Below are 55,374 nucleotides of genomic sequence, written 5' to 3'. Positions count from 1 at the left end.
AGGATTCGAACCTGCGACCTCCGCGTCCCAAACGCGGCGCGATAACCGGGCTACGCTACACCCCGAATTGGTTATCTTATAACGGATGCAAATATAGTTTATTTATTCATTTCACAATTACAATTTTTAAAAAATATTTATTGTTTAAAAAGCATAATTTAGTGGCTACAAATTTTTAATTTTAATAGTGTACTTACTTTCAAAAAACATATTATTTATTTTCTTTTTAGCCTCAACATTAACAAGTTATGGCCAATCTAAAATTAACGGTAAAATAATTGATGATAATAATTTAAATTTAAGCTTAGTTGAAATTACAAATATTGACACAAAAAAAAGCACAACATCAAATTTAGACGGCTCATTTAAAGTTTCAGAACCGGGCGATTACTTGTTTAAAAAAAATGGATATTCAATAAAACTTATTAAACTAAACTTTGGCAAACTCCATATTATTCAATTAAATATTAACCCTTCAGAATTAAACGAGATAATAGTAAATGCTAATCAAATACCTAAAAAACTTATAAAAGAAACTGCATCAATTAGTATTATTACATTAAATGATATAAAACGCTTTAATAATATAGATTTTTCAAAAGTTTTAAACAGAACTCCTGGCGTATTTATGCAAAATGGAGCCCTTAATACAAATAGAATTACTATAAGAGGCATAGGCTCTAGAAATCTTTTTGGAACATCAAAAATTAGAGCTTATTTCAATGATATTCCATTAACAAATGGAAGTGGAGAAACTAATATTGAAGATTTTGAACTTGCTTCTATCTCACGTTTTGAAATTAATAAAGGTGCAGCTTCAAGTATTTATGGTGCTGGACTTGGTGGCATTATTAACTTAAAAGCACAAAAAGCCCATTTAAATCAAACAGAACTAAATACAGAATTATCTTTTGGTTCTTTTGGTTTAACAAAAGGCATTATAAATATGAATCATGGTACCAGTAAAAATAGTTACAGAGCAATTTATAGCAATACACACAGCGATAGTTATCGTGAAAACAATAATTATAACAGGCAAACTTTCACCTTTAACACAAATCATTTTATTGATATAAAAAACGATGTATCAATTTTAGCAAGCTACGTTGATTTAAAAGCATTTATACCTAGCTCTATTAATAAAACCGATTATTTAAACAATCCTAAAAAAGCTGCTTTTACATGGAAACAAGCGCAAGGGTATGAAGATTCTAAACGTGGTATTTTAGGACTATCATGGAATCATGAATTTAAAACCAATTTTAAGCTAGCAACTAGTCTCTTTACCTCTTTTAGAAATGGATATGAACCAAGACCATTTAATGTTTTGGAAGAAAACTTATTTGCGTTTGGCTTTAGAACACGAATATTAGGCCATTCCAAGTTATTTAATAAAAAACTAACATATACTTTTGGTGGCGAACTTTTTAGAGATAGTTATAAGTATGAAACTTTTGAAAATCTATATGAGAATAACCTCAATTCTAATGGAAGTATTAAAGGTGATAAACTTTCAAACTTTAAAGAAAAAAGAAATTATTTCAATGTTTTTACTGAAACTAATTACGAAGTATCAAATAAAACAACAGTTTCTTTGGGTTTAAACTTAAATAAAACAGCTTACAAGTTAGTTGACAACTTTGTGTTTTCTGATGAAAACCCAGATCAATCCGGAAGGTTTAATTATAAAAGTATTATTTCTCCAAAACTTGGAGCATCACATTTATTAACAAAAAACTTAAGTGTTTTTACAAGTATTAGTCATGGATTTTCTCCTATCTCACTTAATGAAACACTTTTACCAAATGGCCAAATAAATACGAGTTTAAAACCAGAAACAGGTTGGAATTTTGAACTTGGTTCTCGAGGTACTATTCTAAAAAACAAATTACATTTTAATGTTTTAGTATACCGATTAAACATTAAAAACCTTTTGGTTTCTAGAAGAACAGCACAAGATGAATTTATAGGTATTAACGCTGGCAATACTCAACATGATGGATTTGAAATTGCATTAAATTATGATTGGATAAAAAAAGAAAACACAACTGTTAATACATTTTTAAATTACACTCTAAATAATTTTATATTTAAGGAGTTTATAGATAATACCAATAACTATTCTGGTAATGATTTAACAGGTGTGCCAAACCAAATATTTAATGCTGGTATAGATTTTAAATTTGCTTTTAATTTGTATGGAAATATAAACCACCAGTATGTAGGGAGCATGCCAATTACAGACAACAACAATTTATATACTAATAGTTACAACTTAACAAATTTTAAAATTGGCTATTTAATAAATTTAAATAAAACTTTAAAATTAAACATATACTTTGGCTTAAATAATGTACTTAATGAAAAATATGCATCACAAATATTAATAAATGCATCTGGTTTTAATGGTAACGCTCCCAGATACTACTACCCAGGCAATCCAGTTAATTATTATAGTGGCATTAACTTTAATTATAATTTTTAGTGTAAATTTATAATCAATTTTATAACAAATGAAAAAAGTAGCAACCTCACTTCTAGTTATATTAACAAGTATTTGTTTTACTTGTGCTCAACAGCAAGATTCTAAAGTAAAAGCTGATGAAAATACAGATATAAATTACACTTTAGAAGTTGTAATACCAGATCTGGATAACCCTTGGGGCATGGTTTTTTTACCAGATGAAAGCATACTTTTTACTGAAAAATCTGGTCAACTAATTCATTATAAAGATGGCAAAAAAACCATTATTGAAGGTTTGCCTGAAATTTATGTAAGAGGCCAAGGCGGCTTATTGGATATAGAATTGCATCCTAATTACAAAGAAAATGGTTGGCTATATCTTTCATTTTCTTCCCCAGAAGGTGAAGGTGAAGGCGGTAACACAGCAATTATGAGAGCAAAACTACAAGCCAACAAACTAGTTAACAAAGAATTACTTTACAAAGCTGCTCCAAACACAAAAAAAGGGCAACATTGGGGCTCTCGCTTAGAATTTGATAATGAAGGGTATTTATATTTCTCAATTGGTGATCGTGGGCAACGTGATGAAAATCCTCAAGACATTACACTTGATGGTGGTAAAATTTACAGGATTCATGACGATGGGAGAATTCCAGAAGACAATCCTTTTGCAAACACCCAAAATGCAAAAACAGCTATATATAGTTATGGCCACAGAAACCCGCAAGGACTAACATTACACCCTCAAACAGGTGAAATTTGGGAACATGAACACGGACCAAAAGGAGGCGATGAAATAAACATAATTAATAAAGGCAAAAATTATGGTTGGCCTGTTATTTCTTATGGTGTAAATTATAGTGGCACAACTTTTACAGATATAACAGAAAAAAAAGGAATGGAACAACCTGTTTTCTATTGGGTTCCATCAATTGCTCCGTGCGGTATGACCTTTGTTACTTCAGATAAATATCCAGAATGGAAAGGAAACTTACTAGTGGGTTCTTTAAAATTTAAATACTTGGAACGTTTAGTCCTAAAAAATAACAAGGTTATTAAACGAGAAAAACTATTTGTAAACAATAATGATGTTAGAAATGTAAGACAAGCTCCCGATGGCTATTTATACTTCAGTATGGAAGGCAAGGGCATTGTTAAAATTGTTCCAAAAAAATAATAGTATGAAACTTTTTATATTAAGCATAATATTTTTTTCATTTTTATCTTCAATCGTTATCATTGATTCGAATCAAAATGACCCTTTAAAAGAAAGTATTGCTCGTGGTAGTGAAATTTATACAGATTTCTGCATGCAATGTCATTTACCAAATGGTGAAGGTGTTGAAAACACATTTCCGCCACTTGCTAATTCAGATTATTTAATCCAAAATAGAAAGGCTAGCATTAGGGGAATTAAATTTGGCCAACAAGGAGAATTAATAGTTAATGGAAAAAAATATAATGGCAATATGACACCTATGGGTTTAGAAGATGATGAGATTGCAGATGTCATGAATTATATTACAAATAGCTGGGGTAATAAAAACAACAAAATAGTTACTGTAGAAGAAGTTTCAAAAATCAAAAAATAAGTAAAATTTCTACAAATCATTAAGCATTTAACTAACTTTGTAGAAAGCTAATCAAACATTAAATCATGCTAATTATAGGAATCGCTGGCGGAACAGGTTGCGGAAAAACAACTGTTGTTAATAAAATATTAAATGAACTTCCAGAAGGTGAAGTTGGCATCATATCTCAAGACTCATATTACAAAGATACTTCCCATTTATCTTACGATGAACGTATTAAAATAAATTTTGACCACCCTAGATCAATAGATTTTGACTTACTAGTAAAACATCTTGAAGAATTAAAAAATAACAGCCCTATTCACCAACCTGTTTATTCTTTTGTGAAACATAATAGAACAGGCGATACTGTTTTGACACACCCCAGAAAGGTTATGATTGTAGAGGGAATTTTAATACTTACAAATCCTGAGTTAAGAGATATGTTTGATATTAAAATATATGTGCATGCTGATAGTGATGAACGCTTAATAAGACGTTTAAAACGAGACATATCAGATAGAGGGAGAGATTTAGATGAAGTTTTAACACGTTACCAAAACACATTAAAACCCATGCACAATCAATTTATAGAACCTATGAAAGAATATGCAGATATTATAATTCCAAACAACAAACACAATACAGTTGCCATAAATATTGTTAAAACTATTATAACAGATAGACTATAACATGGTACTTCTAAATAACAAATATTTAAAACCTTTAAAAAATATATTCATACTTATACTAGTTGTTTTTGGAGTTTGGATGTTATTTTTTGATGCCAATTCTTGGCTTATTCATCATGAATTAAACACAGAAATTGACGATTTAGAAAACGAGAAAAAATACTATAAAAAAGAAATAGAAAAAGACAAAAAAGATTTAAAAAAACTAAGTACAGAAGAAGGTTTAGAAAAATTTGCAAGAGAAGAATATTACATGAAGCGAGATAATGAAGAAATTTACATTATCGAGTATGAAGATAGCTTAAAAACAATTAAAGATGAGTAATAATTTGTTTAGAGAGTTTGAATCTGTTTCTGCAAAACAATGGAAACAAAAAATTCAGTTTGATTTAAAAGGCGCTGATTACAACAATACACTTATTTGGAAAACCAATGAAGATATTGATGTAAAACCTTTTTATCATGCCGATGGTTTCAATAGTCTCCCTAACATTTCAAATACAAAAGCAACAGCCTGGAAAATTTGTCAATCTATATTTGTAGCAGATGTTGAAAAATCAAATTTAAAAGCTATCAATGCTATAGAAAGAGGTGCAGAAAATATTAATTTTATTATCCCTTCCGAAACTGTTTCTCTTGAAAATTTAATTATAAACATCAACCCAAACAAAACTTTACTGAGTTTTAAACTACAATTTCTTTCTGAAGAATTCACAACTCAATTAAACACATTAATACCTTCTGCTAAGATAGATGTTGATTGTATTGGGCACTTAGCAAAAACTGGTAATTGGTTTAAAAATTTAAATGATGATTTTAAATTTCTTGAAGCTAATACCATAAACAACTCTTTTATAAGTGTTCATGCTTCATTATACCAAAATGCAGGTGCAAATTTAGTACAGCAATTAGCTTACTCTATAGCTCATGCCAATGAGTACCTAAATTTTTTAGACACAACAAATATTAAGTTGCAATCAATAAATATATCATTTCATGTTTCAGTTGGCACAAATTATTTTTTTGAAATAGCCAAATTAAGAGCATTAAGAAAATTATGGCAATCTTTAGCTTTAGAGTATGATGCAAATCCAGAATGTGAAATCAATATAACGCCCACAAAACGAAATAAGACACTTTACGATTACAATACTAATTTATTAAGAACCACTACCGAGTGTATGAGTGCTATTTTAGGCGGAGCTAATTCAATATGCAATTTACCATATGACGCTATTTACCATAAAAGTAATGAGTTTAGTGAACGCATTGCCAGGAATCAACTTTTAATATTGAAGCACGAAAGTTATTTTGATAAAGTTAACAACCCTACAGATGGTTCATATTATATTGAAAGTTTAACTAATCAACTATCAGAAAAAGCACTAGAATTATTTAAAAGTATTGAAGCTAACGGAGGTTTTTTAAAACAACTTAAAGCAGGAACTATTCAACGAAAAATAAAAGAAAGCGCAAAAAGAGAGCAACAACAATTTGATAGTGGCGAAGAAATTTTATTAGGCACAAACAAACATCCTAATGCAAATGATAAAATGAAAAACGAATTAGAACTTTATCCATTTGTTAAAATCAATAAGAGAAAAACATTAATAGAACCCATTATAGAAAAACGATTATCAGAACATTTTGAACAAAAACGATTAAAAAATGAAAATTAAAATGAACTCAAAAATCACACTATTAACACTTATTTTTGTAGCAACCGTATTTAGTTGTAAAAAACAAAACACTTTTTCAGATTTTAAATATGCAGACAAACCTGTTGCTTTTACTTGCGAAGGTGTTAATAACAACTTATTAAATGAAGCCTTGTATAGTTTTGAAGACGATATAGCAAAACATTACAATAAGGCAATGCCAAGCCCAAGGTTAGACAAAGCATATTCACAAATAATAAGAAACTCAGTATTTGGTAGACTTAAAATAGAAGATATAGTTTCAGAACACACAGTAAGCGTATTTGAGGCATTAAAAAAAGAAGATGATTTATGGGATGCTACTAACCCAAAAAGCCACTTAAATTACAATAGTACAACCCTAAAATGTATAACAGACAACTTTAAAGACAGTAATTTAAAAACAACTTTAAATGCTCTTATCTCAACCAATAGTATGGCACCAAAACTTTTTGCACCAGCCATAGTTAATAAGTATAGAAATGCATTAAATGATAAAAATTTAGCCATATATATAGCTTTAGATTTATATTATGCTAAAATGTTTGACGTCGATTTTTCTAAAGTAAATTTTGATAAAACTGAGGAAAAAGTTGACTTCAATAAAGTTCCTCAAATGGATCAAAAACCAACTGTTGATCCACATGCAGGTCATAACCATTAAGATTTTATGAAAAGAAAAAACCTTCAACATATCGAATTAACTGCAGGATTAAAAAAGAAAACTTTAGAGTATTCTATTTTTAAAACTGCGGAAGATATTGATATTAAGTCCACTTATACAAAAGAGGATGTTGAAGGTTTAAATCATTTAAATTTTGTAGCTGGTATAGCCCCGTATCTTAGAGGCCCCTACAGTACTATGTATGTTCGTAGACCTTGGACCATCCGTCAATATGCTGGGTTTTCTACTGCAGAAGAAAGTAATGCCTTTTACAGAAGAAATTTAGCTGCTGGACAAAAAGGACTCTCTGTAGCTTTTGATTTAGCTACTCATCGAGGTTATGACTCAGACCATGAACGTGTTGTTGGTGATGTTGGTAAAGCCGGAGTAGCTATTGACTCGGTTGAAGATATGAAAGTATTATTCGACAAGATTCCGCTAGATAAAATGTCTGTCTCAATGACTATGAATGGCGCTGTTTTACCAATTATGGCGTTTTATATTGTTGCTGCAGAAGAACAAGGTGTAAAACCAGAGCAATTAGCTGGTACGATTCAAAATGATATTTTAAAAGAGTTTATGGTGCGAAATACATATATATATCCACCTAACCCTTCCATGAAAATCATTTCAGATATATTTGAGTACACGAGTAAAAACATGCCAAAGTTTAATAGCATAAGCATATCGGGTTACCACATGCAAGAAGCTGGTGCAACTTGCGATATAGAGTTAGCTTATACTTTAGCAGACGGGTTAGAATACATTAGAAAAGGATTAGCCGCAGGTATGGATATCGATACCTTTGCACCTCGCCTTTCGTTTTTCTGGGCTATTGGCATGAACCATTTTATGGAAATTGCAAAAATGCGAGCCGCAAGAATGCTTTGGGCTAAATTGGTGAAACAATTCAATCCAAAAAACGAAAAATCTTTAAGCTTACGAACACATTGCCAGACTAGTGGTTGGAGTTTAACAGAACAAGACCCTTTTAATAATGTAGCACGAACAACTATTGAAGCAACTGCAGCTGCTTTTGGTGGTACCCAAAGTTTACATACCAATGCTTTAGACGAAGCTATTGCATTACCAACCGATTTTTCTGCACGTATTGCAAGAAATACTCAAATTTATTTACAAGAAGAAACCAAAATAACTAAAACTGTAGATCCATGGGCAGGAAGTTATTATGTTGAAAAACTAACGCATGATATTGCAGAAAAAGCATGGAGATTAATTGAAGAAGTTGAAGAGCTTGGTGGCATGACTAAAGCCATTGAGGCAGGTATTCCTAAAATTAGAATTGAAGAAGCTGCCGCCAGAAAACAAGCTAGAATTGATTCTGAACAAGATATTATTGTTGGCGTAAACAAATATATTCTTGAAAAGGAAGATCCAATTTCAACACTTGAAGTAGACAATCAAACTGTTAGAAACTCTCAAATTGAACAATTAAACAAAATAAAAAATGATAGAAACTCAATAAAAGTTAAAGCTACTTTATCAAAATTAACTGAAGCAGCACGAACAGGACAAGAAAATTTATTAGCTTTAGCTGTTAAAGCTGCTCGCGAACGTGCTACTCTTGGAGAAATTAGTGATGCGTTAGAAGTAGAATTTGGAAGACACAAAGCACAAATAAAATCATTTTCTGGAGTGTATAGCAAAGAAATTAAAAACGACAAATCATTTAAAAAAGCTCAAGAATTAGCTGATATTTTTGCAGAACAAGATGGTAGACGCCCTCGAATTATGATTGCAAAAATGGGACAAGACGGCCATGATCGTGGCGCAAAAGTAGTTGCCACAGCTTATGCCGATGTTGGTTTTGATGTAGATATTGGCCCTTTATTTCAAACACCGCAAGAAGTAGCTAAACAAGCTATTGAAAACGACGTACACATTTTAGGAGTTTCTTCCTTAGCTGCAGGACATAAAACTCTAGTACCTCAAGTTATTGATGCTTTAAAAGCCTTTGGACGTGATGATATTATGGTTATTGTTGGAGGCGTAATACCAAAACAAGATTATCAATATTTATTTGATGCTGGTGCTGTTGCAGTTTTTGGTCCTGGGACTAAAATTAGTGATGCTGCCATAAAAATTTTAGAAATTCTAATAGATTAATTTTTATAAAACTAAACCATTTAATGGTTAATTATAACCTACTTGATATAATTAGTATTTTATCCTTATTTATTGGGCTCCTTTTTGCAGCTTTCCTATTTACTGCAAAAACAAAAAACAGATTAAGTAATCAAATATTTGGAGTATTTCTTTTCTTATCAGCAATAGACAATATATTTATATCTAAAATTTTAGGCGATAATTTTGGAGGTCTTAGCAGAATCATTTCACTTGGAGTATTCTTACATTTACCTGTGTTTTATCTCTATATCGTTTCTGTTTGTTATTCAGATTTTAAGCTAAAAACCAGACATTTATTACATATCATTCCTTATTTAATTGTAAACCTTTTGGTGTTAACTAATTTTTATGGAGTTAATCCTGATTCAAAAATTATTTTATTCCATAATATTTCTGATGCTCTTAAAAATAGTTTCATTCATATATTCGTTCATCTTCAGGTTGTGTGTTATCTAGTTGCTGTTTTTATAGTATTAAAAAAAGCAAAGACAATTTACCTAGAAAACTACGCCAATTCTACTATTTCATTTTATAAATGGTTATTTCAGTTAACAGTTGTTATTTCAATACTTCACGCTTTTGCTATATTAAAAAACATCTATAAGTTTTCAGATTACGAAACCTTTTATTATTGGACCAGAATAATACTTGTTCTTACCGAGTTAATTATATTTTGTTGGTATGTTTTAAAAGCTTTAAACACTCCTAATCTTTTTAAAAGTGTTGACTCAAAACTAAAACTAACAAGCAATTTAATCACAGAAAGAGAAGGTGATTCAATTAAAAAAGACCCCATTAATAATGAAGTTGAAGCATTAAAAAATTATATGATAAAAGAAGAGCCTTTTCTCGACTCATCTTTAACAATGCAAGATTTAGCCAATCAAATGCATTTAAATGTAAGAGACGCTTCTATTCTAATAAACCACACCATTGGGCAACATTTTTTTGATTTTGTAAATGAATATAGAATTGAAAAAGCAATGAGAATTTTAGAAAACCCATTAAATAATAAACAAACTGTTTTAGAAATTTTATACGAAGTTGGTTTTAATTCTAAATCCTCATTTAATACCGCTTTTAAAAAATACACAGGTACAACGCCTACTCTATACCGAAAAAGCAGACAACAACAAGCAGCTTAACTATGGATAACACATCAATAATAAGCATTACTAGTTTTATAATTGTTATGCTGTTTTTACTTTTTGCAGTCTTTTTATTAACTGTAAAAACCACAAAAAAACTCAGCAACAAACTACTTGCTGGCTTTTTAATTATTACCGCTGTAGATATTAGCGTGTTCTTTTATCATAATTTCATAGCATTACCAGCAGTTCTAGAAATGCTCAGAATACAAATTTCTGCTTTTAAAGATCCTTTACTTTTTCTATATATACTATCAGTTATATATTCAGATTTTAAATTAAAAGCTAAACACGCTGTTCATCTGATTCCTTGGGTAATAAATATCACCATTTTACTTCCTAACTTTTTTCTAGTTTCAACAGAAGCTCAAATAGCATTCCTTTCTAATTTCAATTTTACAACAGAATCCTACTACATCTCACTAATAGGAAAAATAATTGAAGTTATTTATATTATTGCTGAAGTATATTACCTTTTTAGGTATCGCAAATTATTATTGGAAAATTACACAAGTAAGGAAGCTTTTTATAACTACCATTGGGTAAAACAACTCATAATTTTTATATTAATTGGACAATCACTCACTTTTGTAAAAGCCTTCATAAGAGATTCAGGAGATTTTGATGTGGATTTCGTTAATATTTTTAGAGTCATTTTATTATTATTCGGCTTATTCTTTAGTTTTTGGTTGGTTTTTAAAGCCTTATTATCGCCCAAATTATTTAGAGGTATTGGTGTTAATCTCCAATTATCTAAAGAGATGGTTAAGCAAACTAACTCAAGTAAAGACCACGAACAAAATGAACAAATACGACACATTAAATCTTTTATGGCTAAAGAAGAACCTTTTTTAGATGCTTCATTATCTGTTCAAAGTTTATCAGATAAATTAGGTATTCCCTCTCGAGAATTATCTGTTTTAATTAACCAAGAACTTAAACAACACTTTTTTGATTTTGTAAATGACTATCGTATTGAAAAATCTAAAAAAATATTAGAAGATTCATCTAAAAACAAACTTACTATACTGGAAATTTTATATGAAGTAGGTTTTAATTCTAAATCTTCTTTTAACACAGCTTTTAAAAAACATACTGGACTCACCCCCACCCTATACCGTAAAACATCTCAAAATCAGTAGCTTGTAAAAAGTCGAACGTTTTTTTAAAAAAAAGTCGAACTCATTTTTTATTAAAAAAGGGTTCGACTTTTTTTATTCGGTCGCCCAAAGTTTCTTTTAGATACATATTTGCATCAAACAAATTGTAATCACATAAAAAAACAGAAATCATGAAACGACTTGTACTTTTAATCATCTTAATATATCCGTTACTAATTTTTTCTCAAATAGAAATAAAAGGAAATATAGCAGATATAAACGAACCTATTGTTTGGGCAAACATTATACTAACACAATCGGATAATGATAAAATTATTGGCACCACATCTAACTTTGATGGTAACTTTATTTTAAACGCCGAAAAAGGCAATTACACACTTACTGTTAGTTATGTTGGTTACACGACTTTTAAAAAAGAAATTAAGCTAGAAAGCAACATAAATTTAAATACTATTACACTTCAAGCCGACACTAATTCTTTAGACGAAGTTGTAATTACAAGTCGTAAAAAACTAATTGAGCAACAACCAGACCGCATTATTTTTAATGTTGAAAATAGCATAACAGCAAGTAATGGAGATGCGCTTGACGCTTTAAAAGTAGCTCCTGGTTTACAAGTACAAAACGGCGTTATTAATATGTTTGGCAAAGGCAACCCTAGGGTTATGATTAATGGCAGAATACTTCCGCTTTCTGCCGAAGAACTAACCAGTTATTTAAACACACTATCTGCGAGCGATATTAAAAAAATTGAAGTTATTACTTCGCCTCCTTCAAAATATGATGCTTCTGGTAATGGCGGATTAATAAACATTATTTTAAAAACAGGTACTCAAAATTCATGGAAAAACACCACATCTATATTACATAACATAGACACGTACAATTACACTACTTTTAGAAATAGCTTGCTATTTAATAAAAACAAAATCAATTTATCTTTAAGCATTGATAAAACTAGAGGATACATTAGAGGTGAAGAAGATTTTCAGGTATATTATCCAACCAGTACTTGGGATATAGATATAAACACTAAAGATCATAAAAAGGCATTTTCGGGACGCTTACTATTAGATTATGATGTTACCGAAAATACAACTGTAGGAATACAATATTTTAGCAATAAAACCAATCCAGATATAAGTGACAGAAGTATAACAAATATTTACAATACTTCAAATACTATAGATTCTTTATTAATTAATAATGGTAAAGAATTTGATGAAAGAATAAGCCATACGTTAAACGTACATTCAATAACAAAACTAGATTCGTTAGGAAAAAAACTATCAATTGATGCAGATTACTTTACTTATGATGCAGAAAAAAGCAGAAATTTTAAAACCGAAAGCTTTGATGCAAACAACCAGTTTCAAAATGTAAATCTTTCAGCATCAGCAAATTCTATTCAGAACTTAAAAAACGTAAGTTTAAAAGCAGATATGGATCACCCTTTAAAAAGTATAAATCTTTCTTACGGCTTTAAAGTAAGTGCTACAGATAGCAAAAGTGGTATTGATTTTTATAATACAATTTCTGGTTCTGCCGAATTAGATACTAATGTTTCTAATTCATTTAGATATGAAGAAAACAATCAAGCAATCTACGTAAACGGAAGCAAAAAAATAAACACCAAATGGCAATTACAATTAGGTTTAAGATTAGAAAATACTCAAACAAAAGGGTTTTCTTTTGAATTAAACCAAACCACTAAAAATGACTATTCAAAGCTATTTCCTTCACTATTTGTTTTGTACAACAGTAACGATAACAATACCTTTTCTTTAAGTTATGTAAAAAGAATTCAGCGCCCTGCCTTCAACCACTTAAATCCATTTAGAGTATATGTAAGTAGCAATACATATAGCCAGGGAAATCCTTTTTTACAACCCAGTTTCAATAATAATTTTGAATTAAAACACACTTACAAAAACAAGTTAACAACCAATGTTTTTTATAACATAAATAATAATGCGTCTGGAGTCATTTTTACATCAAACATTGAGGAGAGCACACAAATTGTAACACGAGATAATTTCTTTAATCAATATACAATTGGTATAGGGCAAAGTTATCTTTTTAATGAATTAAATTGGTTACAAAGTCAAAACAGCTTTACTGCTATACATGTTAAAAGTAAATTTACAAAACCTTTTAATGCTACACCTCAAAATGGATTATCATACATAGCATCATCAAATAATACCATTAAAATAAACGATACTAACAGGATTCAAATTGACGCAAATTACAACTCTAAAGCCAAGTCAGATTTATTTACTATAGGGGATTCGTTTAGCCTAGATTTAGGATATAGTACATCATTTTTAGACAAAAACCTTCAGTTTTCATTAGTTTTTAAAGATGTATTCGCTACTTCTTATTTAAATAATTTAGAGTCAAATGTTAATGGAGTCCGTCAAGTATATGGACAAAATAGAAATAACAGATATGTTAAATTCTCACTAAGTTATAGCTTTGGAAACAAAAAAATAAAAGAAAAAAGCAGGCAGTTTGGGAACGAAGAAGAAACACGAAGAGTAAATTAATGACCATAATGTATAATATAAACCAGCTTCAATAAAGCTGGTTTATTAGTTTAAATAACTGTTAACAAGTTCCGTTTTTATTCCTCGCAAATAATCGTATTTTTGCCTCTAATAAAACCAAATCATTTAATGGGTAAAATCATAGCAATTGCTAATCAAAAAGGCGGTGTTGGTAAAACAACCACTTCAATTAATTTAGCAGCTTCACTAGGTGTTCTAGAGAAGAAAGTATTACTTATAGATGCTGACCCTCAAGCAAATGCAACTTCCGGAATTGGAATAGATGTAGAATCTGTTGATATAGGAACATATCAACTTTTAGAACATTCTCATTCTGCAAAAGAAGCTATTGTAAAAACAGAAACTCCAAATCTTGATATTATTCCTGCTCATATTGACCTTGTAGCTATTGAAATAGAACTTGTTGATAAAGATGAGCGTGAGTATATGCTTAAAAAAGCATTAATAGACATTAAGGACGATTATGATTACATTATTATAGATTGTGCACCATCATTAGGCCTATTAACTTTAAATGCGCTAACAGCTGCTGATGCTGTAATTATTCCTATTCAATGTGAATATTTTGCACTAGAAGGCTTAGGTAAATTATTAAACACAATTAAAAGTGTACAAAAAATTCATAATGCAGGATTAGATATTGAAGGTTTACTATTAACTATGTATGATTCTCGCTTAAGATTATCAAATCAAGTAGTAGAAGAAGTTCAAAAACATTTTAATGATATGGTTTTTAAAACCATCATACAACGAAATGTTAGACTAAGTGAGGCACCAAGTTACGGAGAAAGTATAATTAATTACGATGCCAGTAGCAAAGGTGCTAACAATTACTTAAGTTTGGCAAAAGAAGTCATTAATAAAAACGCTTAATTATGGCTAAGGCAACTAAAAAACAGGCTTTAGGTAGAGGCTTATCAGCACTATTAAAAGACCCAAGTAACGATATTCAATCGGCTCAAGATATTAATGCCGATAAAGTTATTGGTAATATAGTTGAATTAGATTTAGATTTCATTGAAGTTAACCCGTTTCAACCACGTACAAATTTTAGTGAAGAATCGCTTCGCGAATTAGCCTCTTCAATAAAAGAATTAGGTATTATTCAACCTATAACAGTTAGAAAATTGGGCTTAAACAAATACCAATTGGTATCTGGCGAGCGTCGTTTTAGAGCTTCAAAATTATTGGGACTAGAAACAATTCCGGCTTATGTTAGGATTGCAAACGACCAAGAATCACTTGAAATGGCATTGGTTGAAAATATTCAACGTCAAGATTTAGACCCCATCGAAATTGCTTTATCATACCAACGTTTAATTGACGAAATCAATTTAACACAAGAGCAAATGAGTGAACGTGTTGGTAAAAAACGATCTACTATTGCTAATTATTTGCGTTTATTAAAATTAGACCCAATTATTCAAACGGGTATGCGCGATGGTTTTATTTCTATGGGTCATGGCCGTGCATTAATTGCCATTGAAGATCAAAACGATCAATTAGATATATACGAAAACATACTATCCAATAAACTTTCGGTTAGAGAAACCGAAAACTTTATTCGCGATTTTAATTCTGAAAGTCCAACAAAAAACACCGAAAAAAAGACAGAAGAAGACGATATACCAAAGTTTGTTAAAAAAGGAATTACTGCATTTTCAGAATACTTTGGACATAAAATTGACGTTAAAGTCTCTAAAAACGGAAAAGGAAAAATCACAATTCCTTTTCATTCAGAAGAAGATTTTAACCGTATAAAAAAATTAGTTCAAGGTGATTCCAAATAAAATCCTATTAACAGGAATATTAGTATGCATAATTAGTTTCGCTTCTTTTGCACAAAATAAAAAGAAGAATGATAAAAAAGAGCTTCCTAAAGAAGTTGCCATTGATCCTATTATTGAAGTAAGCGAACCTATTAATCCGCTTTCGCCAGCAAAAGCGGCATTCTTCTCAGCAATACTTCCTGGTTTAGGACAAGCTTACAATAAAAAATATTGGAAAATCCCAATAGTATATGGCGCTATTGGTACTGGTGTTTATTTTTATATAGATAATAATAAAGAATATAATAGATATAGAGATGCTTACAAAAGTAGACTTGCTGGTTTTACTAATGATGAGTTTTATTTAGACTCTCAAGGTAACCAACTTACTACTCCAAGAGTAACTACCGAGAAACTAGAAGATGCGCAAAAATTTTACCGTCGTAATAAAGAAATTTCACTTTTAGTAACTCTTGGCTTATATGCATTAAATATAATAGATGCGAATGTAGATGCACATTTACTACAATACAATGTGGACGAAAACTTATCTTTAGCACCACATTATAAGTTTAATGAATTTGATGCAACTAGTAATCTTGGATTAACTTTAAATTTTAAATTTTAGCTCCTTAGGCTATTAAGAATACACAATTAAACAGATATGAATATAGCATTACTTGGATATGGAAAAATGGGTAAAACCATTGAGCAGATTGCCATTAAACGTGGGCATAATGTAATATTGACTATTGACAAAGGTGATACCGATTACGATATTACAAAAGCTGATGTTGCCATAGATTTTAGTATACCAACTGTAGCCTATAATAACATTACTAAATGTATTAACAATAATGTTCCTGTAATTTCTGGAACTACAGGTTGGCTAGACAAATATGATGATGCCGTTGCTTTATGCGAAGAAAAAAAAGGTGCTTTTATTTATGCCTCTAACTTTAGTTTGGGTGTAAATATCTTTTTTGAATTGAATAAAACACTAGCTAAAATGATGAGTGCTTTGAAACAATATAACGTTTCTATGGAAGAAATTCACCATACTCAAAAACTAGATGCTCCTAGTGGTACTGCTATTACTCTTGCTAATGGTGTTATTGAGCAGCATGATGGTTATAACCAATGGAAATTAGAGGAAAACGGAGAACAAACTATTCCTATTGCAGCAAAACGTATTGCAGATGTTCCTGGTACGCATACCGTTACTTACGAAAGTGAAGTAGACACTATAAACATAGAGCATATAGCACATACCAGACAAGGTTTTGCTTTAGGTGCTGTAGTTGCTGCAGAATGGATTGTTGGAAAAACAGGTGTTTTTACTATGAATGATGTGTTAAATATTGGTTAATATTTAATAAACCCGTAACAATTGACGAATTGCTACAACTAACAAAAAATTAAAATTTTGAAATTATGACTTGGACACAATGGTTTATTTTCATATTAATAATACAAGTAATTCATGGTTTAGGTACTTGGAAACTATACATTAAAGCTGGCAGAAAAGCATGGGAAGCCTTTATTCCTGTATATAATGGTATTGTTTTAATGAAAATAATTAATCGTCCGTGGTGGTGGGTTATATTATTATTTCTTCCAATTGTAAACCTTATTATGTTTCCAGTTGTTTGGGTTGAAACTGCAAGAAGTTTTAGAAAAAACACATATATTGATACTGTTTTAGCTGTTGTTAGCCTTGGTTTTTATAATTATTATTTAAACTATGCTGCAGATGTTAACTATGTTGAAAACCGAAGCCTTCAACCTAAATCAGGTTCAGGAGAATGGACAAGTTCTATATTATTTGCCATAGTTGCAGCAACTATAGTTCACACCTATTTCATGCAACCATTTACAATACCGTCTTCTTCTCTTGAAAAATCGCTATTGGTAGGTGATTTTCTATTTGTAAGTAAATTTCATTATGGCGCTAGAGTACCAATGACAACCGTAGGAGCACCTATGGTTCATGATACCATACCTGGTTTAAATAAAAAATCATATTTATTCGATGATCATTTTGAAAAACGCAAAACTTCATGGAAGAACAAACTACAGTTACCGTATTTAAGATTTCCAGGGTTTGAAAAAATAGATAGGAATGAAATTGTTGTTTTTAACCAACCAGCAGATACCTTATTGGATATGAATGATTTCACTCCAATAAGAAACTACTACAAACCTATAGATAAAAAAACAAACTTAGTAAAACGATGCGTTGGTGTTGCTGGCGATTCTCTTGAAGTAAGAGACGGCTACGTTTACATAAACGGAAAGAAAAACGAATTACCTGATAGAGCACATTTACAGTTTAGTTATTTTGTTCAACCAAAAACAAACCAATTTAATCCAGCATTTATTAAAGACCGTTATGATATTACTGATGGTTTTGGAATTATGAATGCCCAAAACACTTACTACTTTTCAGCTATTTCTGATGAAGCTAGAGAGAAATTTAAAAACCATCCAAATGTAGCAAGCATTACCCCAAATATTCAAGAAAAAGGAGTTAGAGATGCAAATATATTTCCTCAAGACCCAAATTACAATTGGAATGTAGACCAATTTGGACCATTATATATTCCTGAAGAAGGAAAAACAATTGCTATTAATTTAGATGTTTTGCCACTATACAAAAGAGTTATAACAGAATACGAGGGTAATACACTTCAAGTAAAAGGCAATCAAATTTTAATTAACGGCGAAGTAACAGACACTTACACATTCAAACAAAATTATTATTGGATGATGGGTGATAACCGTCATAATTCTATTGATGCAAGGAGATGGGGATTTGTCCCATTCAATCACGTTATCGGGAAACCAGTATTTATATGGATGAGCTGGGATGGAAAAAGCCCTCGTTGGGAACGTTTCTTTACAACTGTTAGCGGCACAGGAAAAGCAACTTCATTTTTAATTCCATTTTTAGTTTTATTATTTGGTTGGATAGGATTTAATAAATGGAGAAAGCGCAAAGCCGAAAACAAGTAAGCTTTAATGTAGTTTTGCTTAAACTCACCGTATAGACTAAGCATATTATGAACGTTAAAGGAGTGTTCTTAATCTTTTTTATATCAATTGTTTCATTCAGTCAGAATGTAACAGTTGCTTCAGATAACCTAACACTCACAACAGATTTCATCTTAGGTAAATATGATTATAAAAATCATGAATTGTTTACTCTAGTAAATCCAAAATACACTTCTAAAACAATCTATTTAAACAAAGAGGTTTATACTGCTTTTTTAAAGATGCATAATCAAGCTGAAAAAGATGGTATCTCTTTAAAAATCATTTCTGGAACTAGAAATTTTGAAGAACAGAAAGCTATTTGGGAACGGAAATGGAAAAAACGCAATAACCTAAACCCTATTGACAGAGCAAATAAAATTTTAGAATACAGCTCGATGCCTTCAACATCCAGGCACCATTGGGGCACCGATATGGATTTAAACAATTTTACCAATTCGTATTTTGAGCATGGTAAAGGCAAGCTTGAATACCAATGGCTTTTAAAAAACGCAAATAAATATGGGTTTTATCAAGTTTACACGAACAAAACTAATGGTAGAACGGGTTATAATTTAGAGCGTTGGCATTGGTCCTACATGCCCTTAGCTAAAACTTACTTAGAGTTTTATAACAAACACATAACCTATTTGGATATTACGGGTTTTAAAGGCTCTAATCTTGCAAAAGAATTGAATATTATAACTTTATACGTTAATGGTATTTCCAAAAAAGCTAAAACGGCATTTAATAAAGACTAAATGAATATTGTTATACATCCAACATACTTCCCCAATATTGCACACTTTGTTGCTATAGCTAACGCGAAAACGGTTGTCTTTGAAATGGATGACAATTTTGTAAAACAAACTTATAGAAACCGTACTTACATCTATGGTGCAAACGGAAAATTAAATTTAAATATACCTGTAATATATTCTCAAAAAAATCGGCAAAAATATAAAGACGTTAAAATTTTTAATGAAGACAAATGGCAAAGCCAACATTGGAAATCATTACTTTCGGCATACAGAACATCTCCTTTTTTTGAGTATTATGAAGATGAACTTCAACATTTGTTTTCTGAAAAGGTCGATTTTCTTTTAGATTTTAATTTAAAATGTTTTGAGGTGGTTTGTGAATGTTTACAATTAGAAATAAATATATCTAAAACAGAAACTTATCAAAAAACCTATAAAGACATTATAGATTTTAGACACTTAGTTCATGCTAAAAAAGAACCTAATTATGCTTTTGAAAAGTATACTCAAGTGTTTAACAACAAACATGGCTATATACAAAACCTAAGTATTTTAGATTTACTTTTTAATGAGGGACCAAATGCTTTAAATTATCTAGAATCACAAACCATAACAGCTATATAATGATACAAACTTTTGCTCATTATGGATGTCATTTTTTATTGCCTTTAGCCGTAGCAGTACTCTTTTTTAAACCAAATTGGAAATACGCTTATCTTATTATGATAGCAGGAATGCTGATTGATTTAGATCATTTATTAGCTACTCCTATTTTTGACCCAAACCGATGCAGTATTGGTTTTCACCCTTTACACTCAAGCTATGCTATATTGTTTTATATATTTTTATGTGTACCTAAAAAATCTAGATTGGTAGGCTTAGGTTTAGTAATTCATATTATTGCTGATACTGTAGATTGCTCTTTAATGTAACAAAACCTTTTCTACTCTAAACTAAGAGTTGTCATAATAGGATAATGATCAGAATAATGATTATTAAAAGCTTTAAACCCATTTACATTAAAAGCTTCATCTGCAAAAATGAAATCTATCCTTACAGGAAAGAATTTAAAATCATAAGACCGACCAAAACCATTACCTGCTTCTTTAAACGTATCGTTTAAATCACCTTTAATCTGTCTGTATACATATGAAAAAGCAGTATTATTAAAATCGCCACAAATAACCATTTTATAATTACATTCTTTCTTGTGTTTTAAAAACAATTCTGTTTGTAATTGTTGCATTTTAAACGTGTTTCCTATACGCTTAAATAGTCGTTCAGAATCTTCTTTTTTAAGATTCTCAACCTTAGTATTTAATCGTAAAGATTGCAAATGAATATTGTAAACCCTAATGGTATCTGCTCCTTTAACAATATCAGCAAAAATGGCATTATTAGCAGTATGAGGAAATTCTACAGAGCCTGAATTTATTATGGGGAATTTTGAAAATATAGCTTGCCCATACTTTGTTTTCTTACCAGAAAGTTTTTCAAACTTATATTTAAAAAAAGATAAATCAATGTTTTTGTGTGGATGGTACTCTTGAACACTTAAAACATCTGGAGATTCTGTTTTTAAAAAGTCAACAATTTTAGTTTCAATACCTTTTTCGGGAATCCATTCGTAAAGATTAAATAATCTTACGTTGTAATTCATAACTTTAAAATTATGAGGACTTTCAATATTATTAGAGGATGTAAATTTATATAAAGAACCAAATGAAAAATAACCAATTAACAGTATAACTAGCGAGAGCATAAACTGCTTTTTTAATCGGAACACCCAATAAATAAAGAATAAAACATTTAATATTATTAAAAAAGAAACTCCTAAATTAACTACTGCAAGTATAGAAAATGTTTTAGGAGGCAAAAAAGGTAAAACAAACGAAAGTAAAAGCAAAACAGCTACTATAACATTTATTAAATAAATGATTTTATTTATAAAGCTTAGTTTTTTCATGTATCTACTTCCCTGCTCTAAATAAGAATTCTTTCTCTTCTGAAGTTAAACTATCATAACCACTTTTACTAATCTTATCTAAGATAACATCAATTTTCTTTTGATTATTAAAAGCACTAAAATCTGCTTTAGTATAGCCACCAACTTTACTTTTGTTTTTATGTACTGTTTTTAATGGTCCTTTTTTTGAAGCCTTAAATAAACTAGTAACACTATCCATTAGTTTTTCAAAACCTTTACCAATATCTTGTCCTTTAACTAATTGTTTGGCATAGTAGTAACCTAATAAAGCGCCACCTAAATGCGCTAAATTCCCTCCTGCATTTCCAATTTCTGGATTACTAATTCCAGAAAACACACCAATAACATCTAGAGCAACAATACCAGCACCAACATACCATAATTTTAAATTAAAAGTAAAAAACCTTATTTCTTGATTAGGCATGTAAGCACAAAGAAAAATTAAAAGTGCCCTTACCGCTGCAGAGGCACCTAACAACCGCGTATTTCCTCCAAAAACATTTGGAAGTAATGTATAGCAAAGCATAAACAATAAACCTCCAGAAATGGCACCGAGAAAATAAATATTTAATGCCATTTTAGGACTAAATAAATTTAAAAACATACGTCCTAAAAAGTACAACCAAAGCATATTAAATAATAAATGCAAAAAATCATAATGCAAAAAAGCATAACTAATAATTGACCAAGGCTTACCAATAAATTTCATAAAACTGCTTGGTAATTCAAACCAACCAAAATTCATTCTTAAAATCAATGCTAACAAAAAAATAACAACATTAATAGCTACTATTTTTTCTAATACATTAAGATTAGAAAGCTTCTTTTTTATGTCTTGTGTTAGTGTTGTCATTAATACCAACGGTTACTGTTAAATTGATTTTTTTTCCAATACCACATAATTATAAAACCAGTAACAGCACCACCTACGTGAGCCATATATGCTGTGTTACTTGGGCTAAAGAAAGACTGTCCTGTTATACCAGAAATTAAGTCTAAAATTATAATACCAGGAATAAAATATTTTGCCTTTATCGGGATTGGTAAAAATATCATCATTAATTCTGCATTAGGATTCATCATACCAAAAGCAGCCATAACTCCCATTATACAACCCGATGCACCAACCATACTTGCATTATAAGCAGAATAAATATTTTTTAACATAGAAACCTGTGTCTGTGAAACTCCTGCTATAACTTCGTTAGTAGAGAGCATTTGTTTTATACTTTCAGAGGTTAAACCAGATTCTAATAAGGCATTATAATTAGGCAGGTATTGAAAATAATAGAAGCCAACCTGAAGTAAAACGGCACCTAATCCAGCTGAAATATATAAAAACAGAAAACGCTTTGAACCTAAAACTTGTTCTACTGAAGAACCAAACATCCAAAGAGCAAACATATTAAAGAAAATATGCATAGCACCACCATGCATAAACATATGAGTAATTATTTGCCAAGGCTTAAAAGCATCATTTTGCGGAAAATACATTGCAAACCACTCGTAAAATAAATTACCGTTTCCAATTGCTAACGTACCAATAAACATAATCACATTAATGATTATTAAATGTTTAACGGTTTCTGAAATTCGCATCATATTTTAAATAAATTTTTTATCTAATTCATCAACACTCATTGTTATAAATGTTGCTCTATTAGTAGGAGATACATTTGGTTCTTTACAAGCAAATAGCTTATTTACTAAATGTTCCTGTTCATCTTTCTGTAAAGTCTGCCCTGTTTTTATAGCTAAACTTTTAGCCATCGATTTTGCCAACAAATCAGAAGCACTAAAATGACTATCTGGCACTTCGTTTTCAACATCACTTATAAGTTGTTCAAGAATTATTGATACTTCGCTTTCAGGAACCCCAACCGGAACGCCTGTAATATCAACAAACTCTTCTTTAACGCTAGAAAATGCAAAACCTGTATGTTCTAAATCAACTTTTAACTGTTTTATTATTTCTATGTCTTGTGGCGAAAAATGTAATTGTAACGGAAATAATAATTGTTGGCTCGCAGCTTCTTTTATGGTTAAGTTTTGTAAAAAATCTTCATATAAAACCCGTTGATGTGCACGATGTTGATCAATAACGAGCATGCCGGATTTTATGGTACTTACAATATATTTGTTGTGTAACTGATAGGTTGTTTGCGATTTTTCTACTTGGTTATCTTCTTCAAATATTGAAGCTGTTTGCTCTTCACTCTCAAACCTAACTTCGGTAAAATTTGGTTTGGATTCATTCCCTTTAGATTCTAAACCAACATATAAACCCTCCCAACTTGGGGATGGTTCTTTTTTATAAGCTATTGCTCTAGCTTTAGAATTTACCTCGTCTTGAAATGGATTAAAACTTCTATCCACCTCAACTTTAGGAGTATCAGTATCACTTCTTTTGTAGCTATAGGGTGTATCTAAATTTGGATCCCGATCAAAATCAAGTACAGGAGCGATATTAAACTGCCCCAAACTATGTTTTACAGCAGAACGTAATATGGCATAAAGCGTATGCTCATCATCAAACTTAATTTCTGTTTTAGTCGGATGAATATTTATATCAATAGTTTGTGGATCTACCTTTAAATTAAGAAAATAACTTGCATGTGTTCCCGTTTTTAATAAACCATCAAAAGCAGATGCAATGGCATGATTTAAATATGCACTTTTAATAAAACGGTCGTTTACAAAAAAGTACTGTTCACCTCTTGTTTTTTTAGCGAACTCTGGTTTACCAACAAATCCTGAAATTTTAAGTACTTCGGTGTCTTCTTCAACAGGCACTAATTTCTCATTAGTTTTACTACCAAAGATGTTAACAATACGTTGGCGATAGTTACTAATTGGTAAATTAAAGCTTTCGCTTCCATTGTTATATAAAGCAAAACTAATATTAGGATGAGCCAATGCTACACGATGAAACTCATCTATAACATGCCTCAATTCTACACTATCAGATTTTAAAAAATTTCGTCTTGCAGGAATATTAAAAAAGAGATTTTTAACAGAAACTGAAGTCCCTGTTGGTGTTACCACTATATCTTGAGATACAACATTGCTACCTTCAATAATTAAACAATTACCAACATCGTCAGTTTCTTGTTTTGTTTTTAACTCCACATGTGCAATAGCCGCTATACTTGCTAAAGCTTCACCCCTAAATCCTTTGGTATGTAATTGGAATAAATCTTCGGCGCTTCTTATTTTGGATGTGGCATGTCGCTCAAAACTTAATCGTGCATCGGTATTACTCATACCCTTACCATTGTCTATAACTTGAACAAGGGTTTTTCCTGCATCTTTTATTATAAGTTTTATTGTGTCTGCACCAGCATCAATAGCATTTTCAAGAAGTTCTTTAACTACAGAAGCTGGGCGTTGTACAACTTCTCCAGCGGCAATTTGATTTGCTACATGGTCGGGTAAAAGTTGTATAATATCTGCCATATATTATTTAGGTAAAAATATAGATAAATCGAAATCGATAATAAATAAAAATATTAAAACAAGAACACCAATAATTATTAAAACACGCCTATTTACGTTATCGTCCGGATTGTTTTTATAATCATCTAAAGCATCGTTAAATTTCCCTTTTAAGCCTTTATTGGGGCCTACTGTTTTTCTGTATTCATCAAACTTATGTTTAATTTCAAAGGGATTCCCTTGTCCTTTATCATCAAAATAACGAGGTGTATAACTAAACTTTTTGTTTTTTCGCGTTTTTAAAATTCCCATGATTTCTAAGTTTTAATTTGATATTACATGTACTTTTTTTCTAATACATACATACAAATCAATAATAATACCAAAATAAAGATTAACACTTTCATAGACATAGCACCTTTTGTTTTCACTTTTGTGCCATTACTTTGTCTCCATTTTGAAACAAAATCTTTGGTATTAGAATTGTTTTTTAAACTAGGGTCTGTTTGATCTTCTTTTGAAAACCTTGGTTGATAATTAAAAGTTCTATGTTTACGTTGTTTAAACAAAATCTAGTTTTTCTCGACTTTTCAAAAATACTTAAAAGTAGACAAAAACAACGGTTTAAACTGCCAAAAATTGTTAAGAAAACAAACTAGTAAGAGGTAAAAAACCAGAAACTATAAGAAATAAATATCTAGCTATTATTACGTAATTCTGCCATTTTAATAGCAGCTATTGCAGCTTCTGTTCCTTTATTACCGTGTTTGCCACCAGAACGATCAATTGCTTGCTGCATATTATTATCTGTAAGTACACAGAAAATCACAGGTGTTTCTCGCATCACATTTAAGTCTTTTATTCCTTGTGTAACGCCTTCGCAAACAAAATCGAAATGCTTGGTTTCACCCTGTATAACACTACCAATAGCAATAACAGCATTTACCATTTGTTCTTGCATTTTTTTACAACCGTAAATTAACTCAAAACTTCCTGGTACATCCCAACGTACAATATTAGTAGGCAACACACCATTTTCAATTAATGCATCATAGGCACCTTTATATAAACCTTCTGTTATTGTATCATTCCATTCTGAAACAACAATCCCAAACCGATAATTACTCGCGTTTGGGATTGTTGTTTGATCGTACTCTGATAAATTTTTATTTTCAGTAGCCATATTTAGAGTTAGCTATTATTTATTTGCCAATACTTGTGCTTTTCCTATAAACACATCTACTTTTGATGCTTCAGTAGAATTTGCATAGTCATTTTTTATTCTTTCAAAAAATGCTAATGCTTTATCTGCTTTTCCTAAATCTAGAGCAATAGTTCCTGCTTTAAATAAGTACATAGGAGTTGTAAATTCATTATCGCGCATTTCAGCAGCTTGCTCATAGTATCCTAATGCATCTTCTGGTTGATTTAACTGAACAAATGCATCACCAATATTACCTTTGGCTAATGGTGCTAAAATTTCATCATTACTTTTAAAATTACTTAAATGATCTACAGCATTTTTGTAATCTTTTAATCTTAAATATGCTGTACCAGCATAGTAACTTGCTAAATTTGCAGAAGGTGTACCGCTATACTCTTCAATAATATCTAGCATACCAAATTTACCTTCTCCTCCGTTTAACGCCAGATTATATAAAGAATCTTTAGCTGCTCCTGTAACTGCTTGATCAAAATATTTTTGAGCTTGAAACATATCGTTCATAGCTGCTTGTTGTTTTGGTTTAGCAATATATTCTTTATACGCTAAAGACCCTAAAACTACTAGTGCAACAAGACCAATTATTATAAAAATATATTTTTGATTTTTTGCTACAAAGTCTTCTGTTTTAGAAGCTGTTTCATCAAGTGTATTAAAAACCTCTGCCGTTGTAGAACCTTCTTCAATGTTTTGTTGCTTCTCTACTACTGTTTTTGGTTTATATCCTCTTTTCTTGTAAGTTGCCATTATATGCTTTCTAAAATTATTGTCGCGCAAAAATATAATTTTTCTATAGAATTAAAAGCCTATTTATTTGATATTTTTCAATAATTTGCACTTCTTTTTAGGAGTTTAACCTCAAAACGCTCTTAAAGTTACATTTTGTATGATTTTAAAATCGCTTTCATTACTTAATTACAAGAATTTCGATAGCAAATCCTTCATTTTCAATAACAAAATAAATTGTATTGTTGGAAATAATGGTATTGGAAAAACGAATGTGCTTGATGCTATTTATCATTTATCTTTCGGAAAAAGCTATTTTAATCCTGTTGCAACACAAAATATTAAGCATGAAGAAGACTTTTTTGTGATTAATGGTGACTATGATAAAGATGAAAAAACCGAGAAAGTTGCCATTAGCTTAAAGCGTGGACAAAAAAAGGTAATAAAACGAAACGGAAAAGCTTACGAGAAATTTAGTGAGCATATTGGTTTTTTACCTCTAGTTATTATATCGCCTGCTGATAGAGATTTAATAATAGAAGGCAGTACAACCCGACGAAAATTTATAGATTCTGTAATTTCGCAAAGTGATAAGAGTTATTTAAATTATTTAATTAATTATAACAAAATATTAGCGCAACGTAATGCCTTGTTGAAGTATTTTGCATTAAACCATACCTATAATAAAGACACGCTAGAAGTTTACAACAACCAACTAACTGATTATGGCACAAAAATTTTTGAAAAACGCGAAGCTTTTTTAAAGGAATTTATTCCTATTTTTAAATTACGTTATGAAGCTATTAGTAATGGTAACGAACAGGTTGATCTTATTTACAGTAGTCATTTATTTGAAAATGATTTAAACACACTTTTAAAAACAGTAGTAAATAAAGACAAAGCTTTGCAATACACGAGTGTTGGAATTCATAAAGATGATTTACATTTTAATATTGAAGGCCATCCAATTAAAAAATTTGGTAGCCAAGGGCAGCAAAAATCGTTTTTAATAGCTTTGAAGTTAGCACAGTTTGATTTTATAAAAGCACAAAGTGGTGTAAACCCTATTTTATTACTTGATGATATCTTTGATAAATTAGATGAACAACGTGTAGCACAAATTATAAAATTGGTTGATGATGAAAATTTCGGACAACTTTTTATTAGCGACACACATGCTGAACGTACTGAAAATGCTGTGAAACAGGTGCATCAATCTTATGAGATTTTTAGACTTTAATACATTTGTTTTTGTTCAATAAGTATAATTACAGTAATGCTCGCCGCGTTAGGGATAGCAATAGAAAGCCCACAGCGAGGCACGAGCGAGGACTTGTAATGAATAGCCCGACCCTTAGGGTAACGCCCAAATATTTTTAATACTTTTACAAAATAAATAACTTTTTATAATACGTTTAAAAAAGCAATGGCAAAACGCAACAACGAAAACCTTAGTATAAGTGATGCTTTAAAAGAATTTGTTGAAACCAATAAACTTGAAAAGGGTTTAAACAAAGTAAATGTTGCTGATGCTTGGGCAAACCTAATGGGCAATGGCGTTAACAACTACACGACTGCAGTAAATTTAGAACGCGAAACACTTTATGTGCAACTAAGTTCTAGTGTTTTAAGAGAAGAATTAAGCTATGGCAAAGAAAAAATAATTAACATGCTTAATGAAGAACTAGGCAAAGAGATTATTAAAAAACTGGTTTTAAGATAATTATGAAGCACTATTTAGATAAAATATTTTAATAAAAACTAACGCCGTGTAATAATTTATATTACCTTTGAGACTTAATTTATTATAATACAAATACAATGAGTAAAGGTACCGTAAAATTTTTCAACGATTCTAAAGGATTTGGTTTCATAGTTGAAGAAGACAACAACAAAGAACATTTCGTACACATTTCAGGACTTATCGATGAAATTCGTGAAGGTGATGTTGTAGAATTCGATCTACAAGAAGGTAGAAAAGGATTAAACGCCGTAAACGTAAAAGTAGTCTAACGATATACTATTTAACAATTACAAGTAGAGCCTATCATTTATTTTGATAGGCTTTTTTTGTTTATAGTGTTTTATAACTTTATTGGCTGTACCTTCACCAAATATTAATTTAATATTTTAATAATGAATAAAGGTACCGTAAAATTTTTCAATGATTCTAAAGGATTTGGTTTCATAACTGAAGATGACAACAACAAAGAGCATTTCGTACATATTTCTGGATTAGTAGATGAAATTCGTGAAGGTGATGCAGTAGAATTCGATTTACAAGAAGGTAAAAAAGGATTAAACGCCGTAAACGTAAAAGTAATCTAATTATATACTTTAACAATTACAACCTAAAAGTCTATCAATATTTTGATAGACTTTTTTTGTGGCATAGACTTTGCTTTATACTATTTATAATAATTAAAATTTAATACAATGAGTAAAGGAACAGTAAAATTCTTCAACGATTCTAAAGGATTCGGATTTATAACTGAAGAAGGTTCAAACAAAGAACATTTTGTTCACATTTCTGGATTAATCGATGAAATTCGCGAAGGCGATATTGTTGAATTTGATTTACAGGAAGGTAGAAAAGGCTTAAACGCCGTAAACGTAAAAGTAGTATAGTACCACATATAAACGTTTTTAAAACAAAAAATCCCGCAACATAGTTGCGGGATTTTTATTTTATAAGATATTAGTTTCTTTAATTTAAAACTGTTCTCTTCCAGAGAAATGAAATGCACCTTCAATAGCAGCATTATCATCACTATCACTTCCGTGTACAGCATTTTCGCTAATTGAGTCTGCAAACATTTTTCTAATAGTTCCTTCTGCAGCATCATCAGGATTTGTAGCACCAATTAAGGTTCTAAAATCGTCAACAGCATTATCTTTTTCTAAGATTGCTGCTACAATTGGACCGCGAGTCATGTATTCAACTAAATCAGCAAAAAATGGACGCTCACTATGTATTGCGTAAAACGTCTCTGCATCTGCAGTTGTCATTTGTGTTAATTTCATAGCTACAATTCTAAATCCTGAAGCTGAAATTTTTTCTAATATTGCCCCAATGTGTCCTTTCTCAACAGCATCTGGCTTAAGCATTGTAAATGTTCTATTTGTTGCCATTATATTGTTTTAATTTTGCACAAAAGTACATTTAAATATTATTTTAAACCTAATACTTTTGTAAAAGTTCTTGTAACAGAATATTCTCTTTACCTCGCATTTCCATTTGAATACTTTTTGTATTAAAATTTATTTTTAGTAATCCGAAACTTTTTTGACTTACCACTTCCCCAACCCTATACTTATTTGGCTCTGTAGTAAAACCAGAATATACATGTGTTAATCCGCTAGATGTAAAATCTATTATAGGATAATTTAAGCCATTCATATTTATTTTAGAAAATTCTGAAATATGCCTATCTCCAGACAAAATTATTACACCTTTAGCTTTAGATTTCTTAATGAGGCCTTTTAATTTATCTACTTCATGAGGGAAATTCGCCCAAGTTTCAAAACCATGTTCACCTGATAAAAATTGAATACTACTAACTATAATATTAAAATCTGCTTTTGTAGTTTCCAATTCATTTTCTAGCCATAGCCATTGCTGGCTTCCTAAAAGAGAACCCTCTCCATAAGCATTTGGGGTGTATCTTTTTTTAGAATGTTTTGCTTTTGTTAAAGCAGTTCTAAAATAACGAGTATCTAATATTATAATTTTTAAAGTACCTTTTTCAGTTTTAAACTCTTCAGAAGTATAAACACCCTCTTGTTCTCTTCTTATATCATTTTCAGGAACATTTAAAAAATCTAAAAATAGCTTTTGGCTGCCTTTTTTAGCTTTAAATTCTAGTCCTCCGTCATTTAAACCATAATCATGATCATCCCATGTACCCATAATTTTTGTTGACTCCATAATTTTTTTATACCCAGGCTGGAGTAGCAACTTATTATAATCCTTTTGCATTTTTTCCATATTATCAGTATCAGAATAAATAACATCTCCTCCCCAAATCCATAAATTAGGTTTATTATTTAATATGTCTTCCCATAATTTGTTTTCTACATTTTGCTTATTGCATGAGCCAAAAGCAATAACAAAATCACTAGTTAAATTATCTTTATTTTTAATATTTTTATTTACCGATTGGCACGAAAAAGCCAACAAACTAAATATAATACACTTAATAAACCACTTCATTGCATTAAAATTTAAAGATTCTTTCAAATATAAAAGTAAGTTAATCCTTTTTAAGAATATGTTATTAAATTGTATCTTCGTGAGCTATGAATAAACAAGATATTTCAAGTATAAAACAACTTTTATCTACTAAACAAAAGATAGTAATTGTACCTCACAAAAACCCTGACGGAGATGCTATTGGGTCTACCCTAGGTTTGTACCATTATTTAAATAAAAGCTCTCATACAGTTAATGTTATAGTGCCAAATGATTATCCTTCATTTTTAAAATGGATACCAGGAAATGATACTATTTTAAAACACGATTCGCAAACCAAAGTTTGTAATGAATTAATAAATGATGCTGATATTATCTTTACTTTAGATTTTAATGCTTTTCATAGAACTGGAAATATGGAGCCCATTTTAGCTGAGAGCAAGGCTACAAAAATAATGATTGACCACCATCAAGCACCAGATAATTATGCAAAATATACTTATAGCGATGTAAGTATGAGCTCAACTTGTGAAATGGTTTATAATTTTATTACCATGTTAGGTGATACTGATTTAATTGATACTAATATTGCTACTTGCTTATATGTTGGTATTATGACAGATACTGGCTCTTTCAGGTTTTCTTCAACCACAAGCACTACACATAAAATTATAGCAAAACTTATTGAAAAAGGAGCTAAAAATAACGAAATACATAACAATGTTTATGATACTAATAGCTATGAACGCCTCCAGTTATTAGGTTGCGCTTTAACTAATTTAAAAGTAATACCAGAATCTAGAACGGCCTATATTACACTATCTCAAAATGAGCTTCAAAAATACGACTATAAAAAGGGAGATACCGAAGGTGTTGTAAACTACGGTCTTTCTTTAGATGGTGTTGTTCTTGCTGCTATTTTTATTGAAGATAGAAATGAAGGTATTATAAAAATTTCTTTACGATCTAAAGGAAACTTTTCGGTTAACGAAATGTCTAGAGCTCATTTTGAGGGTGGCGGTCATACTAATGCCGCTGGTGGTAAAAGCTATTTGTCTTTAGAAAAAACAGTTGAAAAATTTATTAGTATATTACCTACTTATAACAAAGTTCTGAATAATGAATAAATTACTTACCATAGCTTTAATCCTATTAGCTTTTGGTTGTAAAACTCCCGAAGCAAGACGTCCCATTACTGTAAAATCGGGTTCTTTTATTGATGCATCTGTTGCACGAAATAAAAAACTTAACGCTAAAGAAAAAGCATCGATTGAAAAACTAATGAAACTTGAGGAAAAAAATTATATAGCCTCAGAAAGTGGGTTTTGGTATTATTATAACAAAAAAGCAACTACTGACACTTTAAAAACACCAGTTTTTGGAGATGTTATAAATTACAACTACAATATTAAATCACTTAATGGCAACGTTATTTATTCTACTGAAGAATTAAAAACACAAACCTATGCCATGGATAAAGAAGAGTTATTCACAGGACTTCGTGAAGGTTTAAAACTCATGAAATCTGGCGAAACAGTAACCTTCTTATTCCCCTCTCAAAAAGCTTATGGTTATTATGGCGATGAAAATAAAATTGGTAGAAATACACCACTAATTTGTGAGGTTACTATAAATTCTATTACCCTAAATCAATCAAATTAACATGATATTTAAAAATTGTATAAGAGCATTATTACTAACATTGGTAATAACTTTTACTTCTTGTAAGGCACAATACCCAGAACTTGAAGATGGCTTGTATGCCGAATTCGTTACTAGCAAAGGTGTTATGGTTGCTAAATTAGAACAAGAAAAAGCTCCCATAACTGTAGCAAATTTTGTGTCTTTAGCAGAAGGAACTAACACCATGGTTAAAGAAAACTATAAAAAGCAAGAGTTTTATAACGGAACTATTTTCCATAGAGTAATAGACAAGTTTATGATACAAGGTGGCGATCCATTAGGCACAGGACAAGGCAATCCAGGTTACAAATTTAATGGCGAATTCCATCCTGATTTAAAACACGATAAACCAGGAATTCTTTCAATGGCTAATTCTGGACCAAACTCTAATGGTAGTCAGTTTTTTATAACCGAAGTTCCAAAACCTCATTTAGACAATAAATACAATGTGTTTGGCGAATTAGTAATAGGTTTAAATATTCAAGATTCTATATCAAATGTAAAAACAGATAGCCGAAACAAACCTTTAAAAGATGTTATTATTGAGGAATTAAATATTTTAAGAAAAGGCAAAACAGCTAAGCAATTTGATGCACCATTAATATTTAAAAATCACTTCATAGAAGTAGAAAGACTTGAAAAAGAAAAAAAGGCTAAAGCAGAAGCTATATTAAAAGCAACTTTAGATAAATTTGAAGCTCAAAAAGCAAAAGCAACCTCCTTAGAATCTGGTTTAAAGTACTATATTTCTAAAAAAGGAAATGGCGCGAATTTAACCGAAAACTCAAGAATTCTAACACATTACACGGTTTACTTTGAAAACGGAAAATTATTAGAAACAAGTAATCTAAAAGTTGCCGAACAACTTGATGCTATAAATGAAAAACGCAAACAAGCAAACAGATACCAACCAATAACTGCAGATATTGGACCTGATGCAAAAATGATTGCAGGTTTTAAAGAAGGACTTAAACAATTAAACGTTGGCGATAAAGCCACTTTATTTATACCATACCATTTAGCATATGGTGAAGCAGGTACAAGAGGAATTCCTGGAAAAACTAATATTATTTTTGAAGTTGAAATTTTGGAACTTCTTTAAAAGAAAATTAACATTAAAGCTACTATAAACCTTTATATTTACGCAGTAAAACATAACCTATGCAAGCACTAAAATTTGATTGGAACCCTATAACTGGAATTGATATTGTTGGAAACTTCAAGATTCACTTTTATAGCTTAATGTGGGTAATTGCATTTATTTTGGGCTGGTATATCATGAAGCGCATTTTTACTAAAGAAAAAGTCTCTATAGAATATCTTGACCCGTTATTTATTTATACCGTTTTAGCAACCATGCTAGGTGCTAGACTTGGGCATGTATTATTCTATCAATCTGAATTGATTACTGAAGATTTTTTTAGCATCTTTTTGCCATTTAAATTTAAAGGTGGGTTTGAGTTTACAGGTTTTCAAGGACTGGCTAGCCATGGTGCAGCCATAGGTATTATTGTAGGCATGTACCTTTATAGAAAAAAATACAAGTATAAATCTTTACTTTGGATTTTAGATCGTATTGTCATTACTGTAGCCTCTGGAGCAGTTTTTATTAGAATTGGTAACTTTATAAATTCTGAAATAATAGGCAAAATAACAGACTCTAATTTAGGAGTTCGCTTTATTCAAGACCAATATTACAAAAGCGAAATTGTACAACGCACAGGTATTAAAGATGTACAAAAAGCATATCATGCGGTAACTGAAAATCCGCAATTTCAAAACTTATTAGATGCTGTTCCTTACAGACACCCATCTCAACTTTATGAGTCATTTTGCTATATATTTGTGTTTTTAATTCTACTATACTTTTACACAAAAACTACTAAAAAAGACCAACCCGGATTTTTATTTGGCTTGTTTTTAATTCTACTTTGGACAATTCGTTTCTTTATAGAATTTACTAAAGAGCCACAAGGTGAAGAATACATTAATTGGTTTGGGTTAAATACAGGACAATGGTTAAGTATTCCTTTTGTACTTATCGGCTTATATTTCATGTTTGTTTACAAACCCCAAAAAACAGCAAATTAATATGTTTTTTAAACGCTTAATATTACTATTTGTTCTGTTTTTTTCGGCAACTTTAATAAGCTGTAAAGAGAATAAAAAAAATATTAAGCAAACTGAGGTTGCATTTACCAAAGAAGGCGAATTAACCATTCTTAAAGTTAGCGATTCTACAAAAGTAACTTTAGATATTGAAATAGCAGATACTGATTTTGATATTGAAACAGGATTGATGTACAGAAATAACATGGCAAACAATCAAGGAATGCTTTTTGTTTTTGAAGACGAACAAGAGCGTTTCTTTTATATGAAAAACACTAAAATCCCTTTAGACCTCATTTTTATTAGTGCTTCTAAGAGTATTGTTAGTTTTCAAAAAAATGCTAAACCTTTTGATGAATCTTCGTTACCATCAAACGCACCTGCTAAATTTGTACTAGAAGTTAATGCTGGTTTAGTAAATACTTGGGGATTATCTATTGGAGACCGTATTAACTTTTAGATACAGTATATTAAAAAAAATAAAGTAATTCGTAATTAAGCAACTAGCCATAATTAACAATTTAATTACCAACAACTTACTTAATATTTTATCTAATAATTCTTTCAGAATAATTTAATAAAATTTAATATCTTTAGTTAAATTCACCATTAATTCTCACAAAACTTTGTGCAGAACCTTATAAACAGTACATAGAATGAAAATAGCATTTAAAGAAAATCAGAAATTCACTCAATGGTGGCTTTGGTTAATTTTATTTGGAATAGGAGTTGTACCTGTATTTGGGATTTACAAGCAACTTATTTTAGGAGAAAAATTTGGAGACAATCAAATGTCGGATTCTGGTCTTATTATATTTTCTCTTTTTGTTATGAGTATAATAGCATTATTTTGGTTCATAAAATTGAAAACTGAAATTAATCAAAATAAAATCGAAATGAGTTTTTTTCCTTTTGTAAAAAAAAGTGTGAATTGGAAAGATGTTAAGCAAGCTGAGATTGTAAATTATGGATTTGTAGGTTATGGTATTAGATTAGGAAGTAAATATGGTATTATCTATAATATTAAAGGAAATAAAGGACTAGCAATAGAATTACAGAACGGTAATAAATTTGTAATTGGAACTCAAAAAGAGGCAGAACTTAATACCATATTAAATAAAATTAGTGAGCAACAAAGTAAGCTTTAAAAATAAATAAGATAGCCACAATAAGTGAATGTGTAAATTGACTTTAATTAAAAAAATCTTCCTAAAGTGGAATTCGCATTACACCTTAAACCTACATACAGATACTAAATTTTGCAGAAAAGTGCGTTAGGGATTGAAAAGGAAAGCCCACAGTGAGGTACGAGCAAGAACTTGTATTGTAAAGCCCGACCCTTGTGGTAACACCCAAATAATTAATAACGCAAAAAAGCCTATTAACATGAATGCTAACAGGCTTTTTATTTAGAAGTATTTGAGTTAGTCTTACTTCTTGTCTTCTAATTTTTTAACACTATCATACATGATTGGTGTCGCAATAAATAATGATGAGTATGTACCTACAATAACACCTATAATTAAGGCAAACATAAAGCCTCTTATTGAATCTCCACCAAATATGAAGATAGCTAACAACACAACTAATGTTGTTAAAGAGGTATTTAATGTTCTACTTAATGTACTGCTTAATGATGTGTTTACAACTTTATCGAATTTCCAACCGGTATGTTCGTTAAAGAATTCACGAATTCTATCGAATACTACTACAGTATCATTTAAAGAGTAACCAATTACTGTTAGTATTGCTGCAATAAATGCTTGGTTAATCTCCATATTAAATGGCATAAACTTGTATGTTAATGAGAATACACCTAATACGATTAAAACATCGTGAAATACAGCTGCAACAGCTCCTAAAGAGTATTGCCATTTCTTAAAACGGAATAATATGTATAAGAATACAACAATTAAAGATCCTAGAATTGCCCAAAATGATGCTTGTTTAATATCATCGGCAATGGTTGGTGTTACTTTGTAAGATTCTAATAAACCAACTTGCTTATTTTCATCATTTAAATCGATGAATTGCTCGTAGGTAGTACCTTCTAAATGTGGCACTAAAGCTTGGTAAAGAGATTTTCTTATGTCCTCATCAACTTCTGCACCAGACTCATTTACTTTATATTTAGTAGTAATTTTTAATTGGTTTGCGTCTCCAAATGTTTTAGCATCTGCACTACCAAAAACATCTGGTTGTGATAAAAGATCTGTAACCTCTGATGCGCTTATGTCTTGTGCAAAACGTACTTGATAAGTTCTACCTCCAACAAAATCGACACCTTGATTTAATCCGTTTGTAAATAAAGAGCCTAAACTTATTAAGATTAATACACCAGAAATGATATATGCTACTTTACGTTTCTGTAAGAATTCGATATTGATGTTTCTAAATAGGTTTTTAGTAATTCCTGTTGAGAACTCTAATTTTCCACCGCGATTAGTATACCAATCAATTAATAGTCTAGTAATAAATATAGCTGTAAATAAAGATGTAGCAATACCTATTAATAATGTAGTTGCAAAACCTTTAATTGGACCTGTACCAAAAACAAATAAGATTAAGGCTGTTAAACCTGTAGTAATATTAGCATCTAAAATTGATGATAATGCATTGCTAAATCCGTCTTTTATTGATTCTATCTGACTTTTCCCTTTAGACAACTCTTCTCTAATACGCTCAAATATAAGAACGTTAGCATCGACCGACATACCAATTGTTAACACAATACCTGCAATACCAGGTAATGTTAATACAGCTCCTAAACCTGATAACACACCAAATATTAATAGTAGGTTTAATAACATAGCAATATCTGCAAATGCTCCTGATTTTCCGTAATAAAAAATCATCCATAGTAATACTAAAACTAAGGCGATTAAGAAAGACATAGTACCACTTTGTATAGCTTCTTTACCTAAAGATGGTCCTACAACCTCACTTTGAATAATATCTGCAGATGCAGGTAATTTACCCGCACGTAATACGTTAGCTAAATCTATCGCTTCGTTTAATGAGAAATCTCCAGATATAGAAGAACTACCTCCAGCAATTGGTCCTGTTGTTACACCAGGAGCAGAATACACTACATTATCTAAAACTATAGCAATTTGGCTTCCTTGTGAGTATGCTTTTCCAGTCATTTCTTCCCAGATTTTAGCACCTTTAGCATTCATTTGCATTGAAACTTCCGACTTTCCAGTTGGCCCGAATTGGTTTCTAGCATCTGTTACAACGGCTCCACTTAATTGTGGCACGTTTTCTCTGTTTCCTATTAAAGCATATAAATCTACTACTTCACTATCTTTTTCTGGCTTACCAAAAACAAATTTTGCATAACGCTGCTCTGCAGGAAGTAATGCTCTTACTTGTGGTTTGTTTAAATAATCAAGAACAGTTTCTTTATCTTTAATTGCAAACTTAGCAATGATTGGACCTCCTTGGTAACCTTGTCCTTTTAATAAATCAAATAAAGGATTTACTGTTGCAACCGCAGTTGAATCTGTTTCTGCATCACCTAATAAATCATCTATTTGAGAATCTTGAGCATCTTCTTCATCTTGAGATTCAACATCTGCTTCAACATTTGTATCAACAATATCTTTTAATACCTCATTAGCTTGTCCTAAAAACTGAAAGAATTGTTCACCTTTATAAGCATCCCAAAACTCTAATTGTGCTGTACTTTGTAATAAACTTGTAGCACGCTCTACATCTTTAACTCCTGGTAGTTCAACTAGAATACGACCAGAGTTTCCTAAACGTTGAATGTTTGGTGATGTTACACCAAACTCATCAATACGTTTACGTAATACTTCGAAAGCTGAAACGATAGACTCATCAATTTTAGTTTCGATAATGCTTTTTACGTCATCATCAGACATACTACCATCAATCTCACCATCTAACTCTCTAGTATAAAATATATCTGGAGATGCTAATTTAGTTTCTCCTTTAATGGCATCAAAAGCAGTAAAGAAATCCTCTAAATATGTGTTTTGACTGTTCTTTTGAATTTCTGAAGCATCTTCTAGTGCTTTATTAAAAACAGGATCTGTTGTATTATTTGCTAATCCTTTTAAGATATCTTTTACAGACACTTGAAGAATTACGTTTATACCACCTTTTAAATCTAAACCAAGGTTCATAGCTTTTTGTTTCACTTCATTATAAGTGAATTTTGCTATACCTATATTATAAACTGTATCGGTAGCTTTTTCTTGAAGATAGTTTGCTTCTTCTTGGCTGCGTAATGCTCGATAATTATCTTCTGATTCAGATATTTTATTAATCGCAACTTCTTGTGCTTCTTTTTCAACTGAATTTGCTGAGAATGTGAATGATAATTGGTAAAGACTTACCAAACCAAACAAAATAGCAAACAGTTTTACTAATCCTTTGTTTTGCATTGTTATACTTTTTTACGTCAAATTTTATTACCTGAATATTTTCAGGCGAGCAAATATAGAATTTACTACATGATTTGACAATTTATTTTTTGATTATGATTTTACAGATATTAAACTTTAAATAACATCTATAATTAGAATAAAGATATAATTAGGGTTTTAAAAAGCCTTTTTTTTTAAGCTATCATAATTGCTTTAAAAAAAACTCATCAATCCTTTAGCAGATTGGGCCAGCTCTAACTTCTGGAATAATGTGAAGTGGGTCGCTTATTTGCAGCGTTACTTCTTTACGAATTTTATAAGCTATTTGTAATAGGTTCTCTTGATATTGATATCCAATGTTTTCAATAAAAAGATAATTTGGATCTAAGAATCGATCGCTTTTTGGTTCTACTTCTAAGCTAATAGCTCCATCTAAATCCCAACCAGAATTTTGGTCTTTTTGAATTTCGAAAACATCAAGATTGTAAGTAAGCTCATTGTCTTGAAAAGGAAAATTTGAAGACTCTTTAGCTTGTGTTTTAAGTTGAAGTGCTACACAATTATCTTCAGAAAGCACTTTCTTAATACTAATTATATCAGTATTACTGAAGTAAGTTATTTTTAATTTACTATTTCCTTGAGAAAGGACTTTAATATTTTTAGCACCTAAATCTTGTAATTGTTGTTTTACAATTGCTACGGTGTTTTCAGTTTGTTTAGATGTTAAATGTACATCTTGAAACTGTAATACAATTTCTTGATTAGGCTTCGCTATTTGATGTTGAGATATAACACCAAATAAGGTTAAGCTAAAAATTAATACACTAATGCACCATCTTGCAATCATGTGCCAAATATAAAAAAATAAAGACTGTATTGCTACAGTCTTTAAATAAATCTATGTATTTGATAACCTAAGGTTTAAACATCTAATAAACCATTAGTCTTTTTAACGCCTTCTGCACTTGCTTGCATGTGTGCTTTTTCAGCATCACTTAAAGGGATATCAACAATACTTTCTATACCGTTTCGTCCTAAAATTACAGGAACACCAATACAGATATCATTTAAACCATATTCACCTTCTAAATAAGTTGAACATGGGAACATTTTCTTTTGGTCGCAAGCAATAGCTTGAACTAAACCACTAACTGCAGCTCCAGGAGCGTACCAAGCAGAAGTTCCTAACAAACCTGTTAATGTAGCGCCTCCAACTTTAGTATCGGCTGCTACTTGCTCTAAACGTTCTTCGCTTAAAAACTCAGAAACTCTAATACTATTTCTTGTAGCATGACTTGTTAATGGCACCATACCTTTATCGCTATGACCTCCAATTACCATACCATCAATATCACTAATAGGTGCTTCCATAGCTTCAGCTAATCTGTATTTAAAACGAGCAGAATCTAATGCGCCTCCCATACCAATAATTCTATTTTTTGGCATATCTAGAGATTTGTGTGCTAAATATGTCATCGTATCCATTGGATTACTAACAACAATAAGCACCATATTTGGAGAATGCTCTAATAAACTAGTAGAAACTGACTTTACAATTCCTGCATTAATACCTATTAATTCTTCTCGTGTCATTCCAGGTTTACGTGGTATACCAGAAGTAATTACACAAATATCACTATTTGCAGTTTTACTGTAATCATTTGTTACACCTGTTATTTTTGTATCAAATCCATTTAATGATGCACATTGCATTAAATCCATGGCTTTTCCTTCTGCATATCCTTCTTTTATATCTAACAATACAACTTCTGATGCAAAATTTTTGATTGCAATATATTCAGCACAACTTGCACCTACTGCTCCTGCTCCAACTACGGTAACTTTCATAATATTATATTTATTTTAAGTATTTAATTTATTTTAATCTCCTTTTCTAATTAATTATTCATAATAATTTTCAAAAAAAAAGACTAGGAATTTACTCCCGCTAAATTACAAATTAAAAAACTTTAAACGAAAAAAGCACAAGATAAAATCTTGTGCTTTTTTAAACAAAAATTAAATATAACTAACTAAAACTAAATAATTAATATTTTTAAAAATTCGATTATCTAAAACCGAAATTTACTCCTACTGAAAATGAATCAAATTCAGATAAATGATATTCTGCATTAATTCTAAAAAAACCTAACTTAAGCTTTGTTCCTATTGTTCCTCTTACAGAAGCTACTTCACTAGTAACTGAGAACGGATCAACTACTGGATCGGATGTTAAAACACCATTTGTTACTCTGTACGTACCTAATAAATTGGATTCTGAAGTTCCTTTTATATATCCTAAACCGCCATAAAAATTTATTATTGGTAGTTTAGTTGAAGCAATAAATTGAAATAACCAAGTATTGGTATCGTTTTCAATACGTTGATTCTCTCCATCTATACCTGAAGATTCTGTTAAATCATAAGAACCATCTAAATGTGTGTAAGCTACTAAACCTGAAAGTGCTACTGGTAAAAGTTTATCTGCTGGCAGCCATTTAGTAAATTCTACTTGTAAACCTGCACCATACATACTTAAAGACACATCGTCGGTTTCAATTTTAGGTACAAAACGTGCTTTTACCTCTATACCTTTACTTAAACCCAAAGCTCCTTGAATAAATGCTGTTGGCAATAAATTACCACTACCTTCGCCAATACCAGATGGTAATTCAATAGTTTCTGTTTGATTTCCAAAGATGGCATCTTCATACTCAACATCAACAAAAATTGCTGGATCATTTTCTCCCAAAACACTTGCTACCATTTTTGAAGGTGAACTATCTGGGAATGAAATATTATTGTAATCAGCTACATTTAGGTCAAACATTTTGTTCTCATCATTAATGGAAGCTGCGTTAACTATAACAGAAATTTCAAAACCTCCTAGAGGTTTAGCATCGGCAGTATTAAACCAATTGGCATTCATACTGTGCATTAAACCATTGGTTCCAGGTGCTAAATAATCATTAGCAAAACGTTCTGCATCCTCAACACCTGCTGCAAGAAGAGCATCAATATCACTTTGAGCTTTTGTAATTATTGACACTAAGCAAAATAATACAAAAAGGGATAACTTTTTCATTTGTTAATTTGATTTGGTTTCTACAAACATAGGAAAAAAAATACATAAAACAACATTTAAACGATAATTTATGCTTTTTAGCGATGTTTTTGACAAAAAAACATAAAAAAATAACCCTAACAACTATTTGTTAGGGTTATTTTAAATGTATATTAAAACTTTTTATCTATGCATCAATATTTGCATAAACTGCATTCTTTTCTATAAATTCTCTACGAGGTGGTACCTCATCACCCATTAACATAGAGAAAATTCTATCGGCTTCTGTACCGTTATCAATCTGTACTAAACGCATAGTTCTAAACTCAGGGTTCATGGTTGTATCCCAAAGTTGTTCGGCATTCATTTCTCCAAGACCTTTATATCTTTGGATTTTAGAACTTTCGCCAAACTCTGCAACAATTTCATCTCGTTCTTTATCAGACCAAGCGTATTGTTTTTTAGCGCCTTTTTTAACTAAGTATAAAGGAGGTGTAGCAATATAAATATGTCCGTTCTCAATTAGTTCCTTCATGTATCTAAAAAAGAATGTCAAAATTAATGTGGCAATATGACTACCGTCAATATCGGCATCACACATAATTACTACTTTATGATATCTTAATTTTGAAAGATTTAAAGCTTTACTATCTTCTTCAGTTCCTATGGTTACACCAAGTGCCGTAAAAATATTTTTAATCTCTTCGTTTTCAAAAACTTTATGAGACATGGCTTTTTCAACATTTAAGATTTTTCCTCGAAGTGGAAGAATTGCTTGAAAAGCTCTGTCACGACCTTGTTTGGCTGTACCGCCTGCCGAATCTCCCTCAACAAGAAAAACTTCACATTTTGCGGGGTCTTGCTCAGAACAATCTGACAGTTTACCAGGTAAACCACCAATACTCATAACGGTTTTACGCTGTACCATTTCACGAGCTTTTTGAGCTGCATGACGTGCTTGTGCTGCAAGAATTACTTTTTGCACAATGGTTTTAGCATCATCTGGATGTTCCTCTAAATAGTCAGTAAGCATTTCTGAAACTGCTTGGCTAACAGATGCAGAAACCTCTCTGTTTCCTAGTTTTGTTTTTGTTTGTCCTTCAAACTGTGGCTCTTGAACTTTTACAGAAATAATTGCTGTTAAACCTTCACGAAAATCATCACCTGCAATATCAAACTTTAACTTATCTAACATACCAGATTCATCTGCATACTTTTTAAGTGTATGAGTCAATCCACGACGAAAACCAGATAAATGTGTTCCACCTTCATGTGTGTTTATATTATTTACATAAGAATGTAAGTTCTCTGCATAAGAGGTGTTATAAATCATAGCTACCTCTACCGGCACACCATTTTTTTCACCTTCAAAAGAAATAACATCTTTCATTAAAGGCTCACGAGTTGCATCTAAATATTGAATAAACTCAGACAAGCCATTTTCAGAATGAAATGTTTCACCTTCAAATTCGCCATCTTCCTTTTTACTTCTTTTATCAACTATATGTATGGTAATACCTTTATTTAAATAAGCCAATTCACGTAAACGACTTGCTAAAGTATCATAGCTATACTCTAGGGTTTGTGTAAAAATAGTTGGATCAGGTCTAAAAGTTACTGTAGTACCTCTTTTGTCTGTTTTACCAGTTTCTTTTACAGGATATAATGCTTTACCACGTTCATACTCCTGCTCGTAAACACTTCCGTTTCTATAAACGGTAGCCTTTAAGTGATCTGACAATGCATTAACACAACTTACACCAACACCGTGTAAACCACCAGAAACCTTATAAGAATCTTTATCAAACTTACCACCTGCTCCAATTTTAGTCATTACAACCTCAAGGGCAGACACGCCTTCTTTTTTGTGTAAATCTACAGGAATACCACGACCATCATCTTCTGTAGTAATCGAATTATCTTCGTTTATTATTACAGTAATATTATTACAATGTCCTGCTAAGGCTTCATCAATTGAGTTATCTACAACTTCATAAACCAAATGGTGTAACCCACGTGTTCCTACATCTCCAATGTACATAGATGGACGCATACGTACATGCTCCATACCTTCTAAAGCCTGAATACTATCAGCCGAATAATTATGTTTATTAAACTCTTCTTTAGGTTCGCTCATATTTTATATTTTATCTAAATTTTAGTATCGTTTTTATTCATAAAAAAAGATGCCAATTAGCATCCTTCTGAATACAAACAAATATACATATTATTAATGCTATTTGAAAGCTTTTTACACACTTAACAATAAAATTATCAACATTTGTTAATTACTTAAAAATCGCTTAAATCGACTAAAAACACCTTTAAAATCGATTTCTAGCTTTTTAAAACAGTTTACTGATAAACAAAATCACAAAGTCGCTTAAAACTGATTTTTAAGCACACATATTATAATATTTTATTCGCCTATATTTGAATTATCTACATTTAAAATGATTTTTAATAATATGCATGTTTAAAAATAAATAAGCATTAGCTCTAATTAAGCTACGAAACTTATAAATAACTTTGCCTTTATTATTAATTTGACAATTAGACATAGGATATAACTAAAAATAGTGCTTAGTTTATTTATTCTATATATATTTGAACTCAGTAAAATAGTAATGATAAATAACAACAATAATAATAATTTCAATAATCCTAATTTATAGGGTTCGGAAGGTTATTGTTTATAAATATATAAAGCCTTCCAAAATTTGGAAGGCTTTTTTTAATCTTAATATTTAAAAAGATGAGTAAAATTATGACAGTCGACATATTGTCGAGTATTAAAGGAGCACAGCCATCTGAAGCTGTAAACAAATTATTTGAGGTTATTAAAAATGCCAATGCAACAAATAATAATACTTTTAATAATCATAATAATGCGGTGTCTTTAAATGAGTTAAGAGAAGATGTGGTTATAGACAGTTCTGCAATTGAAAAACAAATCATTATAGAAAACTTTCCGAAAGAAAAAAACGGATATTTAGTGGTTTCTAAAGTTATAGAAGAATAATTATGAGTTCTCAGATACATAAAATTCATCAGCAATTGATGAATAAGGAAATAACTTGTACTGCTCTAGTTCAAGAAAAATTAGACTTATTAAAACAGAACACAAATAATACTGTAAATGCTTTGCTAGATACTTTGGCGCTAGATTTAGCTGCAAAAGTAGATACTAAAATATCTAACGGCGAAACTATAGGTTTGCTAGAAGGTATTCCATTTGGTATTAAGGATGTGTATATGGTTCAAGGCACGCTTACTACTGCCAGTTCAGATTTATTAAAAAACTACAAATCAGCCTATACAGCAACAGCCATTCAAAAATTACTAGATGCAGGTGCTATTCCATTGGTAAAAGAAAACTGCGATAGTTTTGGCCACGGATCTTCTAGTGAGAACACTATTTTTGGCGCAGTTAAAAACGCCATAAATCCCGATTTAGTTGGTGGTGGATCTAGTGGTGGCTCTGCAGTAAATGTTGCTAAAGATTATACGGTGTTCTCTATTGGTGGAGATACTGGTGGCTCTGTGCGCCAGCCTGCCGGTTACAATAATGTTTATGGTTTAAAACCAACTTACGGACGCATTTCACGTTATGGATTAATGGCTTATGCATCTTCAACAGACTGTGTTGGTCCCATCGCAAAATCTATAGAAGATATTCGTATAGTATTAAATGTTATGAGTGGTAAAGATGTAAAAGACCAAACCACTTATGTTTCAGCAGAAATAAAACAGGAAAGCATTTTAACTTCCGATACCATAAAAACAGTAGGTTACTTTAAAAACTTTATTGAAAGCGATGCCATTGATGCTAAAATAAAAGCTGATTTCTTGGCAGCTATTGAAAAAATAAAAGCAAAAGGCATTGTTGTAAAAGCTTTAGATTTCTTTGAATCTGAAACTTTAGTTTCAACCTATTATACTTTGGCTATGGCCGAAACAGCATCGAACCTTTCAAGGTTAGATGGCACAAATTATGGAAACCGCATTGAAGCAGATAACCTAAAAGAAACATACGCAGTAACACGTTCTGAGAATTTTTCTGAAGAAACAAAACGCAGAATTGTTGGTGGAAACCAAGTATTATCTCAAGGTTTTTCAGATGAAATCTATTTAAAAGGCCTAGCTCTACGTGATGCTATTTCTCAAAATTTTGAAAATGATTTTAAAGAAGTTGATATCATTATATCTCCTGTTACGCCAAACACACCACCAAAAATTGGTGATAGTTTAAAAGACCCTCATGCCATGTATTTATCTGATGCTTATACTGTTGGTTTTAGTTTGGGACAATTACCTACTTTAACCGTACCACAAGGCACAGAAACAGGTTTACAAATTACGGCTGCAAAAAATAATGACGAACTCGTTTTGAAGTTTGCTAACTTCTTAAAAGACACGATATAATGGAATTAGAACAATTAAATGAGCTACTTAAAAAGCACGAATTAGAGTTAGTAATTGGTATAGAAACTCATGTTCGATTAAATACTAAAACCAAATTATTTTGCTCTTGCGCTAATCAGGAAATAGAACAACCAAATCAAAATATTTGTTCGGTTTGTACTGGACAAATGGGTGTTTTACCTGCTATAAACAAAGAAGCTGTTACAAAGGCTATTTACTTTGGTAAGGCGGTAAAATCAACTTTTGAAAACGAGGTTATTTCATGGGATAGAAAACATTATGAATATCCAGATAACCCAAAAAACATACAAATAACGCAGTTTCATCATCCTGTAATTCCAGATGGCCAAGTGTCTTGTTACAGAAATGATGGGTCGCAGTTTACGGTTAATCTAACACAAGTTCATATAGAGGAAGATGCCGCAAAATTGATGCACGAGAAAAAAATCTCGTTAGTAGATTTTAACAAAGCCGGCGTACCACTTATTGAAATTGTAACCGAGCCTTGTATTCGCCATATAGAAGATGCTTCAACTTACGCGCAGTACATACAACGTATTGTTCAAAACTTAGGAATTTCTGAGGCCAACCTTGAAAAAGGGGAATTCAAATCGGATGTTTCGGTGTCATTACGTAAACGCAGAAGCTACGAATTAAATCCGCGTACCGAAATAAAAAACTTAAACTCGTTTAAATTCATGGTAGATGCTTTAAAAGAAGAAGTTGAAAAACAACTTAACTACTTTTTAGAGCATAAAGAATTTAGACCAGACCAAACTACCGTATTGTGGGATGCAGAATTGAAGCAAACCAAAACCATGCGTAAAAAGGAATTTGAAGCAGATTATCGTTTTATTTCAGAGCCAGATTTACCTTTTGTTAGCATAAAGGATGTTGTAGAATCTATTGATGTAGATTTAAGCACACTCCCCTTTGCTGTAGAATCTATTTTAATTAAAGGCGGTGTTTTACCACAAGATGCTAAGTTCTTTACAGCAGACTCAATACGTTCGGAAACGTTTGTTGCTATTAACAACGTTATTAAAGACCCCTCATTTGTTGCAAAAACATTAGTAAATAATATTGGCGCAGATGAGTATGGAGATATTCATAGAATAGAACATTTAATTGAAATTTTTCAACTGTTTAAAGATGAAAAAATCACGTCTGTTTTAGTTCAAAACGCCATAACATCTTATTTAAAAGATAGAGACTTTAACTATAACCAGTATTTTGACGATAATACCATTTCCGAATCTCAAATTAAAGATGCTATTGCTAAAGTAATAGCAGAAAACGAGGCTGTTGCAAACGACATTATAGCAGGAAACCAAGGAAAAGCAGGTATTCTTGTTGGTAAAGTTATTGGCATTATAGGAAAAGGAGCTTCAGGGAAAGTAATTCGTGAAGGGATTTTGGCTGCACTTACTGGTACAGGCGGAAGCACAAAAATAGAGACTGGAGGCACCACTAAACAAACAACAACGCAACAACAAACCACCAAAAAGGAAGAAGAGGTTCTGCCAGAAATACCAATTGTAATAAAAGACAATTACAGAACACATGTTATTTCAGATATTTCAGATGAAAGTATTTCTAAAAACGTCACACTTTCAGGTTGGGTTTCAAGTGTACGCGATCATGGAGAGTTAATCTTTATTGATTTACGCGATTCTAGTACACAAGTTTTCCAAGTTCGATTAAGTAGAGAATCGTTTGCTAATTTAGATGAATTGGTAAAATTGAAACCAGAATCGGTTATTACAGTATCTGGAACAATTGTTCAGAGAAAAGAAGATGATTATAACGCCGCTTTAAGAACGGGTAAAATTGAATTAGAAGCTAAAGACTTAGAAATCTTAAACCTTTCTAAAACCTTACCATTCGAAATTAAACGTGCTACAAAAACAAATGAGAATGTTCGTTTTCAATATAAATATTTAGACCACCGTAATGATGATGTACGTCGTGTTATTGTAAATCGCCACAAAGTCATTAAAATGATGCGTGATATTTTAGACAATCAAGATTTTCTTGAAATTGAAACACCTATTTTAAGCGCAGGAACCGATGAAGGCGCACGTGAGTTTATTGTGCCAACACGAAAGCAAGCTGGTTCTTTCTACACACTACCACAAGCACCTCAGCAATTCAAACAAATGCTAATGGTTAGTGGTTACGAGAAGTATTTCCAAATTGCCCGTTGTTTTAGAGACGAAGATTCTCGTGGTGATAGGCAACCAGAATTTACACAGTTAGATATCGAAATGGCGTATGCTAGCATGCAACAAATTATTGATTTAAACACCCAAATGTTTAATGGTATAGTCGAAAAAATATATGGTAAAAAATGGATATTACGTCCGTTTGAAGTGATTACCTATAAAGAAGCTATGGACAGTTATGGCTGTGACAGACCAGATTTACGTTTCGGGTTAAAGCTTCAAGATATAACCAACATTGTAAAAGATACCACCTTCCAAGTATTTAGTAAACCTATTGAAGCAGGCGGTATTGTAAAATGTATTAAAGTTTCGGCTGAAGAACAAGGAAGCAAACGTCTATCAAAAGGTCAGATTGAAAAACTAACAGCACTTGCACAACAACATGGCTTAGGTGGTTTAGCCTATATTATTGTGAATGAAAATGATTTGCAATCGCCAATTATTAAGTTTTTAGGTGAAGACATTGCTGCTGGAATTATCAAGACAACCAACGCTCAAGTTGGCGATATTGTATTCTTTTCTGCAGCAGATTATGCTACAGCAAATAAAGCTTTAGATGCTGTACGCCAAGAATTAGGTAAAATGCTACGTTTAATTAACCCAAAGGAATTAAGACCTGCTTGGGTAATTGATTTCCCGATGTTTGAAAAAACAGACGAAGACCGTTGGACGTTTACACACAACCCGTTTTCTATGCCCGCTATTTATGATATTGAAAAACACATGAATGGTAAGGAAGAAGAGATTGGAAGCATCATTGCACAACAATACGATTTAATTTTAAATGGTTACGAAATTGGGGGTGGTTCTGTACGTGCGCACAAACCTGAAATTTTAGAAGCTACTTACAAAAACATGGGCTACAACAAAGAAGAGATGATGAAGAGTGTTGGCACCATGTATAAAGCCTTCCATTACGGCGCACCACCACACGGCGGTATTGCATGGGGTGTAGACAGATTAATGATGATTTTAGAGAAAAAAGCATCGATTAGAGAAGTCATGGCATTCCCAAAAACAGGAACGAGCGAAGATTTACTTTTTGGTGCACCTTCGCAATTATCTGATAAAAAGGTAGAAGAAATGAATGTGAAGGTAATGAGGAAATAAGTTATTTCTATTTATAAAACAATTACAAATAATCCTGATAGTTTTCTATCGGGATTTTTTGGCTCTATGTAGGAAATATTATTTACATTTATAGGATAAAAGCAACAATAAAACTTGTATTATCCTGACTTAATTATGGGATATTAGTAATAAAAGTTATTATATAACGAGTTGGGTTTAATGCTGAAAAGTCCGTTCCAAATCCAAAGTTTCGGCTGAAATTTAAGTTTATTAAAATCGGAATTTGACAAATATTTACGTGGAATTTGAGCCAATTACGGAAAACAAAACTGCAGATTTTTAGCAAGTTTACGGAATCGAAACGCTGACAAAAATTACTACGAACTTTTGAGTTTCTTTGCGGAATCGAAATCTGAAAACCGAACAGAACGCTGAAAATCACTCTTGCAGAATTTGAGCAAGTTTGCGAAATGAAAATCTCGAAAAAGAAAACTGACCGAAAAAGAAAAAAACGGAACGAATTATTTAGCGGATAAAAAAGCACTAAAACCCAACACAGTATAAAAATAATTGCTAGATTAGTGCTTAACCAAAGGTCCTTGCAGTTTTGTTACGTCTGATTTTCCTGCGGAAAATCCTCGCACACAAAACCGCAACTATTCTTATACATAAACGTTGTGCATAATGCGGAAAATCAAGCAAAACATCAAAATTTGAACTAAAAAAGCCAACGCATAAACAGCACATTTGGTTTTTTTGCCGACACATAAGCCAACGCTAAAAAAACCAAAAGAGCTGTTTTTTGCCAACGCTGAAAATAAACCAACCCGAAAAACAGAAAATGACCTATATTCTAAATATATTTGCTTAAAATCCAAATATTTTGGCAAATAAGGAACTTAATAGAATTCGTGTTGTATTGGCTGAACTAAATGTGAAAAACAAATGGTTAGCTGAAAAATTAAACAAAAACCAGTCTACTATATCCTTATGGTGCAACAACGCTAGACAGCCATCACTTGAAACTCTAAAAGAAATTGCCGAAGTATTAGAAGTTGACGTTCGCACATTAATATCTAGCCAAAAATCTGAAAAAGCGAGTTGAGACATCTAAATCAAATATTCGACAAGTTAAACCTAACCAAAGAGAAGGGTTTATATCTCGCTGGCGAAGATAGAGGTCAATTATTTTCTAATAGAGTAGAAAGGCTTATTAATAGGGTTATCAAACCTGATGCTTTCTTTTGTATTGATAACAAACCTTTCATTCTTTTCTTTGAAAATTTAGGGACTCAAAAAAAATCCAAACTAAAGGAGATTTGGAATTTTAACGAGACACCTATTGTTATCGTTTCAGAACAAGATTCTGTTGAAATATATAATGGATTTGAATATCTGACAAATAAAGAAACTCTTAAACTATTTGGAAATGAAGATAAATTAAATGACTTCAAATATTTCGAAATAGTAACCGGAAAGACTTGGGAAAAATATCAATCTGATTTTGATTCGAAACACCGAATTGATTTTCATTTATTGAGTAACATAAAATCCGCTAGAGATATTCTCATATCTCAATCTTTATCTTCTGAACACGCAAACTCATTAATCGGGAAGATTATCTTTGTAAGATATCTCATTGACAGAAAAATTAAACTAGATTTTGAGAAAAAAGGTAAATCACGAATTTGGACTAATTCAGAATTTTGCTCAATATTATCAGACAAGAATGAAGTACAAAAGTTCTTTAAATACCTGAAAGATAAATTTAACGGAGACTTATTTCCTTTATCAAAAACTGATATTGAATCAATTCCTAACGAGTGCCTTACGACATTAATCGAACTACTTTCTGGCGATAATGTGGGAACAGGTCAAAAATCTTTATTTAATCTTTATGATTTTTCAATTATTCCAGTAGAATTTATAAGCAATATTTATGAACTATTTATTGGAGTCGATGAACAAGAAAAACAAGGAGCATATTATACACCTTTATTTTTAGTAGATTATATTTTAGCAGAAACCGTAGAAAAAAAGTTCGCTAATTACAAAGGTTATGATTGTAAAGTTTTAGACCCAGCTTGTGGCTCAGGTATTTTTTTAGTTGAAACTTTAAGAAAAATTATCGAAAAATATCAGGCTAATAATCCTGACTACACAACTAACATAGACCAATATAAAGAAGATTTAAAGAAATTAGCTTCAGATAATATCTTTGGAGTTGATAAAGATAAAAGCGCTATAAATGTTGCTATATTTTCGATTTATTTGACTTTACTTGATTATCAAAATCCTTCTGATATTGAAAATTTTAAATTTCCACATTTAGAAAATCAAAACTTCTTTGTATCTGACTTTTTTGATACAGAATCAGAATTTAATAAAGTTTTAAGGAAAAAAGAATTTTCATTTATTCTAGGAAACCCACCTTGGAAAGGAAATGGTGTCGATAAAATTGGAAAAAAGTATTTATCTGATAGGCTAGAAAAAGAAAAAAAAGAAAAAAAATTTCCAATTGGAATTAATAACGGTGAAATTGTCGAGGCATTTATACTAAGAGTTAGTGATTTTACTAAAGTTAATACAAGAATTGCCTTGATTGTTAAGAGCACTATCTTATATAATAAAGGTTATTCAGGTTTTAGTAAATTTAGGCGTTATTTTCTTGAAGAGTTTTTCTTAGAGAAAATTCTAGAATTAGCGCCTGTAAGATTTGAAGTATTTGACAAATCAAACGACCCAGCTGTTGCGCCAGCATCAGTACTTTTTTACAAATATGCGAATGGAATAAATACTGATGAAAATATCATTGAGCATCTTAGTCTTAAACCCAGTAGATTTTTCTCTTTATTTAAAGTTTTTTCAATTAGCAGAAATGACTATCAAAAAGTAGGACAGGAAAAATTGAAAAATTTTGACTGGCTATGGAAAATTCTTGTTTACGGTTCTTATTTAGATTTCAATTTAATAAACAGACTTAAGAAAGAGTATATTTCTTTAAATGAGTTATTATCGAATCCTGATAAATTTAAAAAAGGAACAGGTGTCAAGTTTAGTAGTAAACCTAATGAAGACTCAAGTCATTTAGTTGGGAAGCCTTTTATTGATGCCAAGGGAGTAAATGCATATTTTATTAACCCAGAAAGTATTTCAATATTTCAAACAAAAAAAGTAGGTAGAAAAAGAGACTCAATACTTTTTAAAGGACCAATTTTACTTGTTAGGAATGGTCTAGACACGCAAAAATACACATTAAAAGCTGCTATATATGACTCTGACATCGTTTATAGAAATTCATTAACAGGAGTTAAGCCTATCTCAAGCGATAGTCTTTTACAATTAAAAAATATTATTGGAAACCTTCATTCTGATTTATATACTTACTTCGCAGTTCATACATTTTGTTCAATTGGAATCGAAAGAGAACAAACAAAAGAATATGAAAAATTTGATATTCCTTATGTCAATAAAGGATTAGAAAAATTTGTAGATGAAATAACAGCATCAAAAAAGCTCATTTATGATGAAAAACAGAAAATCTTAACTGATGATTTTAAAATCAATATTGCTGAAAAAAATATTACTGAAAATTTGCACAAAATAAACTCAAAAATTTATGCGAATCTAAACATTAAAAAAAACACTTTAGAATCTGCTTTAATCGATTTTAATCTTAATATAAGTAGACCATTAATGACCAGGGATAAAACAGAGAAAACCCTTAAATACTTATTTGAGCCTTTAAAAGCGGATGATATTTATATTCAAGAATATGTATCTACGTTTTTAACTGAATTTAATAAAATTTATGAAAGAACAGGTAAAACGCTAATTGCGGAACTTAAGCATAGTAGTCAAATAATAGGTTTATTTTTTAAATTAATTGAAACCTCTGGTAAAACTAGCTCAACTAAATACATAAAGACAAGTAGCGCAGACATTCTTAAAATAATTTCTTCTTTAGGCAATGAACAAATCACTAATAGACTATTTGTCCAAAAGGATATTAGAGGCTTTGAAAAGGATGGCTTTTACATTGTCAAGCCTAATGAAAGAAAGCTATGGCACAAAGCGATAGCACATTTGGATGTAAATGAATTTAGGGATGCAATATTAATTGCAGGAAAACATACCACACTTAATGTTTAATAGTTTAGACGCATCCAACTTCAAAGGTTCAGTTCCATTTTACGATGCGAATTTTGAATATATAATGCATAAGATTAGTGTATGCTATTCGATGATAGTTAACTCAAAAATTCCATTACCAAAAGATGAAAATTTAATACGTGACGTATTAGTAAACGATTATCTTAATAATAATCTAATTAAGGAAAAGCTAGAACTTAACTATTTCTTCAATCCAGAAGTACCTGAAAAGAATATAAAAAGACCAGATATTAAAATTCAATCACCTAATGACGTTTATAAAACAGAAGCATATTATTCAATAGAATGTAAAGTTTTGGACAACAAATATGTGACAGGAACAAGTGGCTTAAATGCTAAATACATTAAAAACGGAATCCGAAGATTTACCGATAAAGAGTACACCTCTCATTTTAGAGTAAATGGAATGATTGGTTTTATTGTAGAAGAAATGGACATTCACCAAAATACAAATGACATTAATTCGCTTTTGGAGTCTTCATTCGGACATATTAAAACTAGGAAGCCTTTAACTAACGAAAAGTATTTTGATGATTTTGAATATCATTATTCTTCGACACACACGGATATTGATAGTAATGGATTTAGAATTTATCATCTTATGTTAAATGTTAGTGGAAATATCCAACGCTAAAAGCCATACACATTTGCAATTCGCTCTAGCCAACGCTACGCCAAAAATTGCAAAAGAGTATGTCTTGCCAACGCACAGTCCGAACTAAATAAGAAACATCGGAAAACCAAGCAGAACGTGAAAAGCACTATGCACAACAATGTATATAAAACATAGCTATTAAAGGCTTTCCGAGAGGTTTTTGCTTATTTATTAAGCCCACCAAATTTTTATTTTTGTATATTTAAAAATTAAAAGATAAACATAAAAAATAAAAATTCGGCTCGTGTTTAATCCGAAACGATAGTGTCTTTTTAGACGCTACGTTTCATATACGGAGACGTTGGCAACAAGCTGAAAAAACAAGAACTATGAAACAACTATTACTTTCGATTTCAATTATTTGTTCAATAAACT

The 55,374-nt window shown here is 30.9% G+C and carries 51 protein-coding genes; 36 read left to right on the top strand and 15 right to left on the bottom strand.

Annotation, left to right across the window (positions count from 1 at the left end; translation table 11 throughout):
* The first annotated feature begins 187 nt into the window (after positions 1–187).
* The 19 genes from Q0842_RS15075 (at position 188) to Q0842_RS14985 (ending at position 20,570) form a co-directional block, all read left to right on the top strand.
* Positions 188–2,485: a TonB-dependent receptor gene (locus Q0842_RS15075; RefSeq protein WP_298500029.1), complete on the top strand. Its 2,298-nt coding sequence runs from the start codon at positions 188–190 to the stop codon at positions 2,483–2,485.
* Positions 2,486–2,513: 28 nt separating this feature from the next.
* A complete protein-coding gene (locus tag Q0842_RS15070) occupies positions 2,514–3,641 on the top strand; it encodes a PQQ-dependent sugar dehydrogenase (RefSeq protein WP_298500027.1) in 1,128 nt (375 codons plus the stop codon).
* A 4-nt stretch (positions 3,642–3,645) separates the two neighbouring features.
* Positions 3,646–4,056, top strand: coding sequence for a cytochrome c (locus Q0842_RS15065; RefSeq protein WP_298500025.1), 411 nt, complete (start codon positions 3,646–3,648; stop codon positions 4,054–4,056).
* 65 nt (positions 4,057–4,121) lie between these two features.
* Entirely contained in the window at positions 4,122–4,727 is a 606-nt protein-coding gene (udk, locus tag Q0842_RS15060; protein ID WP_298500023.1) for a uridine kinase, read from the top strand.
* Position 4,728: 1 nt separating this feature from the next.
* Positions 4,729–5,052: a septum formation initiator family protein gene (locus Q0842_RS15055; protein WP_298500021.1), complete on the top strand. Its 324-nt coding sequence runs from the start codon at positions 4,729–4,731 to the stop codon at positions 5,050–5,052.
* Positions 5,045–6,406, top strand: a complete 1,362-nt coding sequence (locus Q0842_RS15050; protein WP_298500018.1) for a methylmalonyl-CoA mutase subunit beta — start codon at positions 5,045–5,047, stop codon at positions 6,404–6,406. The genes Q0842_RS15055 and Q0842_RS15050 overlap by 8 nt, the downstream gene beginning before the upstream one ends.
* Positions 6,396–7,088, top strand: coding sequence for a hypothetical protein (locus tag Q0842_RS15045; RefSeq protein ID WP_298500015.1), 693 nt, complete (start codon positions 6,396–6,398; stop codon positions 7,086–7,088). Before Q0842_RS15050 ends, Q0842_RS15045 begins: the two co-directional genes overlap by 11 nt.
* Positions 7,089–7,094: 6 nt before the next feature.
* Positions 7,095–9,215 carry a methylmalonyl-CoA mutase gene (gene scpA, locus Q0842_RS15040; protein ID WP_298500011.1) on the top strand — a complete coding sequence of 707 codons (2,121 nt, stop codon included), beginning with the start codon at positions 7,095–7,097 and terminating at the stop codon, positions 9,213–9,215.
* Positions 9,216–9,238: 23 nt separating this feature from the next.
* Positions 9,239–10,381 (top strand): AraC family transcriptional regulator, encoded by a 1,143-nt coding sequence (locus Q0842_RS15035; protein ID WP_298500008.1) that lies wholly within the window; start codon positions 9,239–9,241, stop codon positions 10,379–10,381.
* A gap of 2 nt (positions 10,382–10,383) precedes the next feature.
* On the top strand, positions 10,384–11,526 hold the full coding sequence (locus Q0842_RS15030; protein WP_298500005.1) for an AraC family transcriptional regulator: 1,143 nt from the start codon (positions 10,384–10,386) through the stop codon (positions 11,524–11,526).
* Between the two features lie 149 nt (positions 11,527–11,675).
* Positions 11,676–14,054: a TonB-dependent receptor gene (locus Q0842_RS15025; protein WP_298500001.1), complete on the top strand. Its 2,379-nt coding sequence runs from the start codon at positions 11,676–11,678 to the stop codon at positions 14,052–14,054.
* A gap of 129 nt (positions 14,055–14,183) precedes the next feature.
* Positions 14,184–14,948: an AAA family ATPase gene (locus Q0842_RS15020; RefSeq protein ID WP_298499998.1), complete on the top strand. Its 765-nt coding sequence runs from the start codon at positions 14,184–14,186 to the stop codon at positions 14,946–14,948.
* 2 nt (positions 14,949–14,950) lie between these two features.
* A complete protein-coding gene (locus Q0842_RS15015; protein ID WP_298499995.1) occupies positions 14,951–15,865 on the top strand; it encodes a ParB/RepB/Spo0J family partition protein in 915 nt (304 codons plus the stop codon).
* Positions 15,855–16,472 (top strand): DUF5683 domain-containing protein, encoded by a 618-nt coding sequence (locus tag Q0842_RS15010; RefSeq protein ID WP_298500032.1) that lies wholly within the window; start codon positions 15,855–15,857, stop codon positions 16,470–16,472. The genes Q0842_RS15015 and Q0842_RS15010 overlap by 11 nt, the downstream gene beginning before the upstream one ends.
* Positions 16,473–16,508: 36 nt before the next feature.
* Positions 16,509–17,213, top strand: a complete 705-nt coding sequence (dapB, locus tag Q0842_RS15005) for a 4-hydroxy-tetrahydrodipicolinate reductase (protein WP_298499992.1) — start codon at positions 16,509–16,511, stop codon at positions 17,211–17,213.
* Between the two features lie 65 nt (positions 17,214–17,278).
* Positions 17,279–18,859 (top strand): signal peptidase I, encoded by a 1,581-nt coding sequence (gene lepB, locus Q0842_RS15000; protein WP_298499989.1) that lies wholly within the window; start codon positions 17,279–17,281, stop codon positions 18,857–18,859.
* A 47-nt stretch (positions 18,860–18,906) separates the two neighbouring features.
* Positions 18,907–19,638, top strand: coding sequence for a M15 family metallopeptidase (locus Q0842_RS14995; protein ID WP_298499986.1), 732 nt, complete (start codon positions 18,907–18,909; stop codon positions 19,636–19,638).
* The gene (locus Q0842_RS14990) at positions 19,639–20,262 is read left to right on the top strand and encodes a WbqC family protein (RefSeq protein WP_298499983.1); all 624 of its coding nucleotides are present in this window, start codon (positions 19,639–19,641) and stop codon (positions 20,260–20,262) included. It abuts the gene before it with no gap.
* A complete protein-coding gene (locus Q0842_RS14985) occupies positions 20,262–20,570 on the top strand; it encodes a DUF6122 family protein (protein WP_298499980.1) in 309 nt (102 codons plus the stop codon). Before Q0842_RS14990 ends, Q0842_RS14985 begins: the two co-directional genes overlap by 1 nt.
* Positions 20,571–20,581: 11 nt before the next feature.
* On the opposite strand, the gene Q0842_RS14980 is transcribed toward Q0842_RS14985, so the two are convergent.
* From Q0842_RS14980 to Q0842_RS14945, 8 genes are all read right to left on the bottom strand, one after another.
* Entirely contained in the window at positions 20,582–21,400 is an 819-nt protein-coding gene (locus tag Q0842_RS14980) for an endonuclease/exonuclease/phosphatase family protein (protein ID WP_298499977.1), read from the bottom strand.
* A gap of 208 nt (positions 21,401–21,608) precedes the next feature.
* Positions 21,609–22,478: a rhomboid family intramembrane serine protease gene (locus Q0842_RS14975; protein ID WP_298499974.1), complete on the bottom strand. Its 870-nt coding sequence runs from the start codon at positions 22,476–22,478 to the stop codon at positions 21,609–21,611.
* Complete coding sequence (locus Q0842_RS14970; RefSeq protein ID WP_298499971.1) at positions 22,478–23,227, bottom strand: rhomboid family intramembrane serine protease; 750 nt, start codon at positions 23,225–23,227, stop codon at positions 22,478–22,480. Before Q0842_RS14970 ends, Q0842_RS14975 begins: the two co-directional genes overlap by 1 nt.
* A 3-nt stretch (positions 23,228–23,230) precedes the next feature.
* On the bottom strand, positions 23,231–25,081 hold the full coding sequence (mutL, locus tag Q0842_RS14965) for a DNA mismatch repair endonuclease MutL (protein ID WP_298499968.1): 1,851 nt from the start codon (positions 25,079–25,081) through the stop codon (positions 23,231–23,233).
* 3 nt (positions 25,082–25,084) lie between these two features.
* Positions 25,085–25,372 (bottom strand): riboflavin synthase subunit beta, encoded by a 288-nt coding sequence (locus Q0842_RS14960; protein ID WP_298499965.1) that lies wholly within the window; start codon positions 25,370–25,372, stop codon positions 25,085–25,087.
* A gap of 23 nt (positions 25,373–25,395) precedes the next feature.
* Complete coding sequence (locus Q0842_RS14955) at positions 25,396–25,629, bottom strand: hypothetical protein (protein WP_298499962.1); 234 nt, start codon at positions 25,627–25,629, stop codon at positions 25,396–25,398.
* Between the two features lie 128 nt (positions 25,630–25,757).
* Positions 25,758–26,243 carry a 6,7-dimethyl-8-ribityllumazine synthase gene (ribH, locus tag Q0842_RS14950; protein WP_298499958.1) on the bottom strand — a complete coding sequence of 162 codons (486 nt, stop codon included), beginning with the start codon at positions 26,241–26,243 and terminating at the stop codon, positions 25,758–25,760.
* Positions 26,244–26,258: 15 nt separating this feature from the next.
* Positions 26,259–27,029 (bottom strand): tetratricopeptide repeat protein, encoded by a 771-nt coding sequence (locus tag Q0842_RS14945; RefSeq protein ID WP_298499953.1) that lies wholly within the window; start codon positions 27,027–27,029, stop codon positions 26,259–26,261.
* 139 nt (positions 27,030–27,168) lie between these two features.
* Between Q0842_RS14945 and Q0842_RS14940 the strand changes: the two genes are divergently transcribed.
* The 5 genes from Q0842_RS14940 to Q0842_RS14920 all read left to right on the top strand — a co-directional run bounded on the left by Q0842_RS14940 (position 27,169) and on the right by Q0842_RS14920 (position 29,636).
* Positions 27,169–28,248 carry a DNA replication/repair protein RecF gene (locus Q0842_RS14940; RefSeq protein WP_298499950.1) on the top strand — a complete coding sequence of 360 codons (1,080 nt, stop codon included), beginning with the start codon at positions 27,169–27,171 and terminating at the stop codon, positions 28,246–28,248.
* Positions 28,249–28,434: 186 nt separating this feature from the next.
* On the top strand, positions 28,435–28,731 hold the full coding sequence (locus Q0842_RS14935) for a DUF721 domain-containing protein (protein ID WP_298499946.1): 297 nt from the start codon (positions 28,435–28,437) through the stop codon (positions 28,729–28,731).
* Positions 28,732–28,829: 98 nt separating this feature from the next.
* Positions 28,830–29,021 (top strand): cold shock domain-containing protein, encoded by a 192-nt coding sequence (locus Q0842_RS14930; protein ID WP_067150460.1) that lies wholly within the window; start codon positions 28,830–28,832, stop codon positions 29,019–29,021.
* Between the two features lie 123 nt (positions 29,022–29,144).
* A complete protein-coding gene (locus tag Q0842_RS14925) occupies positions 29,145–29,336 on the top strand; it encodes a cold-shock protein (RefSeq protein WP_092847583.1) in 192 nt (63 codons plus the stop codon).
* Between the two features lie 108 nt (positions 29,337–29,444).
* On the top strand, positions 29,445–29,636 hold the full coding sequence (locus tag Q0842_RS14920; RefSeq protein ID WP_298499935.1) for a cold shock domain-containing protein: 192 nt from the start codon (positions 29,445–29,447) through the stop codon (positions 29,634–29,636).
* A gap of 84 nt (positions 29,637–29,720) precedes the next feature.
* Here the strand turns inward: Q0842_RS14920 and Q0842_RS14915 are convergent, their stop codons facing one another.
* Both Q0842_RS14915 and Q0842_RS14910 read right to left on the bottom strand, forming a co-directional pair.
* Positions 29,721–30,140: a nucleoside-diphosphate kinase gene (locus Q0842_RS14915; RefSeq protein ID WP_298499932.1), complete on the bottom strand. Its 420-nt coding sequence runs from the start codon at positions 30,138–30,140 to the stop codon at positions 29,721–29,723.
* Positions 30,141–30,189: 49 nt separating this feature from the next.
* Positions 30,190–31,221 carry an alkaline phosphatase D family protein gene (locus Q0842_RS14910; RefSeq protein ID WP_298499929.1) on the bottom strand — a complete coding sequence of 344 codons (1,032 nt, stop codon included), beginning with the start codon at positions 31,219–31,221 and terminating at the stop codon, positions 30,190–30,192.
* A gap of 86 nt (positions 31,222–31,307) precedes the next feature.
* Here Q0842_RS14910 and Q0842_RS14905 point away from each other — a divergent pair, with 86 nt between their 5' ends.
* From Q0842_RS14905 to Q0842_RS14880, 6 genes are all read left to right on the top strand, one after another.
* Entirely contained in the window at positions 31,308–32,327 is a 1,020-nt protein-coding gene (locus tag Q0842_RS14905) for a bifunctional oligoribonuclease/PAP phosphatase NrnA (protein WP_298499926.1), read from the top strand.
* Positions 32,320–32,862 (top strand): gliding motility-associated peptidyl-prolyl isomerase GldI, encoded by a 543-nt coding sequence (gene gldI, locus Q0842_RS14900; protein WP_298499923.1) that lies wholly within the window; start codon positions 32,320–32,322, stop codon positions 32,860–32,862. Before Q0842_RS14905 ends, gldI begins: the two co-directional genes overlap by 8 nt.
* 1 nt (position 32,863) lies before the next feature.
* On the top strand, positions 32,864–33,985 hold the full coding sequence (locus tag Q0842_RS14895) for a peptidylprolyl isomerase (protein WP_298499919.1): 1,122 nt from the start codon (positions 32,864–32,866) through the stop codon (positions 33,983–33,985).
* 59 nt (positions 33,986–34,044) lie between these two features.
* Positions 34,045–34,974, top strand: coding sequence for a prolipoprotein diacylglyceryl transferase (gene lgt, locus Q0842_RS14890; protein WP_298499916.1), 930 nt, complete (start codon positions 34,045–34,047; stop codon positions 34,972–34,974).
* A gap of 1 nt (position 34,975) precedes the next feature.
* Complete coding sequence (locus tag Q0842_RS14885) at positions 34,976–35,452, top strand: DUF192 domain-containing protein (RefSeq protein WP_298499913.1); 477 nt, start codon at positions 34,976–34,978, stop codon at positions 35,450–35,452.
* 196 nt (positions 35,453–35,648) lie between these two features.
* Complete coding sequence (locus Q0842_RS14880) at positions 35,649–36,140, top strand: hypothetical protein (protein ID WP_298499911.1); 492 nt, start codon at positions 35,649–35,651, stop codon at positions 36,138–36,140.
* A 282-nt stretch (positions 36,141–36,422) separates the two neighbouring features.
* Here the strand turns inward: Q0842_RS14880 and secDF are convergent, their stop codons facing one another.
* From secDF to gyrB, 5 genes are all read right to left on the bottom strand, one after another.
* A complete protein-coding gene (gene secDF, locus Q0842_RS14875) occupies positions 36,423–39,404 on the bottom strand; it encodes a protein translocase subunit SecDF (RefSeq protein WP_298499908.1) in 2,982 nt (993 codons plus the stop codon).
* A gap of 217 nt (positions 39,405–39,621) precedes the next feature.
* Entirely contained in the window at positions 39,622–40,233 is a 612-nt protein-coding gene (locus Q0842_RS14870) for a hypothetical protein (protein ID WP_298499905.1), read from the bottom strand.
* Between the two features lie 74 nt (positions 40,234–40,307).
* Positions 40,308–41,234, bottom strand: a complete 927-nt coding sequence (locus tag Q0842_RS14865; protein ID WP_298499902.1) for a malate dehydrogenase — start codon at positions 41,232–41,234, stop codon at positions 40,308–40,310.
* Between the two features lie 220 nt (positions 41,235–41,454).
* Positions 41,455–42,471 (bottom strand): DUF6588 family protein, encoded by a 1,017-nt coding sequence (locus tag Q0842_RS14860; RefSeq protein WP_298499900.1) that lies wholly within the window; start codon positions 42,469–42,471, stop codon positions 41,455–41,457.
* Between the two features lie 166 nt (positions 42,472–42,637).
* Positions 42,638–44,587, bottom strand: coding sequence for a DNA topoisomerase (ATP-hydrolyzing) subunit B (gene gyrB / locus Q0842_RS14855; protein ID WP_298499897.1), 1,950 nt, complete (start codon positions 44,585–44,587; stop codon positions 42,638–42,640).
* A 618-nt stretch (positions 44,588–45,205) separates the two neighbouring features.
* Between gyrB and Q0842_RS14850 the strand changes: the two genes are divergently transcribed.
* The 6 genes from Q0842_RS14850 to Q0842_RS14825 all read left to right on the top strand — a co-directional run bounded on the left by Q0842_RS14850 (position 45,206) and on the right by Q0842_RS14825 (position 54,978).
* Positions 45,206–45,472, top strand: a complete 267-nt coding sequence (locus Q0842_RS14850) for a hypothetical protein (RefSeq protein ID WP_298499894.1) — start codon at positions 45,206–45,208, stop codon at positions 45,470–45,472.
* 2 nt (positions 45,473–45,474) lie between these two features.
* On the top strand, positions 45,475–46,875 hold the full coding sequence (locus Q0842_RS14845; RefSeq protein ID WP_298499891.1) for an amidase family protein: 1,401 nt from the start codon (positions 45,475–45,477) through the stop codon (positions 46,873–46,875).
* Entirely contained in the window at positions 46,875–50,210 is a 3,336-nt protein-coding gene (gatB/aspS, locus tag Q0842_RS14840) for a bifunctional amidotransferase subunit GatB/aspartate--tRNA ligase AspS (RefSeq protein ID WP_298499888.1), read from the top strand. The genes Q0842_RS14845 and gatB/aspS overlap by 1 nt, the downstream gene beginning before the upstream one ends.
* A gap of 844 nt (positions 50,211–51,054) precedes the next feature.
* Positions 51,055–51,276, top strand: a complete 222-nt coding sequence (locus Q0842_RS14835; RefSeq protein WP_298499885.1) for a helix-turn-helix transcriptional regulator — start codon at positions 51,055–51,057, stop codon at positions 51,274–51,276.
* A complete protein-coding gene (locus Q0842_RS14830) occupies positions 51,273–54,323 on the top strand; it encodes an N-6 DNA methylase (RefSeq protein WP_298499883.1) in 3,051 nt (1,016 codons plus the stop codon). The genes Q0842_RS14835 and Q0842_RS14830 overlap by 4 nt, the downstream gene beginning before the upstream one ends.
* Positions 54,324–54,414: 91 nt before the next feature.
* Positions 54,415–54,978 (top strand): hypothetical protein, encoded by a 564-nt coding sequence (locus tag Q0842_RS14825; RefSeq protein WP_298499880.1) that lies wholly within the window; start codon positions 54,415–54,417, stop codon positions 54,976–54,978.
* Positions 54,979–55,374: the final 396 nt, after the last annotated feature.

Origin of the sequence: uncultured Algibacter sp., assembly GCF_947495675.1 — a bacterium.
In the GTDB taxonomy this organism is placed as follows: Bacteria; Bacteroidota; Bacteroidia; order Flavobacteriales; family Flavobacteriaceae; genus Algibacter_B.
The sequence above is the reverse complement of the archived record's forward strand: the minus strand, read 5'-3'. Positions and strand labels throughout refer to the sequence as shown.

What these genes read in the sequence shown, in the direction of transcription:
- Q0842_RS15070 (WP_298500027.1), top strand. Translation starts at nt 2,514, where the DNA reads ATGAAAAAAGTAGCAACCTCACTTCTAGTTATATTAACAAGTATTTGT.
- Q0842_RS15065 (WP_298500025.1), top strand. Translation starts at nt 3,646, where the DNA reads ATGAAACTTTTTATATTAAGCATAATATTTTTTTCATTTTTATCTTCA.
- udk (WP_298500023.1), top strand. Translation starts at nt 4,122, where the DNA reads ATGCTAATTATAGGAATCGCTGGCGGAACAGGTTGCGGAAAAACAACT.
- Q0842_RS15055 (WP_298500021.1), top strand. Translation starts at nt 4,729, where the DNA reads ATGGTACTTCTAAATAACAAATATTTAAAACCTTTAAAAAATATATTC.
- Q0842_RS15050 (WP_298500018.1), top strand. Translation starts at nt 5,045, where the DNA reads ATGAGTAATAATTTGTTTAGAGAGTTTGAATCTGTTTCTGCAAAACAA.
- Q0842_RS15045 (WP_298500015.1), top strand. Translation starts at nt 6,396, where the DNA reads ATGAAAATTAAAATGAACTCAAAAATCACACTATTAACACTTATTTTT.
- scpA (WP_298500011.1), top strand. Translation starts at nt 7,095, where the DNA reads ATGAAAAGAAAAAACCTTCAACATATCGAATTAACTGCAGGATTAAAA.
- Q0842_RS15035 (WP_298500008.1), top strand. Translation starts at nt 9,239, where the DNA reads ATGGTTAATTATAACCTACTTGATATAATTAGTATTTTATCCTTATTT.
- Q0842_RS15030 (WP_298500005.1), top strand. Translation starts at nt 10,384, where the DNA reads ATGGATAACACATCAATAATAAGCATTACTAGTTTTATAATTGTTATG.
- Q0842_RS15025 (WP_298500001.1), top strand. Translation starts at nt 11,676, where the DNA reads ATGAAACGACTTGTACTTTTAATCATCTTAATATATCCGTTACTAATT.
- Q0842_RS15020 (WP_298499998.1), top strand. Translation starts at nt 14,184, where the DNA reads ATGGGTAAAATCATAGCAATTGCTAATCAAAAAGGCGGTGTTGGTAAA.
- Q0842_RS15015 (WP_298499995.1), top strand. Translation starts at nt 14,951, where the DNA reads ATGGCTAAGGCAACTAAAAAACAGGCTTTAGGTAGAGGCTTATCAGCA.
- dapB (WP_298499992.1), top strand. Translation starts at nt 16,509, where the DNA reads ATGAATATAGCATTACTTGGATATGGAAAAATGGGTAAAACCATTGAG.
- lepB (WP_298499989.1), top strand. Translation starts at nt 17,279, where the DNA reads ATGACTTGGACACAATGGTTTATTTTCATATTAATAATACAAGTAATT.
- Q0842_RS14995 (WP_298499986.1), top strand. Translation starts at nt 18,907, where the DNA reads ATGAACGTTAAAGGAGTGTTCTTAATCTTTTTTATATCAATTGTTTCA.
- Q0842_RS14990 (WP_298499983.1), top strand. Translation starts at nt 19,639, where the DNA reads ATGAATATTGTTATACATCCAACATACTTCCCCAATATTGCACACTTT.
- Q0842_RS14985 (WP_298499980.1), top strand. Translation starts at nt 20,262, where the DNA reads ATGATACAAACTTTTGCTCATTATGGATGTCATTTTTTATTGCCTTTA.
- Q0842_RS14980 (WP_298499977.1), bottom strand. Translation starts at nt 21,400, where the DNA reads ATGCTCTCGCTAGTTATACTGTTAATTGGTTATTTTTCATTTGGTTCT.
- Q0842_RS14975 (WP_298499974.1), bottom strand. Translation starts at nt 22,478, where the DNA reads ATGACAACACTAACACAAGACATAAAAAAGAAGCTTTCTAATCTTAAT.
- Q0842_RS14970 (WP_298499971.1), bottom strand. Translation starts at nt 23,227, where the DNA reads ATGATGCGAATTTCAGAAACCGTTAAACATTTAATAATCATTAATGTG.
- mutL (WP_298499968.1), bottom strand. Translation starts at nt 25,081, where the DNA reads ATGGCAGATATTATACAACTTTTACCCGACCATGTAGCAAATCAAATT.
- Q0842_RS14960 (WP_298499965.1), bottom strand. Translation starts at nt 25,372, where the DNA reads ATGGGAATTTTAAAAACGCGAAAAAACAAAAAGTTTAGTTATACACCT.
- ribH (WP_298499958.1), bottom strand. Translation starts at nt 26,243, where the DNA reads ATGGCTACTGAAAATAAAAATTTATCAGAGTACGATCAAACAACAATC.
- Q0842_RS14945 (WP_298499953.1), bottom strand. Translation starts at nt 27,029, where the DNA reads ATGGCAACTTACAAGAAAAGAGGATATAAACCAAAAACAGTAGTAGAG.
- Q0842_RS14940 (WP_298499950.1), top strand. Translation starts at nt 27,169, where the DNA reads ATGATTTTAAAATCGCTTTCATTACTTAATTACAAGAATTTCGATAGC.
- Q0842_RS14935 (WP_298499946.1), top strand. Translation starts at nt 28,435, where the DNA reads ATGGCAAAACGCAACAACGAAAACCTTAGTATAAGTGATGCTTTAAAA.
- Q0842_RS14930 (WP_067150460.1), top strand. Translation starts at nt 28,830, where the DNA reads ATGAGTAAAGGTACCGTAAAATTTTTCAACGATTCTAAAGGATTTGGT.
- Q0842_RS14925 (WP_092847583.1), top strand. Translation starts at nt 29,145, where the DNA reads ATGAATAAAGGTACCGTAAAATTTTTCAATGATTCTAAAGGATTTGGT.
- Q0842_RS14920 (WP_298499935.1), top strand. Translation starts at nt 29,445, where the DNA reads ATGAGTAAAGGAACAGTAAAATTCTTCAACGATTCTAAAGGATTCGGA.
- Q0842_RS14915 (WP_298499932.1), bottom strand. Translation starts at nt 30,140, where the DNA reads ATGGCAACAAATAGAACATTTACAATGCTTAAGCCAGATGCTGTTGAG.
- Q0842_RS14910 (WP_298499929.1), bottom strand. Translation starts at nt 31,221, where the DNA reads ATGAAGTGGTTTATTAAGTGTATTATATTTAGTTTGTTGGCTTTTTCG.
- Q0842_RS14905 (WP_298499926.1), top strand. Translation starts at nt 31,308, where the DNA reads ATGAATAAACAAGATATTTCAAGTATAAAACAACTTTTATCTACTAAA.
- gldI (WP_298499923.1), top strand. Translation starts at nt 32,320, where the DNA reads ATGAATAAATTACTTACCATAGCTTTAATCCTATTAGCTTTTGGTTGT.
- Q0842_RS14895 (WP_298499919.1), top strand. Translation starts at nt 32,864, where the DNA reads ATGATATTTAAAAATTGTATAAGAGCATTATTACTAACATTGGTAATA.
- lgt (WP_298499916.1), top strand. Translation starts at nt 34,045, where the DNA reads ATGCAAGCACTAAAATTTGATTGGAACCCTATAACTGGAATTGATATT.
- Q0842_RS14885 (WP_298499913.1), top strand. Translation starts at nt 34,976, where the DNA reads ATGTTTTTTAAACGCTTAATATTACTATTTGTTCTGTTTTTTTCGGCA.
- Q0842_RS14880 (WP_298499911.1), top strand. Translation starts at nt 35,649, where the DNA reads ATGAAAATAGCATTTAAAGAAAATCAGAAATTCACTCAATGGTGGCTT.
- secDF (WP_298499908.1), bottom strand. Translation starts at nt 39,404, where the DNA reads ATGCAAAACAAAGGATTAGTAAAACTGTTTGCTATTTTGTTTGGTTTG.
- Q0842_RS14870 (WP_298499905.1), bottom strand. Translation starts at nt 40,233, where the DNA reads ATGATTGCAAGATGGTGCATTAGTGTATTAATTTTTAGCTTAACCTTA.
- Q0842_RS14865 (WP_298499902.1), bottom strand. Translation starts at nt 41,234, where the DNA reads ATGAAAGTTACCGTAGTTGGAGCAGGAGCAGTAGGTGCAAGTTGTGCT.
- Q0842_RS14860 (WP_298499900.1), bottom strand. Translation starts at nt 42,471, where the DNA reads ATGAAAAAGTTATCCCTTTTTGTATTATTTTGCTTAGTGTCAATAATT.
- gyrB (WP_298499897.1), bottom strand. Translation starts at nt 44,587, where the DNA reads ATGAGCGAACCTAAAGAAGAGTTTAATAAACATAATTATTCGGCTGAT.
- Q0842_RS14850 (WP_298499894.1), top strand. Translation starts at nt 45,206, where the DNA reads ATGAGTAAAATTATGACAGTCGACATATTGTCGAGTATTAAAGGAGCA.
- Q0842_RS14845 (WP_298499891.1), top strand. Translation starts at nt 45,475, where the DNA reads ATGAGTTCTCAGATACATAAAATTCATCAGCAATTGATGAATAAGGAA.
- gatB/aspS (WP_298499888.1), top strand. Translation starts at nt 46,875, where the DNA reads ATGGAATTAGAACAATTAAATGAGCTACTTAAAAAGCACGAATTAGAG.
- Q0842_RS14825 (WP_298499880.1), top strand. Translation starts at nt 54,415, where the DNA reads ATGATAGTTAACTCAAAAATTCCATTACCAAAAGATGAAAATTTAATA.